This window comes from Stenotrophomonas sp. (genome assembly GCF_032103445.1).
Taxonomy (GTDB): Bacteria; Pseudomonadota; Gammaproteobacteria; order Xanthomonadales; family Xanthomonadaceae; genus Stenotrophomonas.
The window spans coordinates 1-57,671 of sequence record NZ_DAMDFR010000004.1 but is presented as its reverse complement, the minus strand read 5'-3'; the positions used below and the strand labels follow the sequence as shown (position 1 = coordinate 57,671).

The following is a 57,671-nucleotide window of genomic DNA, read 5'->3' as shown; positions in this document are numbered from 1 at the left end:
AGAAAAGGCGATAGGCCGAATCGGTGCGCGCGGAGCGCTCGCGTGCATGCGCATAGGCCAGGGTCATGCCTTCCATGGCGATGTCGATCACCGCGCTGAGCGCGTTGATCGCGCGGAAGGCAATGTCGGCGCTGGAAGCGCGCCCCTGCAGTTCGGCGAACAGGTGCCGCTTCAGCACGCGGGCACCGCGCGTCACCAGATCCACCGGGATGCCGACGCGGGCGTGGACGTCGCCGATGACCCGCTGCGCACCCACACTGGCGGGCACAGAGGCCGGAATCGTCACCAGCAGTTGCTGCAGCCAGCGCTGCATCGAGGCTTGCAGATGCTGACGGACCTGATCGTGTGAGAGATAGCGCGCGGCGCGCGGATCTTCCAGCAGCACCACATAGAAGTTTTCCGCCAGCGCGGGAGCCACTTCAGGGGCCATCTCCTGCATCAGTGTCATCGCCTCCGCGCCGGCTTCCTGCAGGCTGAGCTGCCAGGCGGCGATCAACGCCTGGCTGGCGCGGTCCATCGATATCGTGTGCACGGAACTGTGACCTATGACTCAAAACATCAGTATCGGTGGCTGACCGCAAAGATGTAGGCGAAGTTGTCGCACCTGCGACGATTGGTCGCGCCCAGGAGCGTCATTTCTGGAATGTTATAAACACCGTAATAGTCTCCTCACGCCCGGCCGCGCTAGCCTGTAGCCCTTGCACAGGAGCTGTTGCCATGGGTCACGACCACGATCATCTGCCCAGCGAAATCCGCCACGAGAAGCCGTTGTGGTGGGCGCTGGGCCTGACCAGCGCGTTCCTGCTGGTGGAGGTGGTGGGGGCGTTCTGGACCAACAGCCTGGCGCTGCTGTCCGACGCGGCGCACATGGCCACCGATACCCTGGCGCTGATGATCGCGCTGGTGGCGGTGCGGTTGAGCCGGCGGCCACCGGACGCACGCCGCACCTACGGCTACGCGCGGCTGGAAGCGCTGGGCGCGATGATCAACGGCGCGCTGCTGTTCGTGGTGGCCGCGTACATTCTGTGGGAAGCCATCGCGCGCTTCCGCCAGCCGGTGGAGATCGCCTCCACCGGCATGCTGGTGATCGCTGCCTTCGGGCTGGCGATCAACCTGATCTCGATGCGCCTGCTGCGCGCGGGCAGCGGCGAGAGCCTCAATGTGAAAGGGGCTTATCTGGAAGTGTGGGCCGACATGCTCGGCTCGGTGGCGGTCATTCTGGGCGCGCTGCTGATCCGCTGGACCGGCTGGAAGGTGATCGATCCCATTCTGGCGGTGCTGATCGGCCTGTGGGTGTTGCCGCGCACCTGGGTGCTGATGCGTGAAGCCATCAACGTGCTGCTGGAAGGCGTGCCCAAGGGCATCCAGGTCGATGCCGTACGCGCACGGTTGTGCGCGCACCCGGACGTGCGCGACGTGCACGACCTGCACGTATGGGCGCTGGCCTCCAGCACCCCGGCGCTGACCGCACACGTGGTGATGGCCGATGGTGTGGACGCCGACGCCCTGCGTCGCCAGCTGGGCAGCGCGCTGCATGAAGACTTCGGCATCGACCACGTGACCCTGCAGGTGGAGGTGGACCACTGTGGAGATGACTGCGCCGACGGCAAGCCGACGGTCAGCCACGGGCACGATCACGGGCACGATCATGGGCATGGCCATGACCATGCCGGCCATGCCCACGAGCATGGCTCCACCCGGCGCGGCCCGGACGCCCAGGGCCACCATGGCCACCCGCACGCCTGAGCGGGGCAGGGGGCAGGGTTGCCGCTACAATGGCGGTCTGCCTTGCCACCTGTTGGAGAAACTGCAGTGACCCGGAAACTCGTACTGTTGCGCCACGGCCAGAGCCAGTGGAACCTGGACAACCGCTTCACCGGCTGGGTGGACGTGGAACTGACCGAGCAGGGCCGCCGTGAGGCCGCTGCCGCCGGCAAGCTGATGCGCGAAGAGGGCCTGCAGTTCGACGTGGCCCACACCTCGGTGCTCAAGCGCGCCATCCACACCCTGCAGGGGGCCCTGGCCGAGCTGGACCAGGACTGGCTGCCGGTGAGCAAGAGCTGGCGTCTGAACGAACGTCACTACGGTGGCCTGCAGGGCCTGGACAAGGCCGAAACCGCCGCCAAGCACGGCGAGGACCAGGTCAAGATCTGGCGCCGTTCCTACGACATTCCGCCGCCGCCGATGGACCTGGAAGACCCGGGCCACCCGATCCACGACCGTCGTTACGCCGGCCTGGACCGCAACGCGCTGCCGGGCACCGAATCGCTGGCCACCACGCTGGAGCGCGTGCTGCCGTACTGGTTCGATTCGATCGCGCCGCAGCTCAAGGACGGCAAGACCGTGCTGGTCACCGCACACGGCAACTCGCTGCGCGCGCTGTACAAGTACCTCAACAACGTCTCGCAGGAAGCCATCCTGGAACTGAACATCCCGACCGGCATTCCGCTGCTGTTTGAATTGAATGACGACCTCAGCGTGCAGTCGTTCCGCTACCTGGGCGACCCGGAAGCGGCGCGCAAGGCAGCTGAGGCCGTGGCAAATCAGGGTAAGGCCAGGTAACCCTCCCGGTCCCCCGTAGAGCCACGCCCTGCGTGGCTGCGCGGTGCCAAACGCAGTCGCAGCCACGCAGGGCGTGGCTCTACGGGGCGGTGTGACCTTTGGCCGGTCCGCCCCGCGCACCACCCGCGCTACGCTGTGAGATTGCCCGCTCTGCGGGCAATGCTTCCAACTGCAGCCGGAGTGACGCATGACCTTTACCAAGCTGGCCCCGCTGGGCCTGACCGTTGCCATTGCCGCCTCGCTTGCCGCCTGCGGCAAGACCGACGCCCCTGCCGCCGACGCCACCCCGGCCAAGGCCGCGTTTGATCAGTCGCAGATCAAAACCCCGCTGATCTCGCTCAACAGCGCCGACCTCGACCCCGCCATTGCTGCCTGTACCGACCTCAACGGGTACGTCAACAGCAAGTGGCTGAAGGCCAACCCGGTGCCGAACGACCAGACCACCTGGGGCAGCTTCGAGATCCTGCGCGAGCGCTCGCTGGAAGTGCAGCACGCACTGGTGCAGCAGGCCGCCGCCAGCCAGGCCAAGGCCGGCAGCGTTGAAGCCAAGATCGGTGACATCTGGAAGACCGGTTCGGACGAAGCCAAGATCGAAGCCGCCGGCATCACCCCGCTGCAGCCGCAGCTGGACAAGATCGCCGCGCTGAACGACACCGCCGCCATCACCCAGTACCTGCGCGACACCCAGGCCCAGGGCCAGGGCGTGCTGTTCTCGTTGTCCGCCAATGCCGACTACAAGGATTCGGCCAACGTCATTGCTTACGTCGGCCAGGGCGGCCTCGGTCTGCCCGAGAAGGGCTATTACTTCGACGACGCCCAGGCCAAGATCCGCGACGCCTACGTGGCCTATATCGAGCAGGTGCTGACCCTCTCCGGCGTCGACGCCGCGCAGGCCAAGACCGATGCCAAGGCGGTGATGGACTTTGAAACCCGCCTGGCCAAGGCCTCGCTGAGCCGCATCGAACTGCGCGACCCGGCCAAGCGCTACAACCCGGTCAGCGCCGCCGAAGCCGACAAACTGACCCCGAACTTCAGCTGGACCGCGCTGTTCGACACCCTGAAGGTGCCGGCTGCGCAGAAGTTCTCGCTGGCCCAGCCGGGCTTCTTCAGCGAAGTGGACAAGATGCTCGCCGACGTGCCGGCCAGCACCTGGCAGGCCTACCTGCGCTTCCACACCGTCGATGACGCCGCGCCGTACCTGAGCAGCAACTTCGAGAAGGCCAACTTCGACTTCTACGGCACCACCCTGCGTGGCCAGAAGGAAATGCAGCCGCGCTGGAAGCGCGTGCTCGATTCGGTCAACACCTCGATCGGCGAAGGCCTCGGCCAGCTGTATGTGGATGCCGTGTTCCCGGCCGAATCCAAGGTGCAGATGCAGCACCTGGTGGAAAACCTCTCGGTCGCGCTGAAGGCACGCCTGGAGAAGCTGGAATGGATGGGCGAAGACACCCGCAAGAAGGCGCTGGAGAAGTGGGCCAGCTTCACCCCGAAGATCGGCTACCCGGACAAGTGGCGTGACTGGTCGGGCCTGGAAACCAATGCTGACAGCTACCTGGGCAACATGCAGGCCGCGCGTGCGTTCAACTACCGCTACACCCTCAACAAGATCGGCAAGCCGGTCGACAAGACCGAGTGGGGCATGACCCCGCAGACCGTCAACGCCTACTACAACGCGACCAAGAACGAGATCGTGTTCCCGGCCGCGATCCTGCAGGCACCGTTCTTCGACGCCAAGGCCGACCCGGCGCTGAACTACGGCGGCATCGGCGCGGTGATCGGCCACGAGATGATGCACGGCTACGACGACTCCGGCAGCCAGTTCGCCGCCAACGGCAACTTCGACAACTGGTGGACCGACGCGGATCGCAAGGCCTTCACCGGCCGTACCGACCAGCTGGTCGCGCAGTTCGACGGCTACGAGTCGCTGCCGGGCGTGAACGTCAAGGGCAAGCTGACCCTGGGCGAGAACATCGGCGACCTGGGTGGTTTGACGGTGGCGTACGACGCGCTGCAGATGGCGCTGAAGGAAGACCCGAAGGCCAACGTGGAGGTCGATGGCCACACCCAGGACCAGCGCTTCTTCATGAACTGGGCCACCGTGTGGCGTCGCAACTTCACCGACGGTGAGCTGCGCGTGCGCCTGAACACCGATCCGCATGCGCCGGCCAACTTCCGTGCCAACGGCGCGCCGTCGAACATGCCGTCGTTCGCGGCGGCGTTCGAGTGCAAGGCCGGTGACGCGATGGTGCGTGCCGACGACAAGCGCGTGGTGATCTGGTAATTGAAAGGGCCCGGCAATGCCGGGCCCTTTTTTCTCACCCCGGCGTGAGGGTGGTCAACAATGCCTTGGCGGCATTGAAGCGGTCTTCCGGCAAGGGCAGCGGCACTTTGATGCGCAGCTTGTCCGGGCCATCCATGGTGTACAGCTTGGGCTGTTTCTGGATCATGGTGATCACCGCCATCGGATCGATCTGCGGTTTGGCTTCGAACACGATGCGGCCGCCGGCCTCACCCAGTTCCAGCTTGCGGATGCCCAGCGCGTTGCACTGCAGTTTCAGCTCGGCAATCGCGAACAGGTACTTGGTGGGATCTGGCAGCAGACCGAAGCGGTCGATCATTTCCACCTGCAGCTCACGCAGCTCGGCACTGTCACGCGCGCTGCTGATGCGCTTGTACAGAGTCAGACGGGTGTGCACGTCGGGCAGGTAGTCATCCGGAATCAGCGCCGGCACGTGCAGCACCACTTCCGCGCCGCGCACTTCCTCGCCGCTGTCCAGATCGGGCAGCTTGCCTTGGCGGATGCTGCGTACCGCACGTTCCAGCAGTTCGGTGTACAGGCTGAAGCCCACTTCGGCCATCTGGCCGCTCTGGTCTTCGCCCAGCAGTTCGCCGGCACCGCGGATTTCCAGGTCGTGGGTGGCCAGGGTGAAGCCAGCGCCCAGCTCGTCCATCGAGGCAATCGCTTCCAGGCGCTTCTCCGCATCTGGCGTCATCGCGCGCTTGTCCGGCACCACCAGATAGGCATAGGCGCGGTGGTGTGAACGGCCGACACGGCCACGCAGTTGGTGCAGCTGGGCCAGGCCGAAGCGGTCGGCGCGATTGATGATGATGGTGTTGGCGTTGGGAATGTCGATGCCCGATTCGATGATCGTGGTCGACAGCAGCACGTTGTAGCGCTGCTTCTGGAAGTCCAGCATCACCCGTTCCAGTTCGCGCTCGGGCATCTGCCCGTGGGCGATGCCGATGCGGGCTTCCGGTACCAGCTCGGCCAGGTCCCGCTGCATGCGGCCGATGCTTTCCACATCGTTGTGCAGGAAGTACAGCTGGCCGCCGCGTGACAGCTCACGCTGGAACGCTTCCTTGAGCAGCGCGTTGTCCCAGGCGGTGATGAAGGTCTGCACCGCCAGCCGGTTCGGCGGCGGGGTGGCAATGATCGACAGGTCGCGCAGCCCGGCCATGGCCATGTTGAGCGTGCGCGGAATCGGCGTGGCGGTCAGGGTCAGCAGGTGCACGTTGGCGCGCATCGCCTTCAGCGCTTCCTTCTGGCGCACGCCGAAACGCTGTTCCTCGTCGACGATGACCAGGCCCAGGTCCTTGAACTTCACGTCCGGCTGCAGCAGCCGGTGGGTGCCGACGATGACGTCGATGGTGCCGGCGGTCACCTTTTCCAGTTCAGCCTTGATTTCCTTGCTGGTCTTGAAGCGCGACAGCACTTCCACTTTCAACGGGTAATCGGCGAAGCGGTCGCGGAAGTTGCGGTAGTGCTGTTCGGCCAGCAGCGTGGTCGGTACCAGCACCGCGACCTGTTTGCCGGCACTGGCGGCGGCAAAGGCCGCGCGCACGGCCACTTCGGTCTTGCCGAAACCGACGTCACCGCAGACCACGCGGTCCATCGGCTGGCTGCTGGCGAGGTCGCGCAGGGTGGCGTCGATGGCAGCCAGCTGGTCGGGGGTTTCCTCGAACGGGAAGCCGGCCGCGAACGGTTCGTACATGGCCCGGTCAACGTGCAGGGCCAGGCCGGCACGGGCCTGGCGACGCGCCTGGATCTCCAGCAGTTCGGCGGCCACGTCGCGGACTTTCTCGGCGGCCTTGCGCTTGGCCTTGGTCCACTGCTCGCCGCCCAGCGAATGCAGCGGGGCGGTTTCCGGCGAGGCACCGCTGTAGCGGCTGATCAGGTGCAGCTGGGCAACCGGTACGTACAGGCGGTCGCCCTTGGCGTACTCGATCTCCAGGAATTCGCCCGGCATGCCGCCAGCATCGAGCACGATCAGGCCACGGTATCGACCCACACCGTGATCTTCATGGACGATGGGGGCACCTTCGGTCAGCTCGCCGAGGTCGCGGATGATCGCTTCGGGTTCGCGGCCGACCCGGCGGCTGCGCCGGGTGGTGCCGGCACGTTCCGGGAACAACTGGCGCTCGGTCAGCACGGCCAGCGCGGGTGCTTCCAGCGCGAAGCCGTCTTCCAGCGGTGCGACGGTAATCGCGAATCGTGCGCCATCCTCAGCCAGGAAGCCGGGCAGGTCGGGCACCACGGGCGGCTTGAGCTCGGCGGCGGCCAGCACTTCCAGCAGCGCCTCACGACGCCCCGGGGAATCGGCGGCGATCACGACCCGGCCGGGGTAATGGCTCAGGAACGACTTCAGCGCTTCGCCGGCAGGCGCGTCGCGTGCGGCCACCGGCAGCGGCGGCAGCGGCTGGTCACCCAGCGGCTGCGCCTCGGCGATGCGCGGATGGTCCGCGGCCCAGACCTCCACGCGCGCCAGGGTGTTCAGGTGCGCATTGAGGCCTTCGGGAGTGAGATACAGCTCGGTGGGAGCCAGCAGCGGCCGTTCCACGTCATGCCGGCGCTGCTCGTAGCGGTTCTGGGTCTGCGCCCAGAACGCCGCTGCGGCTTCGCCCACGCCCGTGGCGAGCACCGGCAGCACGTTGGGCTGCAGATAGTCGAACAGGGTGGCGGTCTGGTCGAAGAACAGCGGCAGGTAGTACTCCACGCCCGCCGGAGCCAGTCCGGACTTCAGATCCTGATACAGCGCGCTGCGCCGGGTATCGACGTCGAAGCGCTCACGCAGGGTGGCCAGCACCCGCGACACGCTCAGTTCGTCCAGCGGCACTTCGCGGCCGGGCAGCATGCGCACCGCGTCGACCTTGTCCAGCGAACGCTGGCTTTCCGGGTCGAAGGCGCGGATGGAGTCGATATCCTCGTCCAGCAGCTCCACGCGCAGCGGCGCATCCGCGCCCATCGGGAACACATCGAGCAGCCCCCCGCGCACCGCGAAATCACCCGGGTCCATCACCTGCGGCACGTTGCGGTAAGCAGCCGCTTCCAGCCGGCGCTTCTCCGCATCCAGATCCAGTCGTTGGCCGACCTTCAGGTCGAAGCTGCCGCCAATCACATACTTGAGCGGAGCCAGCTGCTGCAGCAGGGTCTGCACCGGCACCACCACGATGCCGCGCTTGAGCGTGGGCAGGCGGTGCAGCGCCGCCAGGCGCTGGGAAATGATGTCGGGGTGCGGGCTGAAGGCGTCGTAGGGCAGGGTTTCCCAGTCCGGGAATGCCACCACCGGCAGGCTGTCATCCCCGCCCAGCAGGGTGTGCAGATCGGCTTCGATCTGGTTTGCCCCGTGGTTGTCGCGGGCGATGACCAGCAACGGGCCGTCATGCGTCTGCGCGGCGCGGGCGATGTGCCACGCCAGCGCAGTAGCCGAAGCGGGAGCGCGCCACCAGGCGCGGAGCTGGCCGGGACGCGGCAGCGGCGGAGCGGGGTAGGAGATACGTGACATGAGCCGGCGATTTTAACAGACCGCCGGATCACGCCCGTGTCGTTACGAATCCAACTCCAACACCATCCGCACCAGCCCCGGCGTGCCCTGCGGATGCGGCATCGGCTTGAACCCCAGCGAAGCAGCCAGCTGCTTCATCGGCTCGTTTTCTTCGGCCACATCGCCATAGAGGCGGTCCAGGTACTTGCCACGCGCCCACTTCACCAGCTTGCGCATCAGCTGACGGCCCAGGCCCTGGCCCACCAGGAAGCGGCTGATCAGGATCGCGTACTCGGCGTCGCGGGTGCCGGAGATGATCGAGGCGCGGGCCACCGCGCCCACCACCGCTTCACCTGCGGGCACCGATTCGGCGGCCACCAGGGTGATTTCGGTCTTGGGGTTGGGGTGGGTCAGGCGCTGGGTGGTGTCCGGCGACAACTCGGTCACCGACTGCAGGAAACGGTCGCGGATTTCTTCCGGACCAAAAAGACTGAATGATGCCTGCAACGGCGCGCTGTCTTCCGGCCGGATCGGACGGATGAGCAGTTCGTGCCCACTGGGGGCCTTGAAGATCTCGTGCCAGGGCGGCATGCGGTTACGGGTAGCCATACCGGTGATTCCTTGGTGGTCTTCGGATTCTCGCATCCCCGGGGGCGCGTTCCGTGAACGAAACACTCACACGGGGAACGGGGGCTTATTCGGCCTGCTTCAACCATTGCAGGCGGGTGCTGGCACCCGCTTCGCCCAGATGCTGCTTGAGCACCGGCATGGCCGGGGCCAATATCTGGTCGAACTGCCACGGCGGATTGAGCAGCAGCATGCCGCTGCCGTTGAGTCTCAACGGCGAATCGTCCGGGCGCACCAGTAGTTCTACTGTAAGCACCGACTTCACCGGCAGCGCGCAGGCCTTGCGCAGGAAGTGCAGGACGGTGCGGCGCTGCTTGATCGGGAACCAGATGGCGAAGCTGGCCTGGGCCCACCGGCCCAGGATCTCCTCGATCGAGGCCAGGATGCGCTGGTACTCGGCGTCCTGTGCCTCGTAAGGCGGGTCGATCAGCACCAGCCCGCGGCCGATCTTCGCGCCGTTGGCCTTCGGCGGCAGCAGCGCCTTGTTCTGGGTATAGCCGTCGGCCTGCAGCACGGCCACGCGGCTGTCATGGGCGAACAGCGCCTTGAGCGTGGCCGCTTCGGCATCCTGCAGTTCGCACACCGCCATGCGGTCCTGCTCGCGCAGGGTCTGCGCGGTCAGCAGCGGCGAGCCGGGGTAGTTCACCAGTGCGCCGACCGGGTTGTCGGCCTGCACGGCCTTCAGGTAGCGCTCCACCACGGCGGGCAGCTTCGGCTGCGCCATCAGCCGCATCACCCCGTTTTCCGCCTCCAGGGTCTTGCGGCTTTCTTCGCTGGTCAGCAGGTAGCGGCCGGCACCGCCATGGGTGTCGAGCACGAAGAACGGGCTGTCCTTGCGCTTGAAGGCATCAAGCAGGGCCAGCTGGACAATGTGCTTGAGCACGTCGGCATGGTTGCCGGCGTGGAAGGCGTGGTGGTAATTCATGCGCGCAGTGTACGGGGCAAGGGCGTCAACGGCTATGCTGCGCGCATGAACGCCACCGCTCCCGCTGTCCTGGTTGTCGAGGACGAGACCGCCATCGCCGATACCGTGCTCTATGCCCTGCGCAGCGAGGGCTACCAGGCCCGGCACTGCGCCCTGGGCAGCCAGGCCCTGCAGTTGCTGCGTACGGAAACCGTAGACGTGGTGGTGCTTGATGTCGGGCTGCCGGACCTGAGCGGTTTCGAGGTCTGCCGCGCGCTGCGGGCTTTCAGCCAGGTGCCGGTGATCTTCCTGACCGCCCGCAACGACGAGATCGACCGCGTGCTTGGCCTGGAGCTGGGGGCGGACGACTACATGGCCAAGCCGTTTTCGCCGCGCGAGCTGGTGGCCCGCGTACGTGCGCGCCTGCGCCGGGCGGTGGCTCCGGAGCAGGCGCAGGGCTGGCAGTCGCATGGTCGCTTCGCCATCGACCGCGACGGCCGGCGAATCCGCTATGGCGAGCAGCTGCTGGACCTGACCCGGTACGAGTACGCCCTGTTGGCGGCGCTGTTGCACCGCCCCGGGGCCATTCTCAGTCGCGCCCAGCTGATGGACCGCGGGTGGGACAGCGACGCCGACAGTGCCGACCGCACCGTGGACACCCACGTCAAAACCCTGCGCGGCAAACTGCGTGCGGCCGGAGCCGACCCGGACCCGATCCGCACTCACCGCGGCGTGGGCTACGCGCTGGAGGTGTAGCGTGCGGCTGGGGCTGAAGCTGTTCCTGGGGTTCTTCCTGATCGTGGGCATCGCCGCGTTCTTTGTGATGCGTGTGTTCGTCAACGAGGTCAAACCAGGTGTACGCCAGGCCATGGAAGCCACCCTGGTGGATGCGGCCAACGTGCTGGCCGAAATGGCCGCCGCTGACCTCAAGGCCGGACAGATCGCCCACGGGCGTTTCGTGCAGGACCTGGCGCGTGCGCAGCGGCGCGACCCCAAGGCCATGGTCTGGCGTTTCCCGAAGCGTTCGCTGGACTACCGGGTGACCATCACCGACGCGCGCGGCATCGTGGTGTACGACTCCAGCGGGCAGGACATCGGGCGCGACCACTCGCGCTGGAATGACGTCTACCGCACCCTGCGTGGGGAATACGGCGCGCGTTCCAGCCCGGAATCGCCCGGCGACACCACCCGCACGGTGATGCACGTGGCCGCGCCGATCATCGACCCGGACGACGGCCAGACGCTGATCGGCGTGCTGAGCCTGGCCCAGCCCAACCGCAGCATCGATCCCTTCATTGCCGCCAGCCAGCGCGCCATCATCGAGCGCGGGGCGTGGTTGATCGGGTTGTCGGCATTGATCGGCGTGCTGATGACTGCCTGGCTGATGCACGGGGTAGGGCGGCTTAATCGGTATGCACAGGCGGTCAGCCGTGGCGAACCGGTGCCGCCACCGCCGCCGCGCCGCGACGAAATAGGCGACCTCGGCCGCGCGCTGGAAACCATGCGCCGCAAGCTCGAGGGAAAGGCGTACGTGGAGCAGTACGTGCAGTCGCTCACCCATGAGATGAAAAGCCCGCTGGCGGCCATCCGCGGCGCAGCCGAACTGCTGCAGGAACCGCTTCCGGAGGCCGACCGCGTGCACTTCGCGCGCAGCATCCAGGGTCAGGAGCAGCGCCTGACCGAAACCATCGACAAACTGCTGGCGCTGGCCGAAGTGGAACAGCACGGCTGGCTGCAGAAGCGTGAGCGCATCGCAGTGCAGCCGCTGCTGCAGGCGGCGGCAGAGGCGGTGGCAGTGCGCGCGCAGGCGGCTGGCGTGGAGGTTCGCGTGCAGGCGGCTGATGGCATGTCGGTGTCGGGTGATGCGTGGCTGCTCGGGCAGGCGTTGAACAACCTGCTGGAGAATGCGCTGGCTTTTTCAGCAGAGGGATCGACCGTCGAGCTCAGTGCGGCGCGCGACGGCGATGCGGTGGTGCTGCACGTGGCGGATCGTGGCAGCGGCGTGCCGGACTATGCGCTGACGCGCGTGTTCGAACGGTTCTATTCGCTGGCGCGGCCGGCGACCGGGCAGCGCAGTTCAGGGCTGGGGCTGTCGTTCGTGCAGGAGGTGGCGCGCCTGCATGGGGGGCGGGTGACGCTGGTCAATCGTGAAGGGGGCGGGGCGGTGGCCTCGCTGTTGATTACGTAGAGACACGCCATGCGTGTTTTCGCGGTGGTCGGACATTCGATGACACGCATGGCGTGTCACTACGCTTCACTCTGACTTCATATTCGGCTCAAACCCTCCACACCCATCGCAGTGAAGCTGGCACCCTCCCAAACCGAGGACGGGTGATGAAGTCTCTGCACATGCTGTTGCGGTTCGCCATTGTGGGCGGACTGATCCTGCTGCTGTTGATTCCGCTGATGATGATCCGGGGTGTGATCAGCGAACGCGAAGCCTATCGCGACGAGGCCTACCTGCGCGTGGCGCAGAGCCGGGCCGGGGCGCAGACTCTGACCGGGCCGATCCGGGTGGTGCCGTGGCGGGAAAGCCGCCAGGTGGAAACCGTGGACGCGGCCGGGGTGAAGAAGATTGAAACCCAGGTGGAGGACAGCTATTGGCTGCAGATGCCGTCCAGCCTGGTGGTGGAGGGCAGCATGCAGCCGGACGAACGCCGCATCGGCCTGTTCCGGGTGCCGGTGTACAGCTGGAAGTCCAAGGTGCGCGCGACCTTCAGCCAGGACGACTACCCGGTGCGCGAAGGTCGCGTGTATGGGCAGCCCTACCTGGTGGTCGGCATTGCCGACGTGCGCGGGCTGGTGGGTTCGCCGAAGCTGAGGGTGGACGGGGAGGCGCTGAGCCTGCAGCCGGGGCTGGGCGATGTCACCGGGATGGGCAAGGGGCTGCATGTGCCGGTGCGTGGCTTCAGCGACAACGCGGGTGGCGTCCTGGCGGCCAGCACGGTGGACCTGGATCTGGTGTTGGATGGCACCCGCTCGCTGGCGGTGGTTCCGGTGGGTGACGACAGCCGCATCGCGGTGCAGTCGAGCTGGCCACATCCCTCGTTTGGCGGCAGCTTCCTGCCCAACCAGCGCACGGTCGATGCGCAGGGCTTCAACGCGCAATGGTCGGTGTCGTCACTGGCCTCGCAGGCGCAGCGCCAGCTGCGTGGCAGCGGCGACAACGAACCGGAAGCCGTCAGCGTGGAGCTGGTCAATCCGGTGGACATCTACACCCAGGCCGATCGCGCCAGCAAGTACGGCATCCTCTTCATCCTGCTCACTTTTGTCGGTTTCATCCTGTTTGAACTGATCAAAGACCTGCGCATCCATCCGCTGCAGTACCTGATGGTGGGCCTGGCGCTGGCGATCTTCTTCCTGCTGCTGCTGAGCCTTTCCGAGCACATTCCGTTCTGGGTGGCGTATGCGGTGTCGGCAGCGGCCTGTATCGGCCTGCAGGCGGTGTACCTGACCGGTGTGCTGCGCAGCCGGCTGCGCGGGCTGGGGTTCGCGGCCATGCTGACCGTGCTGTATGGCGCACTGTATGGCCTGCTGGTGTCGGAGAACAACGCGCTGCTGATGGGTTCGCTGCTGCTGTTCGGCGTGCTGGCCGCGGCCATGTGGATCACCCGCCGGATCGACTGGTATGCCCTGGGCGCGAGTGCGAAGCCGGCACATGACGCAGGTGACTCTGGCGCTGCGTGATTGAATGCTTACGGTGCAGGGTCCACTCCCGACCTGTGCCGCGCATGATTCCAATGAGCGTCGTCGAGGGGGGCCACGGGGCCCCCCTTTCTGCTGCATCGACCTCCGGTGTGTTGATTTCACCACCGAAACGACTGCCATCGCCTGAAAATGTCAGCAATGGAGCCGGCCCATGGCCATCCGCATCCACTCCACGGCAGTCGTTGGGAGTGGATCCGGAGGTACAGGCGCTGGTGGAGCGGATCCTCTGCACCGGCGCACCACAGGCCGAGACCGTCGTGGCGATGCTGCGCCGGAAGCTGGAGGGCGTGGATGAACCAGAGGCCCGTGCGACCATCATGGCCCGCTTCGAGCAGGCGCTGAGCAGCGAGCCCGGATGGACCGCTGTGGTGGCGTCGCTGACCCGCAATACGCTGGAGGTCGTCCTCAATCGAAGCGGTTGGGCCGTGTTGTCTGCGGCAATGCCCACGACGGCCGCACTGTTGGCAGGGGCGCAGCTGTTGCAGCAACGCAGCTGGTCCGGCGTGGCTGCGGTACTGGCAGCACTGGCCCCAGGGCTGCCCTCGTTGCGCAACCACGCGGACTTCGAGGCGCTGGTGCAGTCTCTGCCGGTTGCGTTGCGCGACAGCCTCGCCTCGCTCCACGCGTGGGTGGACGCCATGGATGCACCCTTCGCACCGCGCCCGCCGCTTTCCCCCGCGCTGGCCGTGCTGACCGCCGCACTGCTGTGGCAACTGCAGCAGGCGCTGCCGGCGGAGCACGCGCCCCGTCGCGGCGTGGCGGCGTTTGTCGCCGCACTGCCGATGCACTGGCGGAAGCTGACCGGGTTGTGGCGTCCGCTCGCCGGCCTGCTGGCTCCGCCCCCGGTTGCAACGGCCCCGCGCCTTCTCACCTGCGTGCGCGAACGACCGGGAGGCATCTCGCCGGCACCCTCGCTGCCGCTGTCGGCGGCTACCGTCGTTCCGCAACCGGCGAAGGCTGGCCCCCGCGTTGATGTCCCGGCCGACCTCGCCGACGCGGACACCTCCGCATCCAGCGCGACGCGCACGGAGCTGGGCCTGCTTGGACTGGGAAGCAGTCTGATGGTGGCCGGCCTGACCCTGATCCATCAAGGCTGGAAGCGGGTGTTCGACTACGGCCCGGCCGCCGTGCCGGTCCCCGTGCGATCCGTCCAACACTTGCCGGCGCGACCCGTAGCCGAAGTCATTCCGCTGCTGGACGAGATCATCGATATCAGCGGCAACGGCACGGTGTGGGAAGACCTGTACGCGGATATCAATGAGGCTCCGCTGCAACCGATGGGCACGCTGGTCGACAGGGTGCAACAGCGGCTGGTCGCCAACGGGCTGGTAGAGGAAGTGCTGGCGTCACCCTCACGCGTGCGACGCGCCGTGAACGACCACAGCCCGCTGCCGGCACCGGTGCTGAATCAATCGGTGCCGGCGGACCGCAGGAATGGGCTGCTCACGGCCAGCCAGCAACTCGTGGACGCCGCCCGGGCACTGCCATCCGGACCGTCGCAGCCGCGTGACGTGGTGGTCGGCAATGAGAACCGGGTGGCCCTGGCGATGGCGCGGATGCATCTGCGCCGCTGGATGCGCCATCACGGGCAGACCCGGCTGCAACAGCACGCCGCGCTCGCTACGGCGCTGCGCGCACTGACCTATTCGGACAAACAGCTGGAACGGGTCAGCCAGGGCTTGCCGAATCTGGACCGGCACATCGCCACCGAGCTGGTACAGCAGATCCAGCGCGTTGCCAAGCTGACAGTGGATCCGCATGGCATCTACCTCAACACTTTCAGTGAGAGCTACTGCTGGCCGGACTGGGAGGCGCGCCAGGTGCCCGGCCCGGATCCGGCCATGCGCGGGTGGTACAGCACCTACCCGCGCGATCGTCGGATACGCAGTGGTCTGATCAGCTCGGATACGCTGGTGGAGGCGACACTGCTTCCACCCAGGACAGACGCCGTGCACAGCGGGCTGTACAACAGTGGCGTGCCGGGCACACATTTTCCGATTGAAGAAGTCCAGCTCACGCTGGGGCAGTTCAATGATGCGGTGAATGGCAGCGACTATCTCGGCAGTTTCCGGAACACGCTGTCCACCTTCATCGACGCGTGCGCGGGCAGTACCACGCATGCCGAACGCGATGCCTATCTGGATGCGATGACCCAGCGGCTGGCCGGCACGGCCACGTTGCTCAATGCGATGGGCCATCTGGATGAGGCTGGCCTGTGGTTGATCGACACCCTGCTGCGTTACCCGACCCAGTTCGGCACCGGCACCGGCAACAGCACGCTGGGGCGGGCACTGGCCTTGCCGGGACAGGACATCCAGGTGCACGCATTGAACGCACAACCGGCCGCTGGCGGCACCATTCCGCTGTACGGGCTGGTGCTGGCCGAGTCGCAGCCGTCGGCGCAGCGCCGCAATGGGGCGGTGGTGGTGATATCGCCCACGCGTCTGCCGCTGGTGGAGCAGTTCACATCGCAGGCCGAGGCGTTGCTGCGGCTGGCCGGCGAAGTGCCGCAGCAGCTGCACAGCTGGGTGCCGTCGCATCTGCACGCCCGCTGGAGCGCAGGCAACGGCCCGGTAGTGATTGGCGCGTCGGTCGATGACGATCTGATGCGCGCGTTGTTCCTGCAGCAGCTGAAGCTGCGCAGCGAGCGGCTCAACCACACCCGAGGGGCCAGCGCGGCCGACACGCGCAAGGAGTATCTGGCGCTGGACCGCCGATTGCTGGCGTTGCCGCCGTCGGTGGCGACCCCGATGCTGACTGCGGCCAACGAAGCAGCCACAGCGTCCGGCCTGGACCCTTACGAGATACTGGGGGTGCACTGGTTGGCGCAGCTGGGGGTGCCGTCGCGGGGCGTGCTGCGCAACGCGGAAGTGGAAGACGCGCGCTGGTTGAGCAGCATGGCCACCACGCGCGGCTTGCTGGAACTCAGCTACCCGTTGCCCACGCGTTACGTCGCCAACGCCCTGGAGGGGGCGATTCTCAACCAGACCGGCGTGGCCATCGACACCACCGCGCATTATCTGGTTCGATTCTCCGGCGGTACCGCCAGTGCGGCGTCACCCAGCGGCTTCGTGCACGACGCCCACCAGAAGACCGGTGCCTGTCGTTTGGTGGAATGTGCATTCGACAAGGCCAAGGGCTATCCCGATGGCGGACCCGGCAGCAGCGAACTTGGCATTTACACCGCAGACAACAGTACCGTGTTCGACCAGGACACCGAGTTGGACGGGCTGCGTCCAGAGCGGTTCCTGGCAGTGGTACGCGGACTGGACCTGCGCAGCGGCTACCTGGATGTCCTGAACGATTTCTGGAAGACCCAGCGCAACGAAGTGAAGGTCTGCCTGCGCGGAGTCTACATGTTCTCGGCCTGGCAGCAGTTTGCTGACGGCTCGCTGTCCGCCCGCGGACTGCAGCTGGCGATCGCGGCCACCGGCTACATGCTGGCGACGCAGGCGGAGGATCGCAGCTTCCAGTCGCATCTGGCCGACGGCAGCCATGTCAGCTGGATCCACATCCATGGGGCGCAGTCCACGTTGATGCGCATTGATCAGGATGACGGGCCGGAAGTGCTGCTGTACTCGCCGGGCGACAGCGTGGCGTTCCGCGAGTTTCCGGATGCCGCGCAGCTGGCGGACTGGCTGCGCCGGGTGCTGCGCAGTCCCCAGGGTCGCAGCTGGCTGGAAGCGGCGTTCGACCTGGACGACCTGCAGGATGGATGGTTCTCCAACGGTGTCAGCAGCACGCTGGGTCAGCCGCCAGCGGATCTGTTCACGGGCAACAGCACCGGGCCGGCGATCAGCGGCGCGGACCTGTTCGACGCCATGGCCACGCGCATCCAGCAGCACACCGTGAACGATGCCGGCACATTGTTGAGTTCGGTCTGGGAAACCCGGCGCGACCTGTTCCTGCGCCGCCTGCAGTGGTTCGATCTGCTGGGGGCGCTGGTCAGTATCGCGATACCCGAGGTGCTCCCCGTGGTCGCGCTGGGAGCAAGCCTGGAGGCGGGGCTGGGGATTGAAAAGAGCATTGATGGTCGCACCGAACAGGACCGGCACACCGGCGCGGTTGATGCGGCCTGGGGCGCGGCAGGCGTGGTGCTGGCCGCCGCACCGATGGCCCTGGGCCGCATGGCGGGCAAAACCGCCGCACTCAGTACCGAAGAGGGCATCCGGCTGGTGCCGCAGGTGCACGCCATCACTGACGCGGCCGAGGTGGCCCGGGCGGACCCCTTGGCCCGGCTCAGCGCCCGCTACGCGCAGCCGGCCGATCTGGTAGTGGAAGGGGCCCGCCCGGCCGACAACGGTATCCATCACTTTGCCGGCCGGCACTACATCCGTCAGGCCGGCAACGTGTACGAAGTCACCTTCGACAGGTTCAACCGCACCTGGCGCCTGAAGAATCCGAATCCTGGCCTGATGTACCAGGACCCGGTCCGGCTCAATGCCGACGGCCTGTGGGAACCGCATAACGAGGTGGGACTGCGTGGCGGTGCGCCGGACACGCCGTATGGGGCACGCAGCAATTCCGCCGCCACCTCGTACGACACCGCGGTACAGATGGAAATGCGTCATTCAAGCGAGTCGCTGGACAGCGCCGGTCGTGACTTTCTCTGGGGCAGAACCCACTGGGAACGCGTGGCCATGCCGAACGAGATCCAGCAGGGGGCTAGTCTGGCCCGAATGAAGGAGCTGTTCGTCGGAGGACGCCTGGAACCCGCGCAACGGGGTGCCATGTCCGCGATCATCGCGCGGCTGGAGCGCACCATGCGAATCGAGCGCGCATTGCGGGTGGAAGAGGCGGTGGCCGCGGCAGTGGAGGTCAATGACGGCGTGCTGATTCCGGTGTCGCAGATGATGCTGGAAACCGGGCCGGGCACGCGCATGGGGTGGTGCACCGGCATCTCGCGGATGTTTGCGCTGGGGGTGGCGGAGGGGAAGATGAGTGCGGTGATCCGCAATCTGCGCCGTGTGATGCGCCGCCCCAACGAGGGGCTGGGCGCGGAGCTGCTCGGTGCGGTGCGCGATGCGCAGGGGGCCGCCTTGCTGCCGGGCACGACATCGGCCCAGGCGCGGATCGAGTACACCGAGCTCGGCACCTTCCTGAACGGCGTGAAGGGGGATGCGGAGTTTTTCCTCACGGGCACATCGCATCACATGTTCGCCGCGGTTGAGACATTGCCCAATGGCCTCAAGGTGTTCCGGGTGGGCGACCCCAACCTCGGCATGATCCAGTTCTACAATCTCAAGAAGTTCAATCGCTTCATGGGCTACCTGTTCGGTTCACGCTATTTCAGCGCGCTGTCCGGCAGTGCGGCCGGTGCCGGCCGCGAAACCCTGGCCGAGATGTACGGGGCGACCCGGGCAACCAGCCACAGCTCGGCCACCCAGTTCCTGATCCGCCAGGTGGACCGGGAGAAGCTGATCCGGCAGGCCCGGGCGCGCGGCTGGGACCGCCTGCTGCGGGACGTGCCGGACTGAGGCCCCCTTTGCCGGCAGGGGCGGGTAAAATTGTCCCGATTCCGTTGCCTGCACCCGAGCTCTCCATGACCTGCCGCACCCGCTTTGCCCCCAGCCCCACCGGTTACCTGCATATCGGCGGGGCCCGCACCGCGCTGTATTGCTGGCTGGAGGCTCGCCACCGTGGCGGCGAGTTCGTGCTGCGCATTGAAGACACCGACCGCGAGCGCAGCACCCAGGGGGCGATCGACGCCATTCTGGAGGCGATGGAGTGGCTGGGCCTGGATTACGACGAAGGCCCGATCTACCAGACCCAGCGCGTGGCCCGTTACCAGGAAGTGGCCGAGCAGCTGATTGCGTCGGGCAAGGCGTACTACGCCTATGAAACCCGCGAAGAGCTCGATGCCATGCGCGAAGCTGCAATGGCCAAGCAGGAAAAGCCGCGCTACAACGGCGCGGCGCGCGAGCTCGGCCTGCCGTACAAGGACGACCCGAACCGGGTGATCCGGTTCAAGAATCCGCTCGACGGCACCGTGGTGTTCGACGACCTGATCAAGGGCCGCATCGAGATCGCCAACAGCGAACTCGACGACATGGTGATCTTCCGTCCGGACGGTTTCCCCACCTACAACTTCGCCGTGGTGGTGGATGACTGGGACATGGGCATCACCGAGGTGATCCGCGGCGATGACCACATCAACAACACGCCGCGCCAGATCAACCTGTACGAAGGCATTGGCGCACCGGTTCCGAAGTTCGGGCACATGCCGATGATCCTGGACGAGCAGGGGGCCAAGCTGTCCAAGCGCACCGGCGCGGCCGACGTGATGCAGTACAAGGACGCCGGCTACCTGCCCGACGCCCTGCTGAGCTACCTGGCCCGTCTGGGCTGGTCGCACGGCGACCAGGAGCTGTTCAGCCGCCAGGAACTGATCGACCTGTTCGACGTCACCAACTGCAACTCCAAGGCCTCGCGCCTGGACATGGCCAAGCTGGGCTGGGTCAACCAGCACTTCCTGAAGACCGAAGAACCGGCCGCGATCGTGCCGCACCTGGTGTATCAGCTGGACAAGCTGGGCCTGGACCTGGCCGCCGGCCCGGGCCCGGCGGACGTGGTGGTGGCGCTGCGCGACCGCGTGCAGACCCTGAAGGAAATGGCGGAAAAGGCGGTGGTCTGGTACCAGCCGCTGACCGAATACGACGAAGCCGCCGTGGCCAAGCACTTCAAGCCGGGCGCGGAACTGGCGCTGGGCAAGGCCGGCGAGCTGCTGGCGGCGCTGCCGACATGGACCCTGGAAGGGGTCTCCGCGGCCCTGCACGACACCGCGGCGGCGCTGGACATCGGCATGGGCAAGGTCGCCCAACCGCTGCGCGTGGCCATCACCGGCACCCAGGTCAGCCCGGACATCTCGCAGACGGTGTTCCTGTCGGGGCGTGAAGAAGCCTTGAAGCGGATCGACGTCGCCCTTACTAAAGTACCGAAGGCCTGACCCCAGGAGATCGCGCATGTCCGCCAAGACCGCTTGTACCGCTCCGCATCATCACGTTCACGACGCGTCCGACTTCGTGAAGGTGGTCGAGCGCGTGTGCGCCGAACGCGGACTGCGCCTGACCCCGATCCGCGCCAACGTGCTGCGGCTGATCGCCGAGGCCGGCAAGCCGGTGAAGGCCTACGAACTGTTGGACTGGGTGCGCAACGGCAAGGGCGTGGGGGCTGACGCGCCGCCCACCGTGTACCGCGCCCTGGACTTCCTGATGGCCAACGGCTTCGTGCACAAGCTGGAGTCGGTGAACGCCTTCGTGGCCTGCCACCACCCCAGCAGCGCGCAGCATTCGGTGCCGTTCCTGATCTGCAACAGCTGCCACAGCGCGGTGGAGCTGGAAGACAAGGACATTGTCAGCCAGCTGGAAAAGCGCGCGAAGGAACTGGGCTTCCAGCCGCAGGCCCAGACCCTGGAAGTGCACGGCCTCTGCGCCCGCTGCGCCGGTTGATATCGATCCCATTCAACGCGACGTGTGATCACCGGCCGTATTGACCCGCACCACCACCGACATCCCTGGCCGCAACCGCGGTGCCAGTTCCTGATCCGGATCAATCGCAATCCGCACCGGCAACCGCTGCACCACCTTGGTGAAGTTCCCGCTGGCATTGTCCGGCCGCAGCACGCTGAACTCCGACCCGGTCGCCGGCGCAATCTGCTCCACCCGCCCGGTCAGCCGCTGACCATCAAACGCGTCCACCGCGAATGTGGCCGGCTGGCCGATGCGCATCTTCCAGGTCTGGCCTTCCTTGAAGTTGGCTACCACCCACAAGGTATCCGGCACCAGGAACAGCAGTTGCGAGCCAGCGGTGACGTACTGCCCCAACCGCACCGACGCTTCACTGACCTGCCCGTCGCGCGGCGCATGGATGACCGTGTTGGCCAGGTCGATACGCGCCAGCTCCAGCTGTGCCTGCGCCGTGGCGACGTGTGCTTCCAGTCCCTTGCGCGCGACCTGGGTGGAGGTCAGCGTTTCCTCGGCAATGCGGATCTGCGCCTGTGACTGCTGCACGGCCGACTGCGCCGACTGGGTCGTGGTGCGGAACTTGTCGCGCTCGTTCAACGCCACCAGCTGCTGCGCGGCGAGCTCCTCATAGCGCTTGAGTTCATTGCGGGAACGACTCAACTCCGACTGACCGGCGGCCAGATTGGCCTGGGCGGCGGCGATCTGTGCGCGGTCCTGGGCCTGGGTCTGGTCGGAATTGGCGAGCGCTGCGTTGGCGCTGTCCAGCTCGGCTTCGGCCTGGGCCACCTTCTCCTTGTAGATGCGGTCGTCGATGCGGATCAGCGCATCACCCTGCTTGACCTGCTGGTAGTCCTTCACCAGCACCTCGGTGACATAACCGCTGACCTGCGGGGCCAGCACGGTGATCTGTCCGCGCACATAGGCGTTGTCGGTGGTTTCCCAGCTTGTCTGGAACGGCCACAGCGACCACGCACGCAGGATCAGCGCGATGCCCGCCATCGCGACCAGCACCATGATGATGACCGCGCGCCGGCTGGGGGTGATGTACTTCGGCGGCGCCACGGCGGCGGGTGCCGCGGTCGGGGCGGCGTCTGTCGGTGGGGGCGGATTGACGTTTTCGTCGTCGGGACGCGGCGGTTGCGAAGACATGGAAGGACTCATCAGGAAACAGGACCGGGCGGATGACGCTTGCGCCACTGCTTGAGCACCGCAGTACGCACCGACAACAGCAGAAGCCAGCCCAGGAACCCCAACGCTACCTGCCCACTGAGTGAAAACACGTCATTGAACGCGCGCACGTTGGCCTCGCGCCGTGCCACCTGGGCCAGCTGGGCGGTGCCCTGGGCCACGCGCTGCACCGGGTCGGTGACCACGCCGGCATAGAGCTGCTGCTGTTGCTTCAGGCGCTGCGCCAGCACGCCGTCGGCCGGATCAAGCTGGCTCACCAGGGCAGTGGAGTAGACCTGCTCGCGGTGCAACTGGTAGCTGCTGAGCACTGCCGAGCCGGCCAGCCCGCCCAGGGTCTGGGTGATCGACAAGGTGACCAGGAAAGTGATCATGTGGTCCACCCCCTGTTTGAGCGCCTGGGTGATGCCCAGCATGATCAGCGGGCCCATGAACATGCCCGATCCCACCGAGGCCAGAAACTGGCTCAGGAAGAAATCGTGCGGGCGATCCAGGCTGGTGCGATTCTGGTCGAGCAGCGCGGCGCTGCCCAGCAGGGCGATGGCCATCAGGATCTGCGCGATGATCCGCTTTGGCCCGAAGGTGAGCGCGCTGGTGGCGATGCCGGTGATCACGCCGGCCAGAATCACGGCAAACAAGGGCCGCATCTGGTCCGGGCCCATGCCCAGCTGCCGCATCAGTCCGATCACGCCATAGGATTGCTCGGCGGTCAGAAAGCGCAGCACGAACGCGCCGGCGATGAAGTGCAGCACCGGCAGGCTGGTCAGCCAGCGGGTCTGCAACAGCGGATTTCGGCGGTAGTGCTCGATGATGAAGGCGGTGGTGGCCAGGGTGATGGCGGCGATCAACGCCCAGCCCAGCCACGGGGTATCCAGCCACCAGCGCACATAGCCCTGGGACAGCACGATCACCAGCAGCGCCACCGCCGGGGCGAGCAGGGCGAAGGTCAGGAAATCCAGCGGTTCAAAGGCTTTGATCTGCGCGCCGGGGGGCAGCTTGAGCAGCACCACGGCGGCGAATGCGCACAGGGCCAGGCCGGCTTCGAAGAAGTACAGATTGTGCCACTGGCCGGTGTCGACCAGACCGGGCGAGAACAGCCAGGCCAACGGTACCGCCAGCTGCGATAAACCGACCCCGACCACCAGCAGGTTGCCGGTGTAACGGCGCGGCAGCGACTGCAGCATGTACAGGGTGCCGAGGGTGCTGCAGGCGGCACCGGCGAAGCCACTGGCGGCACGCATCAGCAGGGTGGTTTCAAAGCTGCCGACGAACAGGTGCAGCACGGCCAGAGCGGCGTACAGGCCCAAGCCGATCTCGGCGAACAGGCGGATGCCGTACTGCTGGCGGAATTTGAACGCGAGCAGGTTGGCGGTCACATTGACCATGGCGTAGGCGGCCACCAGGCCGCTGCCTTGTGCGGGGGTGAGGCCGAGCTGGCCCTGCAGGAAGGGCAGGTTGGCGGTGACCAGCGCGTTGCCCAGACCACCGGTGATGCCGACCAGCAGCGCAACGGCGGCGTAGGCAACGCGACGATGCGGGGGATGCCACGGCATTGAGGCGGAGCCGGGCAGGGTGGGTTTTTCGTGTTCTTCCCAGTCGGGAACGGGCTTGAGATACGTGCTCATCCGGCCGGCTCGTGGGCAGGACCATGCAGGCCCCCACGCAGCAGGTCCATGGCGCGGGCGGCAAGGTGTTCGCGTTCTTCAGTGGTCTTACCGCGCAGGGCGGCACCGAGCATGCTGGAGATGAGGCTGATGTCGGTCGGCTGCAGGTCGGGGCGGCACAGGCCTGCGTTGATGGCGCGCTGGATCGGGGCCTTGAGGGCCTCGCGGACCGCGAGGCGGGCGGCGGCCATGGGCGGGTGATCGGGGTCAACGGCGCGCCAGTAGTCGGCCAAGGCGGGTGAGTGGACCAGGCGCGAGGCCATGCCATCCAGCACCTGGAACAACGCATCGTCGCGGTCACCGAGGCGTTCGACCTGGCGCTCGATGCGGACGACGGCACGCTTGAGCAGGGCTTCGATGAGTGCGGCGCGGTCGGGGAAGTTGCGATAGAGCGTGGCGCGACCCACCTGGGCGCGCTCGACCACCATGTCCAGCGGGGCGGTAACACCGTGCTGGCCGAACACCGCGTCAGCGGCATCCAGAATCAGGGCACGGCGGGCGGCGGCATCGGCGCGTTGTGTGGTCATGCACTATTTTCGGACAGTTCTGTCCGCTCCGCTATCCCTGGGAGTCCGAAAACGCATGAAGCCGACCCAACCGGTAAAACCGCGTGAAGCCCCGGCTCGTCACCGCGCCCCCACCGCATGACACCCATACGGCGCTTCCCGAATCGGCAGATTCACCACCGCCGCCACCGCGGCCAACGCCATGTCCGCATACCACATCCACACATAGCTGCCGGAATGCGCCAGCGCCAATCCCCCCAGCCACGCCCCGAAGAACCCACCCAACTGGTGCGACAACAGGGTCAGGCCGAACAGCGTGCCCAGATAACGCGGTCCGAACAGCTTCCCCACCAGCCCGGCGGTAGGCGGCACCGTTGCCAGCCAGGTAAACCCAAGCCCGGCCGCGAACAGATAAAACGTCAGCGGCGTCGGCGGTGCCATCAGATACACCCCGATCATCACTGCGCGGCTGGCGTACATCCAGAACAGCAGATACTTCATCCGGTAACGCTGTCCAAGCGCGCCCACCAGCAAGCTGCCGGCGATGTTGAACAGCCCGATGAGCGCGATGGACGTGGACGCCACGGTGGGCGACAACCCACACAGCGCGATCTCGCCGGGCAGATGGGTGACCAGGAATGCAATATGCAGTCCGCAGGTAAAGAATCCGATGTGCAGATACCAGTAACTGCGATTGCGTGCGGCGACCTGCAGTTGCGCGCGCAGGCCTCCTTGTTCTTCAGCGGCGTTCAACGCATGGTCACCCGGACGCCGCCGCAGCGGCCAGGCCATCGGCAACGAGAGCAATGCCGCTGCCGCCATCACCCACATTGCCCGCGCCCAGCCAGCGCTGCTGATCACCCATTGCACCAGCGGGGCGAACACGAACTGACCGAGTGAGCCGCCGGCGTTGATCAGGCCCGCCGCGAACGAGCGCTTCTGCGCCGGCAAGCGGTGCGCCGTGGCCCCGATCAGCACCGAGAAACTTCCGGCCCCGGCACCCGCCGCCATCAGCAGCCCGAGGGTGAAGCTGAGGCCCAGCGGGCTGGTCAACAGAGGGGCCAGCAGCAGACCGGCCACCAGCAGCACCGTGCCGGCCAGCAGCACCGGCCACGCCCCGCGCTGGTCAGCGACCGCGCCGAACACCGGCTGCACCGCGCCCCACACGAACTGGCCGATGGCCAGGGCAAAGCTGATCTCGACGATGCTCACCCCGGTGCTGCGGTGGATCGGATCCATATACAGACCCGACGTCTGGCGCACGCCCATGGTGACCATCAGAATCGCGGATGCGGCAACCAGCAGACCCCAGTGCATGCGCGGGGCAGGTGAGGCAGCGGCCATGCAGGTACTCCGGCGGGGAGGCAGCCCGATTGTACGGCCAGGTCACGCTGCGGATGCGCCGGGCACGACGGCCACCTGCGGCAGCCACGGGCTACCGGAACCCCGCGCAATGCGTGCACGGGTAGAGACGGTCGCAAGACGTCTGCCGATAGCGGTGATTGGCACGGCGACGCATGACCATGGCCGAAGCAGCGCGTCGCTACGTTCGATGGTCATGCGTTACCGCACAGAAAAAGGGGGCCTTGCGGCCCCCGAAAGGTGTTACCAAAGACCCAGGGAGGGATCAGAAATACGCGCGGATGCCAAACGCGACGCCACGGCCCGGCAGCGGGGTGTAATCACGCAGCAGCGAGGTGTGCGGGCGGGCTTCGCGGTTGGTCAGGTTGTTGCCGTCCAGGAACACTTCATAGCTGTTGCTGTCGTTGCGGTCCCAACGGTAGGCGAAGTGCGCGTCGACCAGGGTGTAGCCGTCGCTGGGTTCTTCGTTCTGGGCAACGTCCTTCTGGCTGCTGTAACGCACTGCACCGACCGAGGCACGCCAGCCGTCCTTCGACCAGCGCAGATCGGCACCGACGCGGCCGGGCGCGATTCGCGGCAGGTAGCCGGTGTTGGCCAGCTCCACCGTGTAGTTGTGGCTGTGGTCATCATGCGGGACGGCGATGTCCACCGTACGGCTGCCGCTGCCATCCAGTTCGGCCTTTACATAGTCGCCAAACACGCGCAGGTCCCAGTCACCTGCGCCACCCTCGAACAGGTGGAACAGCGCTTCGGCTTCGGCACCCTTGAAGGTGGCGTCCTGCTGGGTCCACAGGCGAACCGGCAGCCCTTCCTCCACGCCGGTGTCGGCGAGGTAGATGAAGTCCTTGAACTTCGTCTGGTAGATCGATGCGGAGAAGTCGACGAGGTCGCTGTGCGTGTGGATGCCCAGCTCCATGCGCTGGCCACGCTCGGTTTTCAGATTGGCGTCGCCGATTTCCAGCGAACGCGTGGCGATGTGCGCACCGGCGGCGTACAGCTCTTCGGTAGTCGGAGCGCGTTCGGAGCTGTCAATGCCGAAGCGCAGGTCAACGCCGTCGCTGAGCTTCCAGATGCCTGCCGCCGAGAGATTGGTCGCATCGAAGTCGCGGCTGCGATAGTCGCCGGTGGGTTCCAGCTTGACCTTGTCCTGGCGCGCACCCAGTTCCAGCTTCAGCGGGCCGAACTGCTTTTCCTGCAGCACGAACACGCCCAGACTGCGGGTGCCGGTGTCCGGCACGAAGGCTTCCTCGCCCTTCGCACCGAAATCGGTGTTGCCGAACTGCAGGCCGAATGCGCCGTCCCAGCCACCAATCTGCTGCTGCGTCGCTTCCACGCGGCCTTCAATGCCGCGGTTGGTGAAACGGGTCGACGGCGTGCCGGCTTCCAGCTCGGTGTGCTCGTAATCGGTGTAGCCGGCGCGGACGTTGATGTTCTTCAGGAACGACACCGGGTTGTAGATGCCGCCCTTCACGTCGAAGCGGTTCTGCACCATGTCGATCCGGACATCGTGCTCGTCACCTTCTTCCTCTTCGTCGCCATGGTCGTGATCATGGTCTTCATCTTCGGCATGCACATGCGCGCCGTTGGGGATGCCGTAGTTGGTGCGATAGGTGCTGGCGGATGCGCCGAAGTAACCGCCTTCGCCCAGCCAGGTGGCTCCGACGCCACCGGCGCGGGTGCGGATGGAGCTGTTGTCGAGGCGGCCACGACGGGGTTCGTCGGTATCGCCTTCCTCATGTTCATGGTCATGGTCGTGGTCTTCCAGACCATCGATCACGGCGTAGCCCGGAATGCGGTAGTCATCGCCATTGCGGACCAGGCCGTCCACATGCAGCACCACGTTGCCGCTGACGCCATCCAGGCGGAACATGCCGCTGCGCTCGTCATTGACCGAGTTGCCACGCAGTTCGGCGCGGCCGCTCAGCGGACGATCGGGGATTTCGCTGGCGATACGGCCATCCACGACATTCACTGCGCCACCGATCGCGCCACTGCCGAACAGCAGGGTGGCCGGTCCCTTGAGGACTTCCACCTGGTCGGCCAGGAACGGCTCGATGCTGGTGGCATGGTCGGCACTGACGGTGGAGGCATCGAGATTGCCGACGCCGTTGGACAGCACCTGCACGCGCGGACCTTCCTGGCCACGGATGATCGGCCGGCCGACACCGGGGCCGAAGGACGTGGTCTGGACGCCGGGCAGCTTGGCGACGGTGTCGCCCAGGGTGCCGGCCTTCGCCTCGTCCAGGCGTTCACCGGCGAGCACCTCCACCGGGCGGGCCAGGGACTCGGCGTCGCCCTGCAGGGGGGAGGCAGTGACCTTCACGGTCGACAGTTCAGTCAGGTGGCGGTCGGGATGGCCTTGGTCTTCAGCGGCACTGGCGAGGGCGGGAACCAGCGCCAGCGCGAGGGCGAGGGACAGCGCGTGCGGGGTAAGCAGGGGGCGGGAAGAGCGCATGGAATGGGATCCGTCAGTCAAATTGTTACTTTGTATCAATGGGTTGGCGCGGCTTGCCTGTCAGTTCCGGCCCGTTCTGGGAGGTGGGATGACGGTGGTGGAACGGCGGGAAGGGTGCGCGTCAGGATTGATGTTATATTATTCCACATCGTGTCGCCGACCCTGCTGGAAGTCATGCCCCTGTTTGCCCGCCTCCGTCATCTGCTTGATCGTTTCGGTGCCACCGGTTCGCTGCTGTGCGCGGTGCACTGCGCTGTGCTGCCGGTGTTGCTTGCGGCGGCACCGTCGCTGGGCCTGTCGATATGGATGAGCGACGGGGTGGAGCTGGCGCTGGTGTGCTTCGTGACCCTGCTGGGGCTGTTCAGCCTGGTCTGGGGCTACCGCCGTCATGGCGCGCTGCGCGCGCTGGGGTTCCTGGTCCCGGGTTTGGTGGCTCTGTGGGCCGGCCTGCTTTATGACCCGCTGCACCACTCGGCCGTACCGCACGCGATCGTGATGACGCTGGGCGGTGTGCTGGTGGGGGTAGCGCATCTGGTCAACCTGCGCCTGAACCATGGCCACGTCCACGACGCCAGCTGTGCCCATTGAGGCCGTGTGATAGGCTTTCGGATCGTGTGCGGGGGAGTCTGAAAACGACTTTCCTGCCGAACCCGTGTCCGTACGGGGTAATCAGTATTCAGACTTTAAGGAGTTGACGACATGGGTAAGGGTGACCGCAAGACCGCCAAGGGCAAGCGCTACAACGCCAGCTATGGCAATTCGCGCTCGCACAGCGTGAGCAAGGTGGCCGTGGGCGCAGCTGCGCCGGTCGCCAAGAAGACCGTGGCCAAGGCCCCGGCAAAGAAGGCCGTTGCCAAGAAGGCTGTGGCCAAGGCCAGCTGATCCCTCATCAGGATTGGTTGAGAAAAACGCGGCGCTTGCGCCGCGTTTTTTTTGGCGCTTGCGTAGAGCCGGGCTCTGCCCGGCTGCTGTTGGATTCAGGCGAACAGCCGGTGGCCGTCGGATCCCGAGACGCCCCACATGGTTGGCCGATGGCCATGGGAAACGCCGGATCAACGGCGGTTTCGATCCAAGTCATGCGTTACCGGGCGTTGGAGGTTTCATGGCGATCGTCTATCGACCGATCCCACCAAAGCAGGTCCAGCCCACGAACAAGTGATGAGTTGGTTTTGATCTTCCGTGGCCACCGACCCACTGTCGTGGCGGTTCGGGGTGGGCTGGAGGGGGCGTGAGCCGCATGGATGCGGCGATCGAGCTTACATGGGTGAAGGCGCACTGCTTGCGAGGCACTGCCTCGCGTGCGACTGAACGCCCAGCCGCCAGCGGCTGGGCCGGGCCCCGGAGGGGGACTTGCAGCGTCCCCCGGAACGCCCATCCCGAGCCGCCAAACCAATGAACCGATGACCGCCGGCTGTTCGCCTGAATACAACAGCAGCCGGGCGAGCCCGGCTCTACGGATCGCATGCAATCAGACGGATCGCATGCAACCCGACGGATCGCATGCAACCCGACGGAACGCATGCAATCCTGCGCAGTGCGCGGCTACTTCAACGCAGGCAGCAGCGTCTGCGGATTGCCGTCGTTCGGCGCAGCCGGAATGCCGAGCAGGTGGGTCAGCAGCGGGTACACGTCGACGTTGTCGAAGCCGGGCAGGGTTTGGCCGTGCTTGAACGACGGACCACGGGCGATGAACACCGCGCGCATCGAGGGCAGGGCGTTGTCGTAACCGTGCGAGCCGCGTTCGCCTGCCTTTTCCTGGATGCGGTCGCGGCGCATTGCGTTCCAGCCTTCGTGCATCTGGCAGATGATCGGCGGGATGCGCGGATTGGAGCCGTACTGCCAGCGCGCCGGCAGCGTCTCACGGGTCCAGCAGTCGTACTGCGCATGTGCGCCCATCAGCGCCTTCTTTGCCTGCGTTTCCCTGCCCGGCAGCGGCGCGAAACCTACCGACTGGCCGACGGATACGTCCTTGGCCAGTGATGGATCCACCATGTCTTCCACCGCGATCGTGTTCCCCTCCGGCACCAGCGCCATGCCGTGGTCGGACACCACGATCACGTTGGTGCTGTCTGCAATGCCGCGTGCCTGCAGGCCATCCAGCAGCCGGCCCACTGCGGCGTCGGCATCCTTTACCGCCGCCGCGTACTCGGGGGAGTTCGGTCCGTGCTGGTGCCCTTCGTGGTCCACGTTCTCCATGTACAGCGTCACCAGGCGCGGAGCCTGCGCATCATCGCGCGCCACCCACCCAAGCACCTCGTCCACCCGCTCCGGCAGCGGCACGCTGCCGTCGTAGATCCGCCATTGGGTCGGGCGCACGCCCTGGATTGCCGCTTCGCTGCCTGGCCACGACCAGATCGCCGTGCGCAGCCCCGCCTTTTCCGCACCGACCCAGATCGGTTCGCCGCCCCACCAGCGCGAGTCCGTCACCGCTTCGCGCATGCTCAGCTTGAAACTGCCCAGTTCGTCCTCGTGCATGCTGTTGTGCACGATGCCGTGGTGGTCCGGACGCAGCCCGGTCACGATCGTGTAGTGGTTCGGGAAGGTCAGCGACGGATACGACGGCGTCATGTACTGCGCGCGTACACCGTCCTGCACGATGCGCGACAGATTCGGGGTGATGCCCTTGTCGAGCATGTCCGCGCGCAGGCCGTCGATGGACACCAGCAGCAGCTTCGGCGTCTGCGTGGCCACGGTCGTGGCAGCCGCAGACGGCGGGGTGGACGGGGTGCTGGCACAGCTGGTCAGCGCGAGGGTGGCGGCAATCGCCAGAGTCAGGCGGACAGAGATCATCCGACCATCATAGGCGGCGCGGGTGACCGCGCGAAGACAACCAATGGCACATCACACCAGCAGCGGCGTGCCCCGTCCTTCCAGTTCCAGCAACGCCGCCTTGGTTTCAATGCCGCCACCAAACCCGGTCAGCGCTCCGCTGGCCCCGATCACGCGGTGACACGGCAGCACGATCGGCAGCGGATTGCGTCCGTTGGCCGCACCCACCGCACGGCTCGCGGTCGGCTGGCCGATGTGCCGCGCCAGCTGCACATAGCTCCAGGTCTGGCCGAACGGGATATCCGCCAAAGCTTTCCACACCCGCAGCTGGAAATCCGTGCCATGCGGAGCCAGCGGCAGTTCAAACGTCGTGCGCTGGCCGTGCAGGAACTGCAACAGCTGCGTACGTGCGTCGCGCAATGCATGCGCATCGCGCTGCCAGCGTTCGCGGCCTTTGGCATCGTAGCGGTTGTTCTCGAACAGGATGTGGTGGATGCCCTGGCTGTCGCCGGCCACGGTCAGCGCGCCAATCGGGCTGTTGAAGGTGTCATAGAGCAGGGTCATTTCGTGTCTCCTGAAGTGGTCACGGTCGGCGTGGCCAGGTGCCACAGATGCAGCACGGCATACGCACGCCACGGTCGCCATGCCTGCGAGCGGGCCTCGGTAGCCCGTTCGCTCAGGCGCGTGCCTTCACCCAGCACCTGCTGCAGCACCAGGTCACCGGCCGGGAACGCATCGGGCAGGCCCAGCGCACGCAGCGCGATGTAATGCGCGGTCCACGGCCCGATGCCGGGCAGGGCCACGCAGCGTTCAATGAAGCTGTCCAGGCGCTGGCCGGCGGCGAAATCCAGCCGTCGTTCGGCCACCGCTGCGGCGACTGCACGGACCGTAGCCGCACGCGAACGTGGCAGGCCAATGGATTCCAGTGGCGCGTCGGCCAGTTGCAAGGGTGTCGGGAATTCGCGGTCCAGCCCTTCCGGCATGCCGTCCAGCACGCCGCCAAAGCGGTCCACCACCCGGCGCGCGAGGGTGATCGCAGCGGCCACGCTGACCTGCTGCCCCAGCACCGCGCGCACTGCCACCTCGAAGCCGTCCCAGCCGCCGGGTACACGCAGCCCGGGGCGTTCGGCCACGCCACGCGCCAGCAACGGTTCCTGCGCGAAGGTCGCATGGACCATGCGCAGGTCGGCGTCGAGGTCGAAGATGCGGCGCACCCGCCGCACCACGCCCGGGATCGCCCGCGGATCGATCTGGCCCAGCTGCAGCAGCAGTTCGGGTCGGCGCGGGTCGGCGGTGACCGTGATGATCGAAGGTCGCTCGGCCGGACCGATCACCCGCTGGTAGCGATCTTCGCCGATCTGTTCGATGCCGGGAATGCAGCGCCGGCGCAGGAACGCCAGCATGGCCGGGAAGTCCAGCGGCGGGCGGTAGCCGAGGCGCAGGGTCAGAGCGCCGTCATCGAGGGCACCGCGCTGGCGACGGATCGCCGTGGGCGGCATGCCACAGCCCTCGAGGAAGGCCGCATTGAAGCGGCGCAGGCTGTTGTAGCCGGCCGCCATGGCCACGTCGGTCACCGGCAGCCCGGTTTCGGTCAGCAGCTGCTTGGCAAGCAGCAAGCGGCGGGTGGCATGGATCTGCGCCGGGGCCGCGCCCAGTCGGGCGACGAACAGGCGCTGTAACTGCCGGGCGCTCAACCCCACGCGTGCGGCCAGCTCGCCCACCGCGGCATCCTGCAGATAGCCATCATGGATCAGCGCCAGTGCACGTTGCAGAGTTTCGTTATGCAGCGCGTCCTGCGCCTCGGGAGCCAATTCTGGCCGGCAGCGCAGGCAGGGACGGAAACCCGCAGCGGCAGCGGCCGCGGCGGTGGGGTAGTAATCCACGTTGCGCGGCTTCGGTGGCGGGGCCGGGCACACCGGGCGACAGTAGATGCCGGTGCTGCGCACGGCAGTATAGAACACACCGTCGAAGCGCGCATCGCGGGCGAGGCGGGCGCTTTCGCAGGCGGCGTAGTCCAAGGGCAGGGCGGTATCCATGGCCGCCAGTCTATGCCCGCGAGCCGGCCCCGGCTCGCCGTTTTCGGACGTGTATGCGCAACCCCGGCGGGGCGGTTCAGGGCAGGTTCCCGCGCGACGCCCGCAGCGCACTAGACTGTGTCTTCACGTGTCGGCTCCGGCACGCCATCGAACGGGAACCGGGTATTCATGTTGCTCAAGTCGTGGGGATTGCCGTTGCTGTGTCTGGGCCTGGTGGCCTGCAGCCAGTTGGAGAACCCGGGCAACGTGACCGCCGCCGAAAAGGCCGCGCGGGCACCGGCAGTGGACGGCAACAACATGGTCTCGATCAACGCCGCCGACGCGCCGCCGGCGGTGCCACCACCGCCGCGCAAGGGCGCGCAGGGTTGGCCCGAGGTGGCACTGGAAAACGGCAAAGCCTGGATCAGCTGCGACACCGATTACGCCGCAGAGGCGGGGGACGGGGTCGCGCTGGAGGCATTGGATCGGGCCAGCCTGGACGCCGCCATCGCCCCGTGCGCGGAACGCGGTCTGCTGCGCCTGCGTTATGTGGGCAAAATCAACCCGGGCTTCTCCGAACTGGTCGCGCGCACCGCGCTGGTGGCCGACGCGCAGCGCATCCAGAGCCGTATTCTCGACCTGGACTCCAGCGGTGGGCAGGTGGAAGCGGCGATCGTGGCCGGCGACCGCATCGGCGAGTCGCGCTGGACCATCTGGGTGCGCGAAGGCTCGGTCTGCCACAGCGCCTGCGTGTTCGTGCTGGCGGCGGGCGACAACCGGCTGGTGGCGGGCAAGGTCGGCATCCACCGGATGATGCGGATCAGCTCCAAAGCAACCTCGCGCGCCGAACTGAACCGTGAATTGCAGGAGGTCTATGACAACGTCAAGGACTACCTGCAGCGCAACGGCGTGGCGGTCGGCGTGGCCGACCTGATGATGACCGTGCCCAACCGCAGCCTGCGCCTGCTCAGCGCCGATGAGCTGCGCCAGTTCGGGCTGGATGGCACCAACGCGGTGCAGGACGACCTGGAGCGGATCAAGCAGATGCGCAAGTGCGGCGACGACTTCGTGCGCCGCAAGGATGCGTTCCTGGTCGCCTTCGATCAGGAGTGCAAGCGTGAGGGCAGCGAGCTGGAGGCAGTGACCGCGTGCGGGCAGGCCCTGAAGCAGCGCTTCGGCTTCCCGGATGAAACCTGCCCGGCGGAAAGCCCGCTGTCGGAGATCGACGTCTCCACCCTGCTGCCGTCGCCGGCCAGCAAGTCGCAGGACCCGCTGGCGGAGCGTACCGCCAGTGAAGCGGCGCAGCCGGCAGCCGAGGCCGCCGAGCGTAACTGACGGCGTGCTAACGCAGGTGGCTTAGACTCTGGCCACCTTTCACTTGGATGGTGAACCGATGCGCGTTCCGTTGCTGCTGTCGCTCCTGCTTCCCGTTGCCGCGCTGGCCCAGACGCCAGCCCCGGCCACTCCCGCACCGGCACCGGCGCGCCCGGCCCCGTCCGCGCCTTCAGCCGCCGCACCGGCGACGGCGGCCACGCCAGCGCGTCCGGCACTGACCCCGGCGCAGCAGAAGCAGGTCAAGGAACAGGACGACCAACTCAGCACCGCGGCCCGCCAGATCGCCGTGCTGGTCGACAGCAACCGTGCCGCCGAGGCCTGGAAGGGCGCATCGGCCGTCGCTCGCAAGGCCGTGCCCGAACAGACCTTCGTCAATCAGCTGGCCGCAGACCGCAAACGGCTCGGGGCCCTGACCTCGCGCGGCCAACCGGTGGTGACCCGGGTGAAATACGGTCCCGGGGCCACGGTGCCGGAGGGCCTGTACATCAACGTCAGCTTCCCGACCCGGTTCGCCAACAGCCCGCAGCCGGTGCGCGAGCTGGTCTCGTTCCGTCTGGACGACGACAAGGTCTGGCGCCTGGCCGGCTACAGCGTCCGCGCTGCCGCCCCCTGATCGCCGCTGCATTCCCTGATTGAAGGAGCTGTCATGGGTATTGAAGTGCAGATGCTGGGCTGGTCGATCGTGCTGGGGCTGGTCCAGCTGCTGGTCGCCGATTTCGCGGTCACCCGCGAGCGCGGGCTGGCCTGGAACGTGTCTGCCCGCGATGGCGAGGCACCGCCGCCGGGCAAGGTGGCCGCGCGCCTGCTGCGGGTGCAGGCCAACTTCATGGAAACCTTCCCGTTCTTTGCCGCTGCCGTGCTGGCGGTGGTGCTGACCCAGCGCCAGGACGGGCTGACTGCCCTGGCGGCGCAGCTCTATTTCTGGGCACGACTGGTCTATGTGCCGTTGTATGCCGCAGGTATTCCGGTGCTGCGCAGTGCGGTGTGGGTGGTATCGCTGGCCGGCATCGTGCTGCTGGTGTGGGTGCTGCTGCGCGCGCTGGCGTGAACGTCCGAGAACCTGCGCTGATCCAGATCAAGGGCCAAGGCAGGGCAGGGCGTTAAGCTCGTAGCGCACACGTCATCAGGAAGGACTCATGCCGGATACCGCAACCCAGGCGCAGGGCGCGCACGACACCGCCGCAGCGACGCAGATCGGCCCCGTCGATGTGCTGGTGGTGGGAGCGGGGCCCGCCGGATTGTGCTTCGCCCGTGCGCTGGCCGGCAGTGGCTTGTCGGTGACCCTGGTCGAGCAGCAGCCGCGCGCAGCGCTGGCAGATGCGACCTTCGACGGCCGTGAGATCGCACTCACCCACGCTTCGCGTCGCATCCTGGAACAACTGGGGGTATGGGAGCGGCTGGACCCGGCCGAGATCTCCGACCTGCGCGATGCGCGGGTCATGGACGGCAGTTCGCCCTTCGCGCTGACCTTTGCCGCCGACCAGCAGCAGGGCGATGCGCTGGGCTGGCTGGTGCCCAACCACCTGATCCGCCGCGCTGCATGGGACAGCGTGCAGGGCCAGGCCGGCCTGCAACTGATCGACCAGACCAGCGTGCGAGAAGTCGTGCCCGGCCCCGCCCACAGTACGGTCACCCTCAGCGACGGCCGCTGCCTGCAGGCACGCCTGGTGGTGGCCGCTGACAGCCGTTTCTCGGCCACCCGCCGCCTGCTGGGGATCGGGGCGAAGCTGCGTGATTTCGGCAAATCCATGCTGGTCTGCCGCATGCAGATCGAGGTGCCGCACCAGCACACCGCGTGGGAGTGGTTCGGCTACGGGCGGACCATGGCGCTGCTGCCGCTCAACGGCGACCTGGCCTCGGCGGTCATCACCCTGCCGCCGCGTCAGATTGCCGAGCTGATGGCGTTGGACGAAGACAGCTTCGGAGCCCGTATCAGCACCTTGTTCGAGTACCGCCTGGGCAACATGAAGCCGGTGGCCAAGCCGATTGCCTATCCGCTGGTCGGGGTGTTTGCCAACGCCTTCGTGGGCGAACGCTGCGCGCTGATCGGCGACGCTGCGGTGGGCATGCACCCGGTCACCGCACATGGCTTCAACCTCGGCCTGCAGAGCCAGGACCGGCTGGCGGCGGTGCTGCGCACGGCGGCAGAACGCGGCACGGACATCGCCGCAGCGTCGGGCCTGGCCCGTTATGAGCGCGGCCACCGGCTGGCGGCGCGGCCGTTGTATGAAGCGACCAATCTCATCACCAGTCTGTACACCGACGACCGCCTGCCGGCGCGGATGCTGCGCCGGGCGGGTCTGCGGCTGGCGCAGGGCGTGGTGCCCTTCCGCAAGCTGATCGCGGCGCACCTCACCCAGCGCTGACGGGCTTCACGCCTGGGGGTCGGCCAACACGTTGATCACGGTGTCGCCGAACTGCACCTGCTGACCTGCGCGGATCTTGCAGGCCTTGCGCAGTTCCACCTGGCCATCCACCAGCACCTGACCATCGCCAATCAGCATCTTGGCCTCGCCACCGCTGGTCACCAGGTCCGCCAGTTTGAGCAGTTGCTTGAGTTCGACGTACTCGCCGTCCAGATCAAATTCGAGGGTCTGCATGCAGCGGGTATCCTGTGAAGAGGCACGGACGGTAGGCCGGGCCGGAAGAGGGCGCGTATTGTGCGTCAGCAGGCGGCACAGCGGCATCCCTGCCGGAATCTGTATACGTTGTTCAGGAACGATGCGGTATCATGGCAGCCTGAGCGAGTGAACTCTCCTCCAACCGAGCAGCGCCAGGGCACGCGATAAGAAAGGGCGCCCAAAGCGCGGACCATCACCTTTTTTTATCGCACTGCCCTGTAAGACGGCAGTGCCTTTGGAGTTTTCCATGTCCCAAGAAACCCCCGCGCCGCTGCTGTTCGCAGACCTCGGCCTGTCCGATGCTGTGATGCAGGCGGTCGCCGCCGTCGGCTACGAAACCCCGTCACCGATCCAGGCCGCCACCATCCCCGCGATGCTGGAAGGCCGTGACGTGCTGGGCCAGGCCCAGACCGGTACCGGCAAGACCGCCGCCTTCGCGCTGCCGGTGCTGTCCAATCTGGACTTCAACCAGACCAAGCCGCAGGTGCTGGTGCTGGCCCCGACCCGCGAGCTGGCCATCCAGGTCGCCGAGGCCTTCCAGACCTATTCGGCCAGGATCCCCGGCTTCCGCGTGCTGCCGGTGTACGGCGGCCAGCCCTACGGTCAGCAGCTGTCGGCCCTGCGCCGTGGCGTGCACGTGGTCGTGGGTACCCCCGGCCGCGTGATCGACCACCTGGACCGTGGCACCCTGGACCTGTCCGAGCTGAAGACGCTGGTCCTGGACGAAGCCGATGAAATGCTGCGCATGGGCTTCATCGATGACGTCGAAGCGGTGCTGAAGAAGCTGCCGGAAAGCCGCCAGGTGGCCCTGTTCTCGGCCACCATGCCGCCGCAGATCCGCCGCATCGCGCAGACCTACCTGCAGAACCCGGCCGAAGTCACCATCGCCGCCAAGACCACCACCTCGGCCAACATCCGCCAGCGCTACTGGTGGGTGAGCGGGCTGCACAAGCTGGACGCGTTGACCCGCATCCTGGAAGTGGAGCCGTTCGACGCGATGATCATCTTCGCCCGGACCAAAGCCGGCACCGAAGAACTGGCTGAGAAGCTGCAGGCGCGTGGCCTGGCCGCGGCCGCCATCAACGGTGACATGCAGCAGGCCCAGCGTGAACGCACCATCGGCCAGCTCAAGGAAGGCAAGCTGGACATCCTGGTGGCCACCGACGTGGCCGCGCGCGGCCTGGACGTGGAACGCATCAGCCATGTGCTGAACTACGACATTCCGTACGACACCGAAAGCTACGTGCACCGCATTGGCCGTACCGGCCGCGCCGGTCGCAGCGGTGAGGCGATCCTGTTCGTCACCCCGCGCGAGAAGGGCATGCTGCGCGCCATCGAACGCGCCACCCGCCAGCCGATCGAGGAAATGCAGCTGCCGAGCGTGGATGCGGTCAACGACACCCGCGTGAACAAGTTCATGAGCCGCATCAGCGACGCGCTGGCCGACGGCAACATCGACTTCTACCGCGACCTGCTGCAGCGCTTTGAAGGCGAAAACAACGTGCCGGCCATCGACATTGCCGCCGCGCTGGCCAAGCTGCTGCAGGGCGATTCGCCGTTCCTGCTGACCCCGCCGGTGCGCGGCGCGCGTGAAGAGCGCGCACCGCGTGAACGCCATGAGCGTGCAGACCGGGGTGAACGCCCGGCCCGTTTCGAACCGCGCTTCGAGCGTGGCCCGCGCCGTGAGGATGATCGCGCTGTGCGCGGTCCGCGTCCCGAAGGCGACTTTGGCCACAACGACGGCGGTTTCGAGCGCGCTCCGCGTCGCGATATCGCCCCGCGCGGCGCGCCGGAAGCCGGCATGGAAACCTTCCGCATTGAAGTGGGCCACGTGCACGGCGTGAAGCCGGGCAACATTGTCGGCGCGATCGCCAACGAAGCCGGCCTGGAAAGCCGTTTCATCGGCCGCATCGACATCCACGATGATTTCTCGGTGCTGGACCTGCCGGCCGAGATGCCCAGCGACCTGCTGACCCACCTGAAGAAGGTGTGGGTGTCGGGCCAGCAGCTTCAGATGCGCCGCGTGGAGCCGGGTGAAGACCTGACCCCGTCGTCGCGCCCGCCGGCCAAGCCGAAGTTCGGCCGCGGCCCGGGCAAGCCGGGCGGCCACCGTGGAGGCCCGGGCGGCAACGACCGCCCGCCGCGCCGCGACGGCTTCAAACCGCGCGGTCCGCGCTGACCTTACAAAAACGCCAGCCCTCCGGGCTGGCGTTTTCCGTTCAGCCCGTTTTCGCACCACCTCAACACCCCCCGACATAGCCTCGGCGTTGTATGGCGTGCTTGGGAGGGCAGGCAGGCGTCGGCGGGCGCAGGCCAGCCTGGAATCGCAACCAGCGACGACAGGACAGGAGGGCGCATGCTGGGAGGCGGTAACAGAGAGGGAGGTGGCAACGCGGTACCGCAGGTGACAAAGGGGCTGACCCTGCGGTTCGTGCTGTTGACCGGGATGGCGATCGGGCTGGTCGGCATCTCCGCGCTGATCCAGGAACTGCAGGCGGCATCCACAGCGTGGATTGTCGGGCAGAGCCATTGGTCGCGCGGGCAGCAGCGCGCCACCTTTTCGCTGGCGCGCTACATCGAATCGGGAAACCCGGCCAATCTGGCTGACGCCCGCGCCGCGCTGGCGGTGCCACTTGGCGACTTGGACGCGCGCCTGGCCATGGAGCAGGACGACCTGGACCGGGAACGGGCGCGCCAGGGCCTGCTGCGCGGACACAACACCCCCGCCGACGCCGAACGCCTGATCCTGTCGTTCCGTTACCTGGGCGGCATGAGCTACTTCCGCGACGCGGTGCAGTTCTGGCGGCGCACCGATCACGGGCTGCTGCAGCTGCAGCAGATGGCCGATACCGCCGAGGCCATGCACCAGGCGGGCGGCATGCCGCCGGATGTCCGCCAGGCGATGCTGCTGCATCTGCAGGCGCTGGATCGCAGTCTGCAGGCGCACGCCAATGCCTACTCGCAATCGCTGCTCAACACCGCGTCGATCGTGCGGATCACCACGTTGATCGTCGGCGGTCTGTCCGTGCTTTTGATCACCGTGGTGGCGGTGCTGCTCGCGCGCCGGGTGCGCAACGACCTGATCGAGAAGGAAAGCCGCTTCCGTGCCGCGTTCTACCAGGCCACCATCGGCATGCTCAAACTGGACGTGGAAGGCCGCATCGTCGAGGCCAACCAGAGCGCCGCGGACATGCTGGGGTACCGGCGCGACACCCTGATCGGCATGACCCTGCCCGAGCTGCTGGTGGAAGGCGAACTGGTGCAGAGCCCGAACGGAGCCATCGACTGGCCACAGCAGTTGCGCCCGGCCGAGCTGCGCTTTCGTCGCGCCGACGGCAGCCTCTTGTGGGGGCGTAGCAGCGGCACGCTGGTGCAGGCCCCCAACCGGCCGCCGCGGGTGTTTGCGATGATTGAAGATGTGTCGCAGAACCATGCGCTGGCCCGTGAGGTGGAGCACCAGGCCAGCCACGACCCGTTGACCGGATTGATCAACCGCCGGGAGATCGAGCGGCGTCTGGAGCGGGCGCTGTTGAGCGTACGCAGCCACGGTGGCGTGCACAGCCTGTGCTACATCGACCTGGACTACTTCAAACTGGTCAATGACGGCCTCGGGCACGCCGCGGGTGACCAGCTGCTGCGCAGCCTGTCCGAGTACCTGGTGGGCGCGGTGCGCGATGGCGACTGGGTTGGCCGCATGGGCGGCGACGAATTCGCCCTGTTCCTGGCCCACGCCGGCCAGGAGGACGCGCGCCAGGTGCTGCAGCGCCTGATGCGTTCGTTGGGCCAGGCCGGCGCGGCGCAGGGCGAAGGCGCGCCGCAGGTGCGCTGCAGCGTCGGCGTGGTCGAAATCACCGCCGAAGTGGCCGATGTGAACTGGCTGATGAGCGCCGCCGACAGTGCCTGCTACGCCGCCAAGCAGGCCGGCCGCAACCGCATTCACTTCTACAATGAGACCCGGGAGGCGCTGGAAGAACGGCGGCGGGAAGCCGAGCGCCTGGCCCGTGTGTCGGCGGCCATGGCCGAAAACCGCATGCTGCTGTTCGCGCAGCGCATCGTCTGGCGCGAAGATCCGGCCTTCCTGCATTACGAGGTGCTGGTGCGTCTGCGCGGGCGCGACGGTCAGCTGCATTCGCCGGGCGAGTTCATGCCGGCAGTGGAACGCTATGGCATGAGCATGGCACTGGACCGGCACGTGCTGGGCCTGCTGTTCCGCCACCTGCAGGTCTGCCCCGGGCATGTGCAGCGGTTGGGACTGTGCAACGTGAACGTATCGGCGCAGTCGATCACCGAACCCAGCTTCCTGGCCTATGTGAGCGACCTGCTGGAGCGCAACCGTGGGCTGGCCCGGAAGCTGTGTTTCGAGGTCACCGAAACCGCGGCGATCAGCAACCTCGAACAGGCCCGCAGCTTCGTCGAGGCGGTGAAGGCGCGGGGCTGCCGGGTAGCGCTGGACGACTTTGGTTCCGGCCTGTCCTCGTTCGGGTACCTGCGCCAGCTGCCGGCGGACATGCTGAAGATCGACGGCGTGTTCGTGCGCGACATGGACGTGGATCCGGTCAGCCGGGCCACGGTCCGGGCCATTACCGAAATCGGCCGCGAACTGCATATGACCGTGGTGGCCGAATGGGTGGAGTCGGACGAGGTGGCCGACCAGTTGCAGGCGCTGGGGGTGAATGGCCTGCAGGGCTATGCGGTGGAGCGGCCGATGGCGTTGGAAAAAATGACCCAGTCGGCGTTGTGGGCAGCGCGTGGCGGTGCGGTGCAGCAGAACTTGCGATAATGGTCTTCGGGGACGGCGCACGCAGGGTGCGTCGGCAGCAGGTGGGGCAGTGGTGTGAGGCAAACCAAGGTGTGGTTGAGGCAAGACAGGCGTGGTCCACCGGGGCTGGCCTGGCTGCTGTGCGTGCTCACCCTGCTGGTGCCGCTGCTGGCCTTCGCGCATGCCCCCGAACCCGGGCGCGATGTGCTGCTGCTCGGCGCGGCCACGGACGAACAGACGCCGCAGCGGGCCTGTTCCCCCGAGGTACTGGCCCGCCACCAGGAGATTCTCGAGGTTCCGGCACCGGTGGAAGGCTGGTCCGGCCAGCCGCAGGCGGTCGACGTGTTCGGCGTGTTCACCGGCGAGGTGCGGATCAGCCACGGTGACCGCCAGATCTGCGGCAACATGCATGATGCCCGCACCCGGGATTCCCGTTTCCGCGCCGGCATCGGCATGGTGGTGGTGCCCAAGGCCGGCGATCATGAACCGATTGTGGTGTCCTGGACCACGCCGCTGAAGCCGTACTGGGTGCCGACGGTGCGCCTGGGCGCACCCAGTCCGGTCCAGCAGAACGACACCGCACGCCTGCTGGTGCGGGTGTCCTGCATCGCGGTGGCGATTGCATTGGCGCTCTCTGCGTTGATGGGCTACGTCACCGCCAAGGACCGCTCCTTCCTGATCTATGTCGGGGTCTGCCTGGTATTCGTGCTGTGGCAGGCGGTGCTGGGTGGGTTGAGCGGCTACCCCGAGCCGTGGCTGCCGGTCTACGAAAGCGCCTCATGGTGGCTGATCGCGCTCAGCGCGGTCACCCTGGGGATCCTGCTACCCGTGCTGTGGCGGCTCAACGGCGGCGACCGCCTGTGGCCGCGCTCGCGGCTGGGGCAGCAGCTGGTGCTATGGGCCGGCGCGGCCACGGCGCTGTGCGTGCCATGGCTCGGCGTGGGCGGGCTGATCTGGCTGTCGGATGTGTTGGAGCACGTGTTCCAGCTGGGGCTGCTGGTCTGCCTTGCGGTCGGCCTGAGGTCTTTGCATCGCCGTGACTACTACGCTCTGGCGGGTCTGTCGGCGCTGCTGCCCTGGTGGGTGATGATGCTGGCTGACCTGGTCCAGGCGCAGTGGTTGATTGCCTACCGGATCGAGGCGCTGCAGTTGTCGGCCACCTGGTTCCTGATGATGTCGGCCTATGCACTCAACCTGCGTCTGGGCCGGCTGCGCCAGCAGCGTGATGAGATGCGGCAATTGGCTGACACTGACGGCCTGACCGGTCTGCCTAACCGCCGCGCCGGCCTGCGCCTGCTCGCCCGCCATCTGGACTGGCCGGCGCACGAACCGCAGCCGCTGGCGATCGGGTTCCTGGACATCGACCTGTTCAAGGACATCAATGACCGGTTCGGTCATGAAGCCGGCGACCAGGTGCTGGTGGCCGTCGCGCGCGCGCTTCGCGCCGCGGTGCGCGCACAGGACCAGGTGGTGCGCATGGGCGGCGAGGAGTTCCTGATCCTGCTGCCGGGGGCCAACCACGCGGCGGCGCTGTCGCGGCTGGAAAGCGTGCGCCAGCAGGTCGCCGACGTCTCGCCGACGCTGGGGCTGGAGGGGCTGGCGCTGACCGCCAGCATCGGCCTGGCGGTATGGCAACCGGGTCGGGACGACCTGGCCGGATTGCTGCGGCGTGCCGACCACGCCATGTACAGTGCCAAGCGCGCGGGCCGCAACCGCGTGTACGACGCCGGGTAGCGCCGGGCCATGCCCGGCACGGTGTTTTCCCGGATAATGGCGGGATGACCACCCGACTCAACAAACACATCGCCGAAACCGGCTTCTGCTCCCGGCGTGAAGCCGACCGCCTGATCGGCGAACGCCGTGTCACCGTCAACGGCATCGCCGCCGGCACCGGCGCGGTGGTCGGTGAAGGCGACGTCGTCCTTGTCGACGGCCAGCCGCTGCGCGCCCGCGAGGCGAAGAAGGGCGGCGGCCGCCGCCACGTCTACATCGCGCTGAACAAGCCGGTGGGCGTGACCTGCACCACCGAAAGCGCGGTCAAGGGCAACATCGTCGATTTCGTCGGCCACGAACAGCGCATCTTCCCGATTGGCAGGCTGGACAAGGATTCGGAAGGCCTGATCCTGATGACCAGCAATGGCGACATCGTCAACCAGATCCTGCGCGCCGAGAACGGGCACCAGAAGGAGTATCTGGTGGCGGTGAACAAGCCGGTGACCGACGAGTTCCTGCGCGGCATGGCCCGCGGCGTCCGCATCCACAACGAAACCACGCTGCCGTGCCGCACCTCGCGCATCGCCAAGTTCGGCTTCCGCATCATCCTGGAGCAGGGCCTGAACCGGCAGATCCGCCTGATGGCCGCTGCGTTCGGCTACCGGGTCACCCAGCTGCGCCGGGTGCGCATCGACAACATCAAGATCGGCGCGCTCAAGCCCGGTCAGTGGCGCAACCTGACCGATGCCGAGTTGAAGGGCCTGCTGCCCAAGCAGCTGGACTGGTAGGCCGGTAGTGGACGTGCACGGGGCACTCACGCTCCGTCACGCGATTCGGACTAGACTGCGGCCAGCTCCCGGATTTCGACCCGCTGCATGATCAAGCCCGAGAAGCCTTCCAACGAGGCGCTGCGCCTGGACGCGCTGTACCGTTACCGCATCCTCGACACCGACAAGGAGAAATCCTTCGAGGACCTGGTCACCATCGCCAAGGCGGTGTGCGGCACGTCCATGGCCGCGGTGACCCTGATCGACGCAGAGCGACAGTGGTTCAAGTCCATCCAGGGCACCGAGGCGGCGGAACTGCCGCGTGCCGAATCGATGTGTGGGCACGCCATCCTGCAGCCGCAGCAGGTGATGGTGATCGAGGATGCGCGCATCGATGAGCGCTTCCACGACAATCCCATCGTCACCGGCGCACCGCATGTGCGCTTCTACGCCGGTGCCCCGCTGATCAGCAACGAAGGCTATCCGCTGGGCACGCTGTGCGTGTTCGACCCACAGCCGCACCAGCTGGATACCGACCAGACCGAAGCGTTGGCTGCTTTGTCGCGGCAGGTCATGCTGGTGATGGAGCTGCGTCGTTTCGCCCAGGACATCCAGAGCCACATGCTGGAGCGCGAGGACTACGAGCGGCTGCTCAACGAGTATCACGACCTGCTGCTGGCGCAGAATGCCGACCTGGCCGAACAGAGCCGCACCGACGTGCTGACCGGCCTGCCCAATCGACGCGCCATGTCGGTGGCGCTGGAGGCCTCGTTGCTCGACGCCGATGGCCAGCCGCGGCAGACGGCCGTGGCGCTGGTGGACATCGATCACTTCAAGCAGATCAACGACCTTCACGGCCATGCCACTGGCGACCGGGTGCTGGCCGAGCTGGGCGTGCTGTTGCGGGCGCATTTCTCTGGACGTGGCATGGCCGCGCGCTACGGCGGTGAGGAGTTCGTGGTGTTGATGCCCGACACCGATCTGCGCACCGCCGAGCTGCAGTGCGACTTCCTGCGCATGGCGGTGGCAGAGCTACCGTTGGGCTTCCCGGTCACGATCAGCATCGGCGTAGCCGCGCACAAAGCCGGCGACAACGTCGACCAGACCGTGTCCCGCGCCGACGCCGCGCTGTACCAGGCCAAGCGCAACGGCCGCGATCGCGTCGTGGTGGCGTAGCGCCGGGCTTGCCGCGCCTCCAGAGAAGTACGGCCACCTGTCTGATGAACGCGTCGCCACGCGCCCGGATATCAAATCACCGACATGTAGAGCCGTGTCGGCATCACTCCGCGATATTCCGCGCCTCAGCCGTCCCCAGAATCTCCGGATGCTGCACCGGCTTGCGGCGGTTCAACAGCGGATGCAGGAACACGGCACCGACGATGATCGCCACGCCGGCATAGAACAGCGGCGTGAGTTCGCGCTGCTCGTTCAGCAGCACCACGGCCAGCACGATGGCGTAGACCGGCTCCAGGTTGGTCACCAGCTGCACCGTGTACGCGCTGAGGTGGCGCAGGGCCACCAGTGCCAGCGCGAACGGCAGCAGTGTGCAGACGCCGGCGAGGGTGAGCAGCAGCAGGCTGTCGCGCAGATCGGGCACCACCCACAAGGGGCTGGCCAGCGCCGGCAGCAGGAACGGCAGCAGCGGGGCCAGCACGGTCAGGGTCAGCGTACCCGCGCCCAGTTCCACCGCGGTCACGGTGAGCGGGTCGGCGTGGCTGACCAGGCGCTTGTTGAGCGAGCCGAAGACGGCGACCAGCAGCGCCGACAGCGCGCCCACCAGTACGCCCAGGCGCATGCCATCGGGCACCCCGCCCACCACCAGCGCCACGCCCGGCAGCACCGCGAGGCCGAACGCCAGTTCGCGCAGCTGGAACGGACGCTTGGCCACCCATGGTTCGATCACGGCGGTGAACACCGGGGCCAGCGCGATGCAGGTCGCCGCCACCGAGGCGTTGGCCAGTTTCGCGGCACCGTAGAACGTGAGCCAGTGCAGCGCGACCAGTGCGCCGACCCCGCAGTAACCGGCCAGCAGGGCAGGGGAGAGCTGGCGCAGGCCGCGCCACACCCGCGGCAGCAGCGCCAGCATGGCCACCACCAGCAGCATGCGCCACCACACCAGCGGCAGCGCGGGCAGGCTGATCAAGACGCCGAGGATGGCCGTAACGCCCCACAACAGCACACAGAAATGGATTTGCAGCAGCGCTTTGCGGGTATCGGTCATCGGCATGCGAGTATTGTGCGCGTTAACCTTCGCGAGGAACACCATGCGCGCACCTTCCACCGTGGCCCGGTATCTGGCCGGGCTGACCGCCCTGGTCGCCTTGTTGTCGCTGGTGCTGCAGTTCGTGCTGTTGATGCCCGCGGGCAGCGGCCTCGGCGGCGTTGGCAGTGCAGCGTGGCGCTTCCTGGGGTACTTCACGGTTCTCAGCAACATCGGCGTGGCGGTGGTCTGCCTGGCACGTGCCAACGGACATCGTGAGGGGCTTGCCGGTCCCGCTCCGCGCGCAGCAGTGGCGTTGTACATCGCCATCACCGGGCTGGTCTACGTTTTACTGCTGCGCGCGCTCTGGCACCCGCAGGGAGCGCAGTGGTGGGCCGACATCGGCCTGCATTACGCGGTGCCGGTGCTGTACCTGCTGGGCTGGGCGCTGGGCGAGCATGGCGGGTTGCACTGGCGGCAACTGCTGCTCGCGCTGCTGGTGCCGGTCGTCTACCTGGGGTGGGCGCTGCTGCTGGGTCAGCGCACGGGGCAGTACCCGTACCCGTTCCTGGACTGGCCGGTGCTGGGGTGGAAGGCATTTCTGGGCAACGTGGCAACGATGGCGCTGGCCTTCACTGCATTCGGCGCGCTGCTGTGGAAAGTGGATCAGAGTATGTCCCGGCGCTGACCGGCGATTACCCGCCCACGCTGCGCAGCTGATCGCGTAGCGCCATCGCCGCGCCGGGATTGCGTTTCTTCGCGGCACCGATGAACAGGATATAGACCTCGCGCGAGGCTGCGGGGGTTACCTCGTGGCTGAGATGCGGCAGGTCGGGATTGTCCTCGCCGCGCGCCCAGCGCAGCGCACGCAGCGCCCATTGTTCGAGCTCGCGCTGCGGGTAACCGGCGCGCAGGTTGGCGCGTGACCGCATCAGCCGCGCATAGATGAAGGGGCCGGTGGGGTCGGCATGGCTGGGGTAGTCCGTCGAGCCGCTGAACACCAACGCGACCCGATGGGCGCGCGCCACGGCGATCAGCTCGCGGGTCCATGCGCTCGGATTGCGCACCTCAAGCGCATGCTGCAGCACGCGTCCCTCGGTCTCGCGCGGCAGGCCGTCCAGCAGACGGTCGAATTCCTGTGCTCCGGCCGGGTGCTGCTCGCCGAACTGCCAGACCAGAGGGCCAAGCCGATCCTGCAGGGCGGTAATCCCCTGAATGAAGCCATCGGCACGTGCGGCGACTGCAGCAAGGTCATGCCCCTGGACGAGGCTGCGCGGAACTTTGGCCGAGAAACGGAAACCCGGCGGTGTCTGTTCGCGCCATTGCGCGTACACCGCAGGCTTCTGTGCGCGGTAGAACGTGCTGTTGATCTCGATGCAGCCCAGCTGCGTGGCCGCATGCGCCAGTTCATCGCGCTGTGGCAGCCCGACCGGGTAGAACGTTCCGCCGCGCCATTCTGGAAACACCCAGCCGCCGACCCCGGTACGGATGGTGCCGGCATTGGTCGTCATGCGGTCGGATGCCCGGGCTGCCACGGGTCATAGCTGCCAAACCACCACAGATGACCTTCCGGATCACGGCAGGCATAGCCGCGGCCGCCGTAATCCTGGTCGGCGATATCGATCACCACCTTGGCTCCCGCGGCCACGGCACGCGCGTAGTGCGCGTCCGGGTCGTCCACGATCACGCAGGCGCTCTGGGTTTCGCGGCCGTCGATCTCGTCGGGCTGGACAACCAGTTTTCCCCATTCGCCGCCGTTGTCCACCGACCCCAGCATCACCATGCCGCCGCCGTAGACCAGTTGGGCGTGGTAGACGATGGCACCGTCGGCATACACCGCCTGCGGCTTGAAATCGAATGCCTGTTCCAGCCAGGCGATGGCCGCATGGGCATCGCGGTAGCGCAGGCAGGGAATGATGGCACTGGCTGCAGGGTCGGTCATGGCGGCATCTCCGGGCGGGCTTCTGGCACAGGCGAGGGTGCGGCGGGGCGCGTTACCATTCTGCGAAAGGCCGCGCTGAATGCGGCCTCGACATTCCGGTTACAGCTTCGTGGAGACACTGCTTGAACACATCATGGATTGGAGGCGTCGTGCTGCTGGCGTGCGCACCTTTGGCATCGGCCGCCGCGCCGACTGAACTGGAATCCCGGCTGGAGGCCACGGTGGAACGTGTGCGCACCCAGTTCGATGTGCCCGGCGTGGCGGTGGCGGTGGTCAAGGATGGGCAGGTGGTGCTGGAGCGTGGCTTCGGCGTGCGTGAACAGGGCAAGCCGGACCCGGTCCAGGCCGACACGCTGTTCGCCATCGCGTCCAATACCAAGGCGTTCACCGCCACCTCGCTGAACCTGCTGGCCGAGCAGGGCAAGCTGAAGATGGACGACCGGGTGATCGACCACCTGCCGTCGTTCCGCATGTCCGACCCGTATGTCACCGGCGAGATGCGTATCCGTGACCTGCTTGCCCACCGCAGCGGGCTCAGCCTGGGTGCCGGTGACCTGCTGTTCTGGCCAACCACCACCTACAGCAATGCCGAGGTGGTGCAGCGCCTGGGCAAGGTGCCGCTGAAGGGCGGCTTCCGTGACCGCTATGCCTACGACAACATCCTCTACGCCGTCGCCCAGCAGGTGATCGAGCAGGTCTCCGGGCAGTCGTATGCGGACTTCCTGCAGCAGCACATCTTCAATCCGGTCGGGATGAGTGGCACCCGCTACAACGCTGACCATCTGCGTGCCGGTGACAAGGCGGCGGTGGGGCATGCCAAGTACGACTTCAGCGACCTGCGTACGGTCGCACCGCTGACCTGGTCCAACAATGCTGGTGCCGGTGGCATCTACTCCAGCGTGCATGACATGGCACGCTGGATGAAGGTGCAGCTGGCGCAGGGCGTGATGGAAAACGGCACCCCGCTGTTCACCCCCAAGACCCAGCAGGCGATGTGGCAGGTGATCACTCCGCAGGTGGTGGCTGATCCTTCGGTGCCGGAATTGGCCGCAGCCAAGCCGAACTTTGCCGGCTATGGCGAAGGCTGGAGCCTAAGCGACTTCCGCGGCCAGAAGCTGGTGTGGCACACCGGCGGCTGGCCGGGCATGGTGTCGCGGGTCACCCTGGTGCCGGAACAGAACCTGGGCATCGTGGTGCTGACCAACCAGGAAGTGGGCGCGGCGTTCAATGCGATCACGCTGGACGTGCTGGACGCCTACCTGAAGCCGCAGACGCCCACCGACTGGGTGGCCGCCTACGCTGCAGCCGTGGCCAAGGCGCAGGACAAAGCCGACGAAGGCTGGGCCGCGCACCAGGCCGCGCGCGATCCGAAGTCGAAACCGTCACTGCCGCTGGCGAAGTACGCCGGCCGTTATCGGGATGCGTGGTACGGAGACGTGCATGTTGAAACGGCCAACGGTGGCTTGCGGCTGCGCTTCGACAAGACCGCGCAGCTGGTGGGCCGGTTGGAGCACTGGCAGCACGATACCTTCGTTGTGCGCTGGGACGATCGTTCGCTGAATGCCGATGCGTTTGTGAACTTCACTCTGGACCCGGATGGCAAGGTGCGTGACGTGCGCATGCAGGCGATATCTTCATTGACCGATTTCAGTTTTGATTTCCAGGACCTGGTTTTGGTTCCGGTGTTGTAAATGAGGTTGCCGGGCAAGCCCGGCACTACGTTGGAGGTAACAGGATGTTCCGCTGGTTCGAATCGCTGATTCCGGTGTTCCCGCCGGTGGATGCGCGCATGCCGCCGCGCAACGTGGCGGCGTTCTATCTGTACTACCTGCGCCCGGTATGGCCGGTGCTGCTGGCCACGCTGGTGGCCGGCCTGCTGCTGGCACTGGTGGAAGTGGCGATGTTCGACTTCCTCGGTCGCATCGTCGACATGGTCAGCGAGCAGCCCGATGCGAGCTTCTTCACGCGGCATGCCGACACCCTGCTGTGGATGGCGGCGATCACCCTGATCGCCCGGCCGGTGCTGGTCGGCCTGCACAACCTGCTGGTCAACCAGGCCATCGTGCCCGGGCTGAGCAACCGCTCGCGCTGGCTGATGCACAACTACGTGGTGCGCCAGAGCCTGTCGTTCTTCCAGAATGATTTTGCCGGCAGCATGGCCAACCGGGTGATGCAGACCGGTACCTCGCTGCGCGAATCGGCCGTGCAGATGGTGGATTCGCTCTGGTACATCGTGGTCTACACCGGCACTGCGCTGTATCTGTTCGCGCAGGCCGACTGGCGCTTGATGATTCCGCTGGTGCTGTGGCTGGTGGCCTACGTGGTGATCATGTGGGTGTTCGTGCCGCGGGCGAAGGAGCGTGCCTGGATCGCCTCCGAAGCACGATCCAAGGCGATGGGGCGGATTGTGGATGGCTACACCAACATCCCCACCTTGAAGCTGTTCGCCCACGGCGGCCGCGAGCAGGCCTACGTGGCCGAGGCGATTGAAGAACTGGCAGTGAAGCACCGCCGCCAGACCCGGGTCACCACCGGCATGGACCTGACCATCGCCGTCGTCAACGGCTTCCTGATTGCCGGGACCTGCGGGCTGGCGCTGTGGCTGTGGAGCCGCGGCGACATCACCGTGGGCGCGATCACCCTGGCCACGGGGTTGGTGATCCGCATCCACAACATGTCCGGTTGGATCATGTGGACCATCAACGGCATCTTCGAAGATATCGGCACGGTGCAGGACGGCATCACCACCATCGCCCAGCCGCTGACCGTGCAGGATCGGGCCGATGCGGTGCCGCTGCAGGTCACTGCCGGCGGCGTGCGCTTCGAGGACATCCACTTCCATTACGGCAAGAAAGGCGGGGTGATCGCCGGACTGAACCTGACGGTGAAGCCGGGCGAGAAAATCGGCCTGGTCGGCCCCTCCGGTGCCGGCAAGTCGACCCTGGTCAACGTGCTGCTGCGCCTGTACGACCTGGAAAGCGGGCACATCCGCATTGATGGCCAGGACATTGCCGCGGTCACCCAGGAAAGTCTGCGCCGGCAGATCGGCGTGGTCACCCAGGACACCTCGCTGTTGCATCGCTCGATCCGTGACAACCTGCTGTACGGTCGCCCGGACGCCACGGAAGACGAACTGCGTGCGGCGGTACGCAAGGCGCGCGCGGATGTGTTCATCGACACCCTGCGCGATGGCGAAGGGCGCAGTGGCTACGATGCGCACGTCGGCGAGCGCGGGGTGAAGCTGTCCGGTGGTCAGCGCCAGCGCATCTCCATTGCCCGCGTGCTGCTCAAGGACGCGCCGATCCTGGTGCTGGACGAAGCGACCTCGGCGCTGGATTCGGAAGTGGAAGCGGCGATCCAGGACAGCCTGGATGAGCTAATGGGCGGCAAGACCGTGATCGCGATTGCGCACCGGTTGAGCACGATCGCGCGGATGGACCGGCTGGTGGTGATGGACCAGGGTCGGATTGTGGAAACCGGCACGCATGCCGAGCTGATTGCCGCGGGTGGCCTGTACGCGCGGCTGTGGGCTCGGCAGACCGGTGGGTTTGTGGCGGCGGATGGGAATTGATGCCCGGTCCGGCATGGCTGTGGCACACATGGCGGATTTACGTGCACAGGATCATGGCTTTGACACGCATGGCGTGTCACTACGCCCCTTGGTCGGGCGACCTGTAGGGACACGCCATGCGTGTCTGCGGGGTGCCGGGGGGCCACGTAAACAAAAACGGCCCGGTTTCCACCGGGCCGTTTTCCATTGCCTTACTCGATCGGCTGCCCCAGCATCAGCTGGCGCGCGAAGCGCACCGGCGGTGCGCCGTAGGACAGCATCTGGTCGTGGTAGGCCTTCAGGTTGAACTTATCACCCTGCTTTTCCTGCACCGCCTTGCGGGTGTCGAAGTGTTCCTGCGCACCGACGAAGTAGGTCGGCAGCTGCGCCGAGGTGAGCTGCGCGCGCACCCACTTGCCCGATGCTTCGCTTTCCTGCTGGAACGCGTCGTGGGTCATCAGGTGCATCGCCTGCTCGCGCGTCCAGTTGTCCACGTGCACACCCTGGTCCAGGATCGCGTTGGAAATGGTGCGCAGGTAGAACTTCAGCTGCACCAGGTGGAACAGCGGATCATTGTCCAGGTAACCCTGCTCCTGCATCATGCGCTCGGTGTAGACCGCCCAGCCTTCAGCGAACAGGCCCGAACGCAGCACGGCGCGCAGCGTGGACGGGAATTTGCCCGAGTGCCAGCCTTCCAGGTAGTGGCCCGGGGTGCCCTCATGGATGCTCAGCAGGTGGATCATGCGGCTGTTGTATTCGCGCAGGAACGAGTCGACCTGCTTGTCGCTCCAGTCGTCCGGAATCGGCGACACCGCGTAGAAGGTCTTCAGGTTCTTGTCCAGCGGGCCCGGCGAATCGCAGTAGGCCACGGCCACGCCACGCTGGAACTCCGGCATCAGGATGATGTCCACCGGTGCATCCGGCAGGGTCATCAGGTCGTGCTTGCGCACGAACTCGGTCGACTGGGCCAGTGCAGCCTTGGCGTCTTCCACCACCTTGTCGCGCGCCGGCTTCTCGGCGTAGGCGAGTTCCAGCGCCGCTTCAATCGCGGCCTGCTGCTGCTCGTCGGTCGGGTTGGCCGGCAGCGCCGGCGCACCCGGCTTGTCCTTCAGCACGGTCTGGGCAATGCCGTACATGTCGCCGCGCACGCGCTTGAGTTCGGCACGGGCGCGTTCGCCGATCTCGGCGCGCGACAGCGACGAGTTCAGGGCGAACTTCAGCTTCTGGTCGTACAGTTCCGCACCGATCCGGAAGTCACCCTTGGCGTTCGGCACCAGGGTGGTGTCCAGCCAGGTCTGCTGTTCGGCCACGGCCTTCTTCAGCCCGTCGATGGCCGCCTGCAGGCGCTTGCCGTCTTCCGCCGGCAGTTCGCCGATGTGCGGGGTGATGAAGGTATCGACAATGCTGAGGATGCCCTTGTTCTGCTTGGCCACGGTTTCGGCGTGGATCTTCGGCACACGGGCCGGGTCCAGGTTCTCGCGGGCCTGGGCGAAGATCTGCGGCAGCTTCTCCATGCGCGCGGTAGCCGACTTCAGGCGCTCGGGCAGCGGCGCGAACTCACGCGCCATCAGGCCGTACAGCGCGCTGCCGGCCAGGCCGTTGTACAGCTGCGGGTCCCACTTCGAGGACTGCAGCACTTCGGCGTTCCAGATTTCCGACTGCAGCTGGTTGCGCAGAATCGCGGCATCGACCTGGTTCTCGCGGCCGAGCTTGCTCACGTCCACCTTGTCCAGCTCCGCCAGCAGGCCCTTGTAGGCGGCCAGCGTCTTCTGCTGCCCGGCGGCGCTGAGGTCGTCAATCTCGCTGTCGTAGCGGTGATCGCCGATCTGGGTAGCGCTGACCGGCGACAGCTGCATCCAGGTGTCCAGGGCGCGCTTGGACAGGTCGGCGAAGGCGGCGTCGGCTGCGGCGTCCCCCGCGGTGGCCGCCGCTTCGGTACCCGTCGGGGCGGTGGGGGCGTCGGCCTGCTGGCAGCCGCCGAGGGCGGCAATCAGGGCAAGGGCAAGAAGATGCTGGCGCATCGGCGATCCTGTGCTGTGGACAATCGCCGAGCATAGGGCGGCGGCGGGGTGGGCCGCCCGTGCCATTGGATTACCATGGCGCTTTCCAGGCCGACACAGGTGGTGCCATGCAGTACCAGGGAAGCTGTCATTGCGGAAACATCGCCTTCACGGTTGACACGGCCGAGCCGATCGTCGACGTGGTGGACTGCAACTGCTCGCTGTGCCGCCGCCGGGGTGGGCTGCTGTGGTTCGCGCCGCGCGCCGCGCTGACACTGAACACGGACCCGGCGCTGCTGGGCACGTACCAGTTCAACAAGCGCCATCTGGAGCATCATTACTGCGCCAGCTGCGGAGTAGCCCCTTTCAGCGAGGGCGTGGACCCGCGCAGCGGGCAGGCGATGGCGGCCGTGAATGTGCGCTGCCTGCCGGATCTGGCGTTGGACGGCTTGAAGATCACCCACTTTGACGGAGCAAGGATGTGAGAACACGGATGACGTGGCGCGGATGCGCCGTGGCAGGGATGCTTTTGGTGATCGGATTGGGTGGCTGCGCGCCCCAGAACGGGCAGGGGACGGCCGAAGCGTCGGCCGCGGGTGCCACCATCGCCTCGCCGGACGGGGCGATGCTGGCGTACGAGCACACCCTGAACATCAAGCTGGAAGCGGAGAAGATCGGGCCACGGGTCAAGCAGATTGCGGAGGCGTGCCAGTCAGCGCGCTTCGGCGACTGCGCGGTGCTGCAGGTCGAGCAGGAGGGCGGTGAGTATCCGTCCGGTTCGGTCCGCTTCCGGGTCGCCCCGAAGGGCGTGGAGCCGCTGATCAGCCTGGCCGGCGAGGGCGGTGAAGTGGCCTCGCGCAACACCCAGGCCGAGGATCTGGCCCAGCAGGTGGCCGACACCGCGCTGACCAAGGCGAGGCTGCAGAAGGAGCACGAGCGTCTGTTGGCGTACCAGGACGGCAAGGACGTCAAGATGGCCGACCTGCTGGTAATTGCCCAGCGTCTGTCGGAGATCGAGGCCGGGGTGGAGCAGGCCAACAAGGATGCCGCCAACCAGCGGCGCCGCATCGACACGCAGTTGGTGACCGTGCGCTTCAATGCCCCGTCGGGTGAACGTAATCGCAGCGCCATTGGTGAAGCCTTCGGTGATGCGGGGACGATCTTCACCGAAAGCATCGCTTTCCTGATCCGCGCCGTGGCGGCCCTGGTGCCGGTGGCGGTGGTCGGCGGCGTGTTCGTGTGGGGTGTGCTGGCGCTGTGGCGGCGTTGGCGTCGTGCGCGGAAGGTGTCCTGAGGTATCGACCAACGGTCGATACCTACCGGAAAACCTCAGCCCTCGTCGTGCTCGTATTCGACGAACACATCCAGCTCGCGTGCCAGCGCTTCCACCGCGTCGCGCACACGCTGGGTGGTGTACTCGTTGCCGACCTCTACCTCGAGTTCGTGAATGCCCGGGCCGATGTCATCGGACAGCCCGGCCGAACTGGAATCATCGTCGTCCATGTGCGGCATCAGGTCATCGGTTTCCTCGACGTGCTCGATGCCGTCAATGCTCTGCAACAGGTCGCTGATCGCACGGGCGTCGTCTTCAGTGCCGGTGATTCTGAGTCGCAACAAAGCCATGGGAACTTCTCGGGGGAGTCGGGAGTTCCAGCCTAGCCAGCGGACAGACAAGAGTGGGTGATGATCGGTTACGGCACCGGCCGGCCCATCAACTCTTCCGGCAATGCGGGGATCGGCGTGCGCTCGTCCTGGGCCTCGCGCTTGAGCCAGTCCATGAACGTGACGGCGACCGGGCTGAGCGGACGGTGCTCGGCATGCACCACGTAGTAGGCATACCGCGCCTTCAGGGCAGGGCCGGGCAGGCGCACCAGTTCGTAACGTTGCAGGTAGGGCTGGGCCACGTGCTTGCGCGCGAGCACCGCGCCGATGCCGTACACCGCTGCGCGCATGGCATCGGTGCTGTCGCTGAACACATGCGGCGTGGCCAGGTCCAGGCCGCGCACGCCGGCGGCACGGAACCAGTCACGCCAGCCCTGCGGTGACATGTCGCTGACCAGTGGCAGCTGGGCGATCTGCGCCGGTTCGCGCAGGGCGGACACGCCGGGCAATGCCGGCGAGGCGACCGGGAACAGTTCGTCGTCCATCAGATGGTGCGCGGTCAGCCCGGGCCACTGGCCCAGTCCGTAGCGGATACCCAGTTCCGGCCCGTTCTCGTCAAACCGGGTGAGTTCGCTGCTGGTCTGCAGTTCAATGCGCAGGCGCGGGTGCAGGTGGGTGAAACGTGGCAATCGCGGAATCAGCCAGCAGTACGACAGTGAGCGGATGGTGGTGACCCGCAGCGGCACGATGTCGGCCTGCGGATGCAGGTTGGCGGCGACCGCATTGAGGTCACTGAGCGCGGCAGCGGCGGCATCGGCCAACTGCCGGCCCTCGGCGGTCAGGCGTACGCCGCGGGCCTGGCGCTGGAACAGCACGGTACCGAGCAGGGCTTCCAGGCGGCGCACGTGGTGACTGACCGCGCTGGCGGTGAGGTGCAGCTCCTCGGCGGCGTGGGCGAAATTCTGGTGGCGGGCGGCCACCGCAAACACGCCGAGGGCAGGCAGCAAGGCAGGACGCAGGATCATCATCTAGACCCAAATATGATTTGTGGCTGGCAGTGATACTACGCGCTTGCAAGGGATCCGGCCCAGGGGGATGCTGTAATTCTCACCCCGGAGCCATCGCCATGACGCTGCCCTGCCGCCCGCTGACTGCCCCTGTTGCCTGCCCGCGGGGTGGTGCATGAACGCGGACCTGGCGGCCAGCCAGAGCCGCGACTGGCGTACGCCGCTGGAGCTGAGCCTCCTGGGCGCGATCTGGGGCTGCTCGTTCCTGTTCATGCGGGTGGCGGTGCCGTCGTTCGGGCCGTACGCGCTGGTGGAGGTGCGGCTGGTGCTGGGTGCGCTGGTGCTGCTGCCGTTCCTGTGGAAGGCGCGCGCGCTGTTCCCGGCCCGGCGCTGGCTGTGGCTGGCTCCGATCGGCCTGATTAATTCGGCGTTGCCGTTCGTACTGTTCGCCTATGCGGCCGAACGTGCGCCGGCCGCCATCGGCGCGATCTGCAACGCGATGACGGTGCTGTTTGCGGCGCTGATCGCGTTCCTGTTCTTCGGCGAAAAAATCGGCATGCGCCGGGCGATCGCGCTGCTTGTCGGCTTTGCCGGCGTGGTGGTGCTGGCGACGGCAAAGGTCAGCGGATTGAGCATCGGTGCAGCCGTGATCGCCGGCGCAGCGGCGTCGCTGCTGTACGGTCTGGGCGTGAACCTGGTGAAGCGCCACATGACCGGCCTGCCGTCGGCGGCGGCCGCAGCCGCAACGCTGGGTTGTGCCTCGTTGTGGATGCTGCCGATGGCGATCACGCACTGGCCGCAGGCTGCCGTGCCGTTCAACGCCTGGGCCTGCGCGGTCGCACTGGGCGTACTCTGCACCGGCCTGGCTTTCCTGATGTTCTACCGCCTGATCGGCCGCATCGGCCCTGCGCGTGCGTCGACAGTGACTTACCTGATTCCGCTGTTCGGCGCAGCATTCGCCTGGCTCTTCCTCGGCGAACCAGTCACCCTCGCCATGCTGATCGCCGGTGCCTTGATTCTCGGCAGCGTCGCAGTTTCGCAGCGCTGAACGCTTCCGATTGCACAGGCTACGTAGAGCCGGGCTTGCCCGGCTGCTGTTGGCTTTGGGCGAACAGCCTTCGGTCATCGGTTTCCGTGTTTGGGCGCACCGGGGTGGGTTTGCGGGACACGCCGTAAACCCATCCATGGGGGCT

Annotated in this window: 45 protein-coding genes (1 of these 45 running past the window's edge); 26 read left to right on the top strand and 19 right to left on the bottom strand. The window is 66.8% G+C overall.

The features are described from left to right. Positions 1-517, bottom strand: partial view of a GGDEF domain-containing protein gene (locus RT551_RS02625; RefSeq protein WP_313455537.1) — the beginning only. 890 nt of this gene lie to the left of the window's left edge; 517 of the gene's 1,407 nt are visible here — the first part of the coding sequence; the start codon lies at positions 515-517; its stop codon lies beyond the left edge, outside the window. Between the two features lie 200 nt (positions 518-717). On the opposite strand from RT551_RS02625, the gene RT551_RS02620 reads away from it, so the two are divergent. From RT551_RS02620 to RT551_RS02610, 3 genes are all read left to right on the top strand, one after another. After that, a complete protein-coding gene (locus tag RT551_RS02620; protein WP_313455535.1) occupies positions 718-1,746 on the top strand; it encodes a cation diffusion facilitator family transporter in 1,029 nt (342 codons plus the stop codon). A gap of 66 nt (positions 1,747-1,812) precedes the next feature. Beyond that, positions 1,813-2,562 (top strand): 2,3-diphosphoglycerate-dependent phosphoglycerate mutase, encoded by a 750-nt coding sequence (gpmA, locus tag RT551_RS02615; protein ID WP_313455533.1) that lies wholly within the window; start codon positions 1,813-1,815, stop codon positions 2,560-2,562. Positions 2,563-2,749: 187 nt separating this feature from the next. Further along, on the top strand, positions 2,750-4,843 hold the full coding sequence (locus tag RT551_RS02610; protein WP_313455531.1) for a M13-type metalloendopeptidase: 2,094 nt from the start codon (positions 2,750-2,752) through the stop codon (positions 4,841-4,843). A gap of 34 nt (positions 4,844-4,877) precedes the next feature. On the opposite strand, the gene mfd is transcribed toward RT551_RS02610, so the two are convergent. The 3 genes from mfd to rlmJ all read right to left on the bottom strand — a co-directional run bounded on the left by mfd (position 4,878) and on the right by rlmJ (position 9,876). Then, positions 4,878-8,345 carry a transcription-repair coupling factor gene (gene mfd / locus RT551_RS02605; RefSeq protein ID WP_313455530.1) on the bottom strand — a complete coding sequence of 1,156 codons (3,468 nt, stop codon included), beginning with the start codon at positions 8,343-8,345 and terminating at the stop codon, positions 4,878-4,880. Between the two features lie 42 nt (positions 8,346-8,387). Continuing rightward, positions 8,388-8,933 (bottom strand): GNAT family N-acetyltransferase, encoded by a 546-nt coding sequence (locus RT551_RS02600; RefSeq protein ID WP_125358321.1) that lies wholly within the window; start codon positions 8,931-8,933, stop codon positions 8,388-8,390. Positions 8,934-9,018: 85 nt separating this feature from the next. Next, positions 9,019-9,876 (bottom strand): 23S rRNA (adenine(2030)-N(6))-methyltransferase RlmJ, encoded by an 858-nt coding sequence (gene rlmJ, locus RT551_RS02595; RefSeq protein WP_311190636.1) that lies wholly within the window; start codon positions 9,874-9,876, stop codon positions 9,019-9,021. 45 nt (positions 9,877-9,921) lie between these two features. On the opposite strand from rlmJ, the gene creB reads away from it, so the two are divergent. The 6 genes from creB to RT551_RS02565 all read left to right on the top strand — a co-directional run bounded on the left by creB (position 9,922) and on the right by RT551_RS02565 (position 21,011). Beyond that, on the top strand, positions 9,922-10,611 hold the full coding sequence (creB, locus tag RT551_RS02590) for a two-component system response regulator CreB (protein WP_313455527.1): 690 nt from the start codon (positions 9,922-9,924) through the stop codon (positions 10,609-10,611). A 1-nt stretch (position 10,612) separates the two neighbouring features. Continuing rightward, positions 10,613-12,043, top strand: coding sequence for a two-component system sensor histidine kinase CreC (gene creC, locus RT551_RS02585; protein ID WP_313455525.1), 1,431 nt, complete (start codon positions 10,613-10,615; stop codon positions 12,041-12,043). Positions 12,044-12,189: 146 nt separating this feature from the next. Then, complete coding sequence (gene creD, locus RT551_RS02580; RefSeq protein ID WP_313455523.1) at positions 12,190-13,542, top strand: cell envelope integrity protein CreD; 1,353 nt, start codon at positions 12,190-12,192, stop codon at positions 13,540-13,542. Positions 13,543-13,751: 209 nt separating this feature from the next. Continuing rightward, positions 13,752-19,040, top strand: a complete 5,289-nt coding sequence (locus tag RT551_RS02575) for a DUF6543 domain-containing protein (RefSeq protein WP_313455521.1) — start codon at positions 13,752-13,754, stop codon at positions 19,038-19,040. Positions 19,041-19,105: 65 nt separating this feature from the next. Then, positions 19,106-20,509, top strand: a complete 1,404-nt coding sequence (gene gltX / locus RT551_RS02570; RefSeq protein WP_313455519.1) for a glutamate--tRNA ligase — start codon at positions 19,106-19,108, stop codon at positions 20,507-20,509. A gap of 16 nt (positions 20,510-20,525) precedes the next feature. Next, positions 20,526-21,011, top strand: coding sequence for a Fur family transcriptional regulator (locus RT551_RS02565; protein WP_313455517.1), 486 nt, complete (start codon positions 20,526-20,528; stop codon positions 21,009-21,011). A 12-nt stretch (positions 21,012-21,023) separates the two neighbouring features. On the opposite strand, the gene RT551_RS02560 is transcribed toward RT551_RS02565, so the two are convergent. The 5 genes from RT551_RS02560 to RT551_RS02540 all read right to left on the bottom strand — a co-directional run bounded on the left by RT551_RS02560 (position 21,024) and on the right by RT551_RS02540 (position 28,198). Then, entirely contained in the window at positions 21,024-22,175 is a 1,152-nt protein-coding gene (locus RT551_RS02560; protein ID WP_313455515.1) for an HlyD family secretion protein, read from the bottom strand. An 11-nt stretch (positions 22,176-22,186) separates the two neighbouring features. Beyond that, positions 22,187-23,836, bottom strand: a complete 1,650-nt coding sequence (locus RT551_RS02555; RefSeq protein WP_313455513.1) for an MFS transporter — start codon at positions 23,834-23,836, stop codon at positions 22,187-22,189. After that, positions 23,833-24,402: a helix-turn-helix domain-containing protein gene (locus tag RT551_RS02550; protein WP_313455511.1), complete on the bottom strand. Its 570-nt coding sequence runs from the start codon at positions 24,400-24,402 to the stop codon at positions 23,833-23,835. Before RT551_RS02550 ends, RT551_RS02555 begins: the two co-directional genes overlap by 4 nt. Positions 24,403-24,501: 99 nt before the next feature. Beyond that, positions 24,502-25,725, bottom strand: coding sequence for an MFS transporter (locus RT551_RS02545; protein ID WP_313455509.1), 1,224 nt, complete (start codon positions 25,723-25,725; stop codon positions 24,502-24,504). 283 nt (positions 25,726-26,008) lie between these two features. Then, positions 26,009-28,198 (bottom strand): TonB-dependent receptor, encoded by a 2,190-nt coding sequence (locus tag RT551_RS02540; RefSeq protein WP_313455508.1) that lies wholly within the window; start codon positions 28,196-28,198, stop codon positions 26,009-26,011. A gap of 174 nt (positions 28,199-28,372) precedes the next feature. Between RT551_RS02540 and RT551_RS02535 the strand changes: the two genes are divergently transcribed. Together RT551_RS02535 and RT551_RS02530 are read left to right on the top strand one after the other, a co-directional pair. Next, entirely contained in the window at positions 28,373-28,786 is a 414-nt protein-coding gene (locus RT551_RS02535; protein WP_313455506.1) for a MerC domain-containing protein, read from the top strand. Positions 28,787-28,897: 111 nt separating this feature from the next. Beyond that, the gene (locus tag RT551_RS02530) at positions 28,898-29,080 is read left to right on the top strand and encodes a 30S ribosomal protein THX (protein WP_125358291.1); all 183 of its coding nucleotides are present in this window, start codon (positions 28,898-28,900) and stop codon (positions 29,078-29,080) included. 660 nt (positions 29,081-29,740) lie between these two features. On the opposite strand, the gene RT551_RS02525 is transcribed toward RT551_RS02530, so the two are convergent. The 3 genes from RT551_RS02525 to RT551_RS02515 are packed head-to-tail and all read right to left on the bottom strand — an operon-like array spanning position 29,741 to position 33,003. Continuing rightward, positions 29,741-30,988, bottom strand: coding sequence for an ectonucleotide pyrophosphatase/phosphodiesterase (locus RT551_RS02525; RefSeq protein ID WP_313455504.1), 1,248 nt, complete (start codon positions 30,986-30,988; stop codon positions 29,741-29,743). A 51-nt stretch (positions 30,989-31,039) separates the two neighbouring features. Beyond that, positions 31,040-31,531: a methylated-DNA--[protein]-cysteine S-methyltransferase gene (locus RT551_RS02520; RefSeq protein WP_313455502.1), complete on the bottom strand. Its 492-nt coding sequence runs from the start codon at positions 31,529-31,531 to the stop codon at positions 31,040-31,042. Then, on the bottom strand, positions 31,528-33,003 hold the full coding sequence (locus RT551_RS02515; protein WP_313455500.1) for an AlkA N-terminal domain-containing protein: 1,476 nt from the start codon (positions 33,001-33,003) through the stop codon (positions 31,528-31,530). Before RT551_RS02515 ends, RT551_RS02520 begins: the two co-directional genes overlap by 4 nt. Before the next feature lie 171 nt (positions 33,004-33,174). Between RT551_RS02515 and RT551_RS02510 the strand changes: the two genes are divergently transcribed. The 4 genes from RT551_RS02510 (at position 33,175) to ubiM (ending at position 36,683) form a co-directional block, all read left to right on the top strand. Next, positions 33,175-34,317, top strand: coding sequence for a hypothetical protein (locus RT551_RS02510; RefSeq protein WP_313455614.1), 1,143 nt, complete (start codon positions 33,175-33,177; stop codon positions 34,315-34,317). 58 nt (positions 34,318-34,375) lie between these two features. Then, positions 34,376-34,930, top strand: a complete 555-nt coding sequence (locus RT551_RS02505) for a DUF4019 domain-containing protein (protein WP_313455499.1) — start codon at positions 34,376-34,378, stop codon at positions 34,928-34,930. 33 nt (positions 34,931-34,963) lie between these two features. Next, positions 34,964-35,365 carry an MAPEG family protein gene (locus RT551_RS02500; RefSeq protein WP_313455498.1) on the top strand — a complete coding sequence of 134 codons (402 nt, stop codon included), beginning with the start codon at positions 34,964-34,966 and terminating at the stop codon, positions 35,363-35,365. Between the two features lie 145 nt (positions 35,366-35,510). Continuing rightward, a complete protein-coding gene (ubiM, locus tag RT551_RS02495) occupies positions 35,511-36,683 on the top strand; it encodes a 5-demethoxyubiquinol-8 5-hydroxylase UbiM (protein ID WP_313455612.1) in 1,173 nt (390 codons plus the stop codon). Between the two features lie 6 nt (positions 36,684-36,689). Here ubiM and RT551_RS02490 read toward each other — a convergent pair whose 3' ends face one another. After that, positions 36,690-36,917, bottom strand: a complete 228-nt coding sequence (locus tag RT551_RS02490; protein WP_313455497.1) for an RNA-binding S4 domain-containing protein — start codon at positions 36,915-36,917, stop codon at positions 36,690-36,692. A 268-nt stretch (positions 36,918-37,185) separates the two neighbouring features. Here RT551_RS02490 and RT551_RS02485 point away from each other — a divergent pair, with 268 nt between their 5' ends. The 5 genes from RT551_RS02485 (at position 37,186) to RT551_RS02465 (ending at position 45,353) form a co-directional block, all read left to right on the top strand. Continuing rightward, positions 37,186-39,117: a DEAD/DEAH box helicase gene (locus RT551_RS02485; RefSeq protein ID WP_313455495.1), complete on the top strand. Its 1,932-nt coding sequence runs from the start codon at positions 37,186-37,188 to the stop codon at positions 39,115-39,117. 177 nt (positions 39,118-39,294) lie between these two features. Further along, the gene (locus RT551_RS02480) at positions 39,295-41,718 is read left to right on the top strand and encodes an EAL domain-containing protein (RefSeq protein ID WP_313455494.1); all 2,424 of its coding nucleotides are present in this window, start codon (positions 39,295-39,297) and stop codon (positions 41,716-41,718) included. Positions 41,719-41,841: 123 nt separating this feature from the next. Beyond that, positions 41,842-43,431 carry a diguanylate cyclase gene (locus RT551_RS02475; protein ID WP_313455610.1) on the top strand — a complete coding sequence of 530 codons (1,590 nt, stop codon included), beginning with the start codon at positions 41,842-41,844 and terminating at the stop codon, positions 43,429-43,431. Positions 43,432-43,475: 44 nt separating this feature from the next. Then, positions 43,476-44,198, top strand: a complete 723-nt coding sequence (locus RT551_RS02470; RefSeq protein WP_311190660.1) for a pseudouridine synthase — start codon at positions 43,476-43,478, stop codon at positions 44,196-44,198. An 87-nt stretch (positions 44,199-44,285) separates the two neighbouring features. Further along, a complete protein-coding gene (locus tag RT551_RS02465; protein WP_313455492.1) occupies positions 44,286-45,353 on the top strand; it encodes a sensor domain-containing diguanylate cyclase in 1,068 nt (355 codons plus the stop codon). A gap of 103 nt (positions 45,354-45,456) precedes the next feature. Here the strand turns inward: RT551_RS02465 and RT551_RS02460 are convergent, their stop codons facing one another. Next, positions 45,457-46,404 carry a DMT family transporter gene (locus RT551_RS02460; RefSeq protein ID WP_313455490.1) on the bottom strand — a complete coding sequence of 316 codons (948 nt, stop codon included), beginning with the start codon at positions 46,402-46,404 and terminating at the stop codon, positions 45,457-45,459. Positions 46,405-46,441: 37 nt separating this feature from the next. Between RT551_RS02460 and RT551_RS02455 the strand changes: the two genes are divergently transcribed. Continuing rightward, positions 46,442-47,065: a Pr6Pr family membrane protein gene (locus tag RT551_RS02455; RefSeq protein ID WP_313455489.1), complete on the top strand. Its 624-nt coding sequence runs from the start codon at positions 46,442-46,444 to the stop codon at positions 47,063-47,065. Positions 47,066-47,072: 7 nt separating this feature from the next. Here the strand turns inward: RT551_RS02455 and RT551_RS02450 are convergent, their stop codons facing one another. After that, positions 47,073-47,888 carry a DUF72 domain-containing protein gene (locus RT551_RS02450; protein WP_313455487.1) on the bottom strand — a complete coding sequence of 272 codons (816 nt, stop codon included), beginning with the start codon at positions 47,886-47,888 and terminating at the stop codon, positions 47,073-47,075. Next, positions 47,885-48,319, bottom strand: coding sequence for a VOC family protein (locus RT551_RS02445; RefSeq protein WP_313455486.1), 435 nt, complete (start codon positions 48,317-48,319; stop codon positions 47,885-47,887). The genes RT551_RS02450 and RT551_RS02445 overlap by 4 nt, the downstream gene beginning before the upstream one ends. Before the next feature lie 122 nt (positions 48,320-48,441). Between RT551_RS02445 and RT551_RS02440 the strand changes: the two genes are divergently transcribed. Further along, positions 48,442-50,010, top strand: coding sequence for a serine hydrolase (locus RT551_RS02440; RefSeq protein WP_313455485.1), 1,569 nt, complete (start codon positions 48,442-48,444; stop codon positions 50,008-50,010). Positions 50,011-50,054: 44 nt separating this feature from the next. Then, on the top strand, positions 50,055-51,890 hold the full coding sequence (gene smrA, locus RT551_RS02435) for a multidrug efflux ABC transporter SmrA (protein ID WP_313455483.1): 1,836 nt from the start codon (positions 50,055-50,057) through the stop codon (positions 51,888-51,890). A gap of 191 nt (positions 51,891-52,081) precedes the next feature. Here smrA and RT551_RS02430 read toward each other — a convergent pair whose 3' ends face one another. Beyond that, complete coding sequence (locus RT551_RS02430; RefSeq protein WP_313455481.1) at positions 52,082-53,890, bottom strand: DUF885 domain-containing protein; 1,809 nt, start codon at positions 53,888-53,890, stop codon at positions 52,082-52,084. A gap of 107 nt (positions 53,891-53,997) precedes the next feature. Between RT551_RS02430 and RT551_RS02425 the strand changes: the two genes are divergently transcribed. After that, the gene (locus RT551_RS02425) at positions 53,998-54,354 is read left to right on the top strand and encodes a GFA family protein (RefSeq protein WP_313455480.1); all 357 of its coding nucleotides are present in this window, start codon (positions 53,998-54,000) and stop codon (positions 54,352-54,354) included. 38 nt (positions 54,355-54,392) lie between these two features. Further along, positions 54,393-55,163 carry a DUF4349 domain-containing protein gene (locus tag RT551_RS02420; protein WP_313455609.1) on the top strand — a complete coding sequence of 257 codons (771 nt, stop codon included), beginning with the start codon at positions 54,393-54,395 and terminating at the stop codon, positions 55,161-55,163. Positions 55,164-55,198: 35 nt separating this feature from the next. Here RT551_RS02420 and RT551_RS02415 read toward each other — a convergent pair whose 3' ends face one another. Then, positions 55,199-55,492, bottom strand: a complete 294-nt coding sequence (locus tag RT551_RS02415) for a hypothetical protein (RefSeq protein ID WP_282295191.1) — start codon at positions 55,490-55,492, stop codon at positions 55,199-55,201. 68 nt (positions 55,493-55,560) lie between these two features. Beyond that, positions 55,561-56,496 carry a LysR substrate-binding domain-containing protein gene (locus RT551_RS02410; protein WP_313455478.1) on the bottom strand — a complete coding sequence of 312 codons (936 nt, stop codon included), beginning with the start codon at positions 56,494-56,496 and terminating at the stop codon, positions 55,561-55,563. Positions 56,497-56,653: 157 nt separating this feature from the next. On the opposite strand from RT551_RS02410, the gene RT551_RS02405 reads away from it, so the two are divergent. Beyond that, positions 56,654-57,526, top strand: a complete 873-nt coding sequence (locus RT551_RS02405) for a DMT family transporter (RefSeq protein ID WP_313455477.1) — start codon at positions 56,654-56,656, stop codon at positions 57,524-57,526. The last annotated feature ends 145 nt before the right edge of the window (positions 57,527-57,671 follow it).

What these genes read in the sequence shown, in the direction of transcription:
- RT551_RS02560 (WP_313455515.1), bottom strand. Translation starts at nt 22,175, where the DNA reads ATGTCTTCGCAACCGCCGCGTCCCGACGACGAAAACGTCAATCCGCCC.
- RT551_RS02485 (WP_313455495.1), top strand. Translation starts at nt 37,186, where the DNA reads ATGTCCCAAGAAACCCCCGCGCCGCTGCTGTTCGCAGACCTCGGCCTG.
- RT551_RS02490 (WP_313455497.1), bottom strand. Translation starts at nt 36,917, where the DNA reads ATGCAGACCCTCGAATTTGATCTGGACGGCGAGTACGTCGAACTCAAG.
- RT551_RS02470 (WP_311190660.1), top strand. Translation starts at nt 43,476, where the DNA reads ATGACCACCCGACTCAACAAACACATCGCCGAAACCGGCTTCTGCTCC.
- RT551_RS02545 (WP_313455509.1), bottom strand. Translation starts at nt 25,725, where the DNA reads ATGGCCGCTGCCTCACCTGCCCCGCGCATGCACTGGGGTCTGCTGGTT.
- RT551_RS02620 (WP_313455535.1), top strand. Translation starts at nt 718, where the DNA reads ATGGGTCACGACCACGATCATCTGCCCAGCGAAATCCGCCACGAGAAG.
- mfd (WP_313455530.1), bottom strand. Translation starts at nt 8,345, where the DNA reads ATGTCACGTATCTCCTACCCCGCTCCGCCGCTGCCGCGTCCCGGCCAG.
- RT551_RS02610 (WP_313455531.1), top strand. Translation starts at nt 2,750, where the DNA reads ATGACCTTTACCAAGCTGGCCCCGCTGGGCCTGACCGTTGCCATTGCC.
- RT551_RS02515 (WP_313455500.1), bottom strand. Translation starts at nt 33,003, where the DNA reads ATGGATACCGCCCTGCCCTTGGACTACGCCGCCTGCGAAAGCGCCCGC.
- RT551_RS02420 (WP_313455609.1), top strand. Translation starts at nt 54,393, where the DNA reads ATGCTTTTGGTGATCGGATTGGGTGGCTGCGCGCCCCAGAACGGGCAG.
- RT551_RS02550 (WP_313455511.1), bottom strand. Translation starts at nt 24,402, where the DNA reads ATGACCACACAACGCGCCGATGCCGCCGCCCGCCGTGCCCTGATTCTG.
- RT551_RS02480 (WP_313455494.1), top strand. Translation starts at nt 39,295, where the DNA reads ATGCTGGGAGGCGGTAACAGAGAGGGAGGTGGCAACGCGGTACCGCAG.
- creD (WP_313455523.1), top strand. Translation starts at nt 12,190, where the DNA reads ATGAAGTCTCTGCACATGCTGTTGCGGTTCGCCATTGTGGGCGGACTG.
- RT551_RS02525 (WP_313455504.1), bottom strand. Translation starts at nt 30,988, where the DNA reads ATGATCTCTGTCCGCCTGACTCTGGCGATTGCCGCCACCCTCGCGCTG.
- RT551_RS02415 (WP_282295191.1), bottom strand. Translation starts at nt 55,492, where the DNA reads ATGGCTTTGTTGCGACTCAGAATCACCGGCACTGAAGACGACGCCCGT.
- RT551_RS02555 (WP_313455513.1), bottom strand. Translation starts at nt 23,836, where the DNA reads ATGAGCACGTATCTCAAGCCCGTTCCCGACTGGGAAGAACACGAAAAA.
- RT551_RS02405 (WP_313455477.1), top strand. Translation starts at nt 56,654, where the DNA reads ATGAACGCGGACCTGGCGGCCAGCCAGAGCCGCGACTGGCGTACGCCG.
- RT551_RS02565 (WP_313455517.1), top strand. Translation starts at nt 20,526, where the DNA reads ATGTCCGCCAAGACCGCTTGTACCGCTCCGCATCATCACGTTCACGAC.
- RT551_RS02500 (WP_313455498.1), top strand. Translation starts at nt 34,964, where the DNA reads ATGGGTATTGAAGTGCAGATGCTGGGCTGGTCGATCGTGCTGGGGCTG.
- RT551_RS02430 (WP_313455481.1), bottom strand. Translation starts at nt 53,890, where the DNA reads ATGCGCCAGCATCTTCTTGCCCTTGCCCTGATTGCCGCCCTCGGCGGC.
- RT551_RS02600 (WP_125358321.1), bottom strand. Translation starts at nt 8,933, where the DNA reads ATGGCTACCCGTAACCGCATGCCGCCCTGGCACGAGATCTTCAAGGCC.
- RT551_RS02530 (WP_125358291.1), top strand. Translation starts at nt 28,898, where the DNA reads ATGGGTAAGGGTGACCGCAAGACCGCCAAGGGCAAGCGCTACAACGCC.
- rlmJ (WP_311190636.1), bottom strand. Translation starts at nt 9,876, where the DNA reads ATGAATTACCACCACGCCTTCCACGCCGGCAACCATGCCGACGTGCTC.
- RT551_RS02520 (WP_313455502.1), bottom strand. Translation starts at nt 31,531, where the DNA reads ATGACCCTGCTCTATGACACCTTCAACAGCCCGATTGGCGCGCTGACC.
- RT551_RS02445 (WP_313455486.1), bottom strand. Translation starts at nt 48,319, where the DNA reads ATGACCGACCCTGCAGCCAGTGCCATCATTCCCTGCCTGCGCTACCGC.
- RT551_RS02450 (WP_313455487.1), bottom strand. Translation starts at nt 47,888, where the DNA reads ATGACGACCAATGCCGGCACCATCCGTACCGGGGTCGGCGGCTGGGTG.
- RT551_RS02505 (WP_313455499.1), top strand. Translation starts at nt 34,376, where the DNA reads ATGCGCGTTCCGTTGCTGCTGTCGCTCCTGCTTCCCGTTGCCGCGCTG.
- gltX (WP_313455519.1), top strand. Translation starts at nt 19,106, where the DNA reads ATGACCTGCCGCACCCGCTTTGCCCCCAGCCCCACCGGTTACCTGCAT.
- RT551_RS02460 (WP_313455490.1), bottom strand. Translation starts at nt 46,404, where the DNA reads ATGCCGATGACCGATACCCGCAAAGCGCTGCTGCAAATCCATTTCTGT.
- RT551_RS02535 (WP_313455506.1), top strand. Translation starts at nt 28,373, where the DNA reads ATGCCCCTGTTTGCCCGCCTCCGTCATCTGCTTGATCGTTTCGGTGCC.
- creB (WP_313455527.1), top strand. Translation starts at nt 9,922, where the DNA reads ATGAACGCCACCGCTCCCGCTGTCCTGGTTGTCGAGGACGAGACCGCC.
- RT551_RS02540 (WP_313455508.1), bottom strand. Translation starts at nt 28,198, where the DNA reads ATGCGCTCTTCCCGCCCCCTGCTTACCCCGCACGCGCTGTCCCTCGCC.
- RT551_RS02425 (WP_313455480.1), top strand. Translation starts at nt 53,998, where the DNA reads ATGCAGTACCAGGGAAGCTGTCATTGCGGAAACATCGCCTTCACGGTT.
- RT551_RS02465 (WP_313455492.1), top strand. Translation starts at nt 44,286, where the DNA reads ATGATCAAGCCCGAGAAGCCTTCCAACGAGGCGCTGCGCCTGGACGCG.
- smrA (WP_313455483.1), top strand. Translation starts at nt 50,055, where the DNA reads ATGTTCCGCTGGTTCGAATCGCTGATTCCGGTGTTCCCGCCGGTGGAT.
- RT551_RS02410 (WP_313455478.1), bottom strand. Translation starts at nt 56,496, where the DNA reads ATGATCCTGCGTCCTGCCTTGCTGCCTGCCCTCGGCGTGTTTGCGGTG.
- RT551_RS02455 (WP_313455489.1), top strand. Translation starts at nt 46,442, where the DNA reads ATGCGCGCACCTTCCACCGTGGCCCGGTATCTGGCCGGGCTGACCGCC.